The sequence below is a fragment of the Collinsella sp. AM23-17 genome, assembly GCF_003470945.1.
Taxonomy (GTDB): domain Bacteria; phylum Actinomycetota; class Coriobacteriia; order Coriobacteriales; family Coriobacteriaceae; genus Collinsella; species Collinsella aerofaciens_O.
In genome coordinates, this window is record NZ_QRHU01000014.1 from 1 (window position 1) to 42,898 (window position 42,898).

A 42,898-nucleotide genomic window follows, 5' to 3' on the forward strand; every position below is an offset into this window, starting at 1 on the left:
CAAGGCGCCACACTGGTCTGCGGAGTGTTCTGAAAACTAAGCCCGGCCCCCGCCGGACAGGTCCACCGCTACTCGCAGAGCAGCTTAGCGATCTGGACGGCGTTGGTTGCCGCGCCCTTACGGATTTGGTCGCCGCAGCACCAGAAGGTGATGCCACGTGCGGCCTCGGGGTTCGAGATGTCGCGGCGTACGCGACCGACCCAAATCAGGTCCTGGTCGGAGGTGTCCATCGGCATGGGGAAGCGATCGTGCGCATCCTCGGCACTCATGTCGTCAACCAGCTTGACGCCGGGAGCGGCAGCCAGCGCAGCACGGGCCTCCTCGACCGTAATATCGCGCTCAAACTCGAGCGTAATGCTCTCGGAGTGCGAGCGCAGCACCGGCACGCGCACGCAGGTGCAATTCACGCGCAGCTCGGGCAGATGCATGATTTTGCGGCCCTCGTTCTGCAGTTTCATCTCCTCGGAGGTAAAGCCCTCCTCCTTGACGCCGCCAATCTGCGGAATCAGGTTGCTCGCGAGCTGGGCGGCAAATGCGCACGGCTCGGGAATCTCCTCGCCACGGCCCAGGGCGGCCAGCTGAGCCTCAAGCTCGGCCATGCCGGGAGCGCCGGCACCCGAAGCCGCCTGATACGTGGACACGATCATACGCTTCACGCCGGCAAGCTGGTGCAGCGGCCAGGTGGGAACCAGGCCGATGATAGTCGCGCAGTTGGGGTTAGCGATAAGGCCGTGATGCCACTTGATGTCGTCAGCATTGATCTCGGGTACGACCAGCGGCACCTCGGGATCCATGCGGAAGGCGTGGCTGTTGTCGACCACGACGGCGCCGCGCTTGACGGCCTCGGGCAGTAGCTCCTTCGCAATATCGTCGCCGGCGGCGCCGAGCACGATGTCGCAGCCCTCAAAGGCCTCGGGGCAAGCCTCCTCAATCACAACCTGCTCGCCGCGGAACTCGACGGTCTTGCCCGCAGAGCGCGCGCTCGCTAGCAGCTTGAGCTTGCCGACCGGAAACTCCTGCTCGTTGAGGCACTCGAGCATCTGGGTGCCCACGGCTCCCGTCGCGCCCAAAATAGCAACCGTGTACTGTTTCATGCTTCCCCCTTTAAAGGCTGTGGCTTTTGCCCGCACGCCGAGCAGGCCGATTATTGTTGCCAGTGTATACAAGAACAGGGCGGGCACGAAACCCGCCCCGTCGAAACGAAACCGAAACGAAACGCCCCGCCGTAGTTTTTGAGGCAAGTCCCAAAAATCTACTGGGATAGCAGCTACTTGTGGAGCGCGGCCGGGGCGGGATCGACCGGCGCAGGAGCCTCCAGATCGGAGACCTTCACAATGCCGTTTTCGTCGGAGAAGGCACGGTAAATGGTCTGGATCGCCAGGTCGAAGTCCTTCTCCTCGACACCGATAATGATGTTGATCTCGTCACAGCTCTGCGAAATCATGCGCACGCTCACGCCGGCCTGGCCGAGCATGCCAAACAGATGGCCCGAGATACCTGCACGACCGCGCAGGTTACGACCGACGGTCGCGATGAGCGCCAGGCCCTCGACAACCTCGATCTCGAGCGGCTCGACCTCCTGCTGGATGTCGCCCACAAGCGAGTACAGCGAATCGTGCACATCCTGCTCCTGCACCACGGCGCCAAAGCGGTCGACACCAGTGGGCATGTGCTCGACGGAAACGTCATAGCGTTCGAAGACCGAAAGCGCACGGCGCATAAAGCCGACACGGGGCTTGGTGCGGTCGCGGGCGACGTTGATGGCGACAAAACCGCGTTTGCCGGTCACGCCGGTAATGATAGGCTCCGCCTCACCCTCGTCAGCCGTCTCGCTAATGATGGTGCCGGGGTCCTGCGGCGCATTGGTGTTCTTGATGACCAGCGGAATGCCTGCCTCGCGCACGGGGAACACGGCCTCCTCGTGCAGGACGCTTGCACCCATGTACGAAAGCTCGCGCAGCTCCTCGTAGGTAACGCGCGCAATGGGCTGAGCCTCGGGAACAATACGCGGATCGGCAGAATAGAAGCCCGAAACGTCGGTCCAGTTCTCGTACAGGTCGGCGCCCAGGCACTTGGCCAGAATCGAGCCGGAAATATCGCCGCCGCCACGGTCGAGCAGCTTGATCTGCCCCTCACGCGTCGCGCCGTAGAAACCGGGCATAACAAAGCCGCCCTGCTGGCCGTACTCCTGCACCAGCTCGGCGGTGCGGTTCATGCTGAGCGTACCGTCATGATGGAACGCCACGACCGTCGCGGCATCCAGGAACGGCAGGCCCAGGTACTCGGCCATCAGGCGAGCGGTAAAGTACTCGCCGCGGCTTACGAGCTCCTCAGTAGAGTAGCCACCGGAGCGAGCACGCTCGGCAAAGGCCGCAAACTCTTCGCGGATGGGATAGGTGAGCCCCAGCTCGTCAGCGATATCAAAATAGCGCTGGCCGATGTCCTCGAGCAGCTCCTCGCACGACACGTGGTACTTGACGTGCGCGTTGACCAAGTAGAGCAGATCGGTCACCTTGGTGTCGCCCTTAAAACGGCGACCGCAGGCAGAAACCACCACAAAACGGCGGGCCGGATCGGCATCGACGATGGCCTTGATCTTCTTAAAGTGTTCGGCGTCGGCGACCGACGAGCCGCCAAACTTGGCAATCTTAATCATGGGCTGGAGGTTACCTTTCTAAAAAGCCTCTGCGAACCTATTTTGCGCGCTCTGATACCATGGTTTCACCGATTGGGACCAAGGCATCCGAGGAGCAGTGTTATATGGGAACTTATCATAGTACACGAGGACGCACTTTATCGTGCTCAAGTAAGGTGGCAATCCGTACCGGCATCGCTCCCGACGGGGGTTTGTTCGTCTCGGACGAGCTGGGCACCCAGCAGCTCGATATCAGCTCGCTTGCAGATAAATCGTACTTTGAAATCGCTCAAGATGTGTTGGGAATGTTACTGAATGATTACACGGCCGAAGAAATTTCTGCCTGTGTGAGTGAGGCATACCGCGACACATTTGCAAGCGAAGAGGTCACGCCGCTCGTCAAACTCGACGCCGCACCGGGCGTCGACGCCCCTCAGACCTATGTGATGGAGCTCTTTGGCGGCCCCACGAGCGCCTTTAAGGACGTCGCCCTGCAGATGCTCCCCCGCCTTATGGCCCGCACCTCCGCCAAGGACGGCGGCGCCGAGCGCATCATGATCGTCACCGCCACGTCAGGCGACACGGGCAAGGCCGCACTCGCCGGCTTTGCCGGCGCCCCGGGCACGGGCATTACCGTCTTTTATCCCGAGGGCAAGGTCAGCCGCGTGCAGAATCTGCAGATGTCCACGCAGGAGGGCGATAACGTCGCCGTCTGCGGCATCCGCGGCAACTTCGACGATGCCCAGAGTGCCATCAAGCGCATCTTTGCCGATAAGGAGCTTGCCGAGCGCCTGGAAGCCGCCGGCACTGTGCTTTCGAGCGCCAACTCCATCAACGTCGGCCGCCTGGTGCCGCAGGTCGTCTACTACTTTGCCGCCTATGCGCAACTGCTACGCGCCGGCGCTATCGAGGCTGGCGACGCCGTAGAGTTCTGCGTGCCCACCGGCAACTTTGGCGATATCTTGGCCGGCTACTACGCCAAGCGCATGGGTCTGCCCGTCGCCAAGCTCGTCGTGGCGAGCGACAAGAACAACGTGCTTGCCGACTTCCTGACCACCGGCGTTTACGACCGTAACCGCCCGTTCTTCACGACCATCTCGCCGTCGATGGACATCCTCATCAGCTCCAACCTGGAGCGCATGCTCTACTTCCTGTCCGACGGCGACTGCGAGCTCGTTGCCGGCCTTATGGATCAGCTTGCCCAGACCGGCCGCTACGAGGTGCCCGCCGAGCTGCTGGCCAAGATCCAGAGCGTGTTTGGCTGCGGCTGGGCCAGCGAGGACGAGGTCCGCGCTGCCATCAAGAGCTGCTGGGACGCCAACGGCTACGTGATCGACCCGCACACCGCTTGCGGCTATCACGTCTTTGAGCAGGTCGCTTCCGCCGAGGGCGCCAAGGCCCGCGTGCTGCTTTCGACCGCCAGCCCCTACAAGTTCCCGCGCGCCTGCTGCGACGCCCTGGGGCTCGACGTTCCCGAGGATGATTTTGAGGCTATGCGTGTGCTCGAGCAGGCCACCAACACGGTCGCCCCGACCCAGCTCGCCGAACTCGAATCCAAACCCGTCCGCTTCGAAGACGTCTGCGACGTCGATGAGATGGCAAGCTACGTCGAGTCTGCAGCAAAAAAGATGGCTACTAACTAAACCCCTTATTAAGCGCCGGCGAAAGCCGGCGCACCTTCTTTCATCAGATAACCCCCGGGATGATGACGAACGCGCACAGCGTGCCTGGCTGTTTAGTTCGTCGCGAGTTCCGCACGCAAAGGAAAGCACTTAATGTGCTTTCCGTCTTGCGCAGGACTGCCCGAGCAGCGAACTAAACAGCCAGGCACGCCAGGAGGACTCACATGATCAAAATCACCGTCCCAGCAACGAGCGCCAACCTAGGCATCGGCTACGATACCCTCGGCATGGCCGTCAGCCTCTACTCGCACTTCACCTTCGAGCGCGCCGACAAGCTCACCATCACCGGATGCCCCGAAGAGTTCCAAAACGAGAACAACCTGGTCTACGTGAGCTTTGTCGATGCTCTGGCCGCCTGGAGCGAGCCGGCCTTTCCCGTCGCTATCGACATTCAGACCGACGTGCCCGTCGCTCGCGGCCTGGGTTCCAGCTCCACCTGCGTCGTCGCCGGCATCATGGCGGCCGCCGCGCTGACAGGCCACACCGTCGACCGCGCCGAGCTCGTCCGCATCGCCACCGAGGTCGAGGGCCATCCCGATAACGTCGCCCCCGCTATCCTGGGCGGCGCCGTCTGCTCCTTTACGCCGACCGACTCGCTGCCCCAGTGCCTGCGCTACGAGGTGAGCGATCGCTTGCGTTTTATTACCGTGATTCCGCCCTACGAGGTGCATACGAGCGAGGCGCGCAAGGTCGTGCCGCAGGAGATTCCGCTCTCCACCGCCGTATGGCAAATGGGCCGCATCGCCGGCATGACGCGCGGTTTGGAGACTGGTGACCTAGACCTGATTGCCGCCGCTAATGACGACCGCATCCAGGAGCCCTATCGCCGCCGCCTCATCCCCGACTACAACGCCGTGCGCGACACCTGCCTTAACGGCGGCGCCAAGACCATCTGGATCAGTGGCTCCGGCTCGACCCTCATGGCCGTAACTGATGACACCATCGTGGCAAAGTTCCTGCAGGTCAAGCTGCGTGAGCAGTTCCCCAAGTGTGACACGCATATTCTGACGTGCGACACGGAAGGCGCCCAGATCGAATACCTGTAGCGCCCTGCTTCATTGCTCTCACCGGTCCCCTTGGGGCTTCCCCTGAAAACGTCCTCGATCATGAATTGCCCCGTCGTGCGCTTCGCGCGACGGGGCAATTCGATCTGCGGATTGTTTTCAGGGGAAGCCCCAAGGGGACCTGCGCGGCCTCGTCAGGATAATCGCATTCGCTGATTTAATCTTGTGCTCCTACGGAGCTACGGACGAGGGGCCTTCGCGCTGCGGAATGATTTTGAGGGGAACACCCCGACCATCCCTGCGTTTACCTTGCTGAGAATGTCTACAGGAACCCACGCTTTGAAGGGGCGCTGGGCAGATAGGGGCTTTTTAGGTTACATAATAAACTGTTTATCTATGCTACTATTTAACTAGGCATCGCAGTATGGAGGTGGTCAAAGTGTTACGCACACTCAAAGCTTCGTTTTTCCTCTCGATACTTTTGATATTACCGATATGTTTCTCGTTTAGCCCTTCGACTGCTTATGCTGCAGAAAGCGATGCTGTCGCAATTTCTGGCGCAACCCAAGATTTTGATTTAACGAAAGGTCCCGAGCAGTCTCATCAAATCAAGCTTAAGGATGGGACCGTTGCAGTAATAGGAATTAAAAAAACCAATGAGCCCAGCCTGATATGGGACAGTTACTACAACAATGCTTCTGGAACTTGGACTATCTATTACAACAGTCCTTTTATTTATCGCGAATTCAAGATCAAGATTGCGAACTCGCTCATTACCAGCGCTTGGGGACAAAACTATACGACTATCGGCTGTACGGTAACAAACGAGTCCTTTATATGGAACTCGAAACAGGCGACATATCGACTCAACTATGAATCGATGGGGATGGCGTCCGGTATCGCCGTGTTGCAAGCAACCATGGAAGGCAGCACGCTCCACACCTATGCAAACTAGACTCACATCAATTGAGGAAGTTCGATGACCCCTATTCCTGCACACTCAGACATTACAATCGCTCTCGTTTTGATTCTCATCGGAGTGGTTATTTGGCGTATCTGCAAATGGTTTAAAAACAAGAAATAGTTGATAAAACGTATACATCATTTATGCGATGCTTGGGGCCGTTAAGTCGGCCCCTATTTCTATAGCTTTTCAAGCAGCAGTCAGCCCATTTGGAAGTCGCAATGCCATTCATACGATTTCGGCCCTTTAAACCGCTTTCTATTGGTAGGGACTCTTGCTGGTAAGGAGCGCTTACTAGATACAAACCTTGGCAATATATTGGGTTAGGCTGCGCTGGTTTCTTTGTATTCGAAGACTGGCTCTAGGAGGTCTTCGATGTTGCAGTGTAGGGCTTTCGCCATATCCCTTACGGTTGTTACCGATGCTTCGTTGATGCTTCTCTGGCGTTGTTCGTACATTTGGATCGAGCGGAGCGATACGCCCGATTCGTATGCCAAGTCTTGCTGGGTTTTCTTGAGCCTCTTTCTTGCTAGCGCCAGTTTGGTTTGACGAGGTGTTTTCTTCGCCATATCGCAAACAAGACGCGCTACGCGTTCTTCCGAGGCTTCGTGCCAGGGGTAGTACAGGCTGCGCAGCACATCAAACGGAACGACATGCAACAGGTCTTCAAAAGAAACCCCTAGACGCCACTGCAGATACGCCAATATCCAGCCCGTCCAGTATTCCGGTGTCTTCTCAAATCGATAGGTCCGATCTGGCATCGACCCCGCCTGGTAGCCAGACCTTTCGGCAATAAGCGCGAATAGCTCAACGCCCGATTTTCCCGATACGACCCATGCGTTTCCACGTTCAAACTCACGAGCCACGCCGCTCAAACAAAAGAGTTCAGCGACTTCGGATCCTTCTGCTCCATAGTCGTTTACGGCGTAGTCAAAGCAGTCGCCAAGGTTGTTCATTGCGTCCTCGAGATAACAGACGGGATATGTCCTACTCGGCCCACAATCCATTAACTCTGGGATCATTTAATCAACCTTCCCCGCCATTAAATCCTTAATGTAGACACCCTCAGGGTCGAACCCGTTTATGGTGTCCAAGTACTTACGCCGCGCGTTCTGCTCTCGCTCAAAACGCCTGGGATAGTACTCGGAACCAATTGACATCACCTCAGTGATAGTTTACCAATAACTATCACTGAGGTGATATAGATAGGAGCTTTTGGTGAGCTAAAGCCTGATTAGAGGCAGGCCTCGGCGATGCGGCGCTTGAGTTCGTCGATGCCGGTGCCGGTCTGGGAGCTTGTGATGATCACGTTCTCGGCCGGGACGTTGAGCTGCTTCTTGATGGCCGCTGCCTGACGGGCCTGCTGGGTGCGGCTGAGCTTGTCGGCCTTGGTGAGGCAGACGATAAAGTTGAACTCGTTGCCCTGTAGGTAGTCAATCATGTCGTGGTCGAGCTTGCTGGGGTCGTGACGAATGTCCACCAGCGAGACGACCAAGTTAAAGCTGCGCTCGGAGTCGAAAAAGTCGCCGATAAGCTCGGCCCAGCGGTCGCGCTCGGCCTTGGAGCGACGGGCAAAACCGTAGCCCGGCAGGTCGACAAAGTGCACGTCATCGGCTTCGAAGAAGTTGATGTTGCTCGTCTTGCCCGGCGTACTCGAAACCTTGACCAGGTTCTTGCGGCCAAAGAGCTTGTTCATAATCGACGACTTGCCCACGTTGGAGCGGCCCACAAAGCTCACCTCGGGACAGGTGGACTCGGGAATCTGCGAAACCTTGCCATAGCTGGCGACGAACTTGGCAAGCTGATAGTTAATGGAATCGGCCATGGATACTCCTTGGTCGTAGGTTCTTACAATATGGATGCACGATTACGCAGCGGCAATGCGGCGGACGATATCGAGCGTAATGTCACTCGCCGTGCGGGCATACTCGTCCAGATCGAACTCGCGCTCGCAAAACGCGTCATACGCTTCATCACAATTATCGCTGATAGCACGCAGCACCAGACAATCGACACCGTTCTTGGCTGCAATATGCGCGATTGCCGCACCTTCCATCTCGACACAATCGGCATGCGTCGCCTCGATGGCGGCAGTGCGCATGGCATCACCCGTCACAAAGCGGTCGCCCGTAGCGATGGTGCCGTTCAGGAACTGTTTGGGGTCTTTCTCCGCAACTTCCGCATCCAACAATGCGTCCACAAACCCATGCTCGACAAGCACGGCGGTTGCAATATCAACCAGAGCCGGTGTCGAGGCAAATTCCTCAAGCTCCGGCGCCGACTCGGCGATGAGCGCCGTATCGGTATCCAGGTAGCGCAGACACCCGCCTATAACCACGTCGTTGATGTGGAGCTTGGGGTTCAGGCCGCCCGCAATGCCCGAGAACACAACGGCCTGCGGAGCATATTTGCTGATGAGATGCTGCGTTGCGGCAGCGGCATTAACGGTACCCATACCTGCCGTCGTTGCGACCACGGTCAAACCGTCAAGCTCACCGCTTACAACGGTCAAGCCCGCCTCTTGCGACATGTGAGCGCCGTTCAGTTCTTCTTTAATCTGCGCAACCTCTTTTTCGAGCGCACCGATGATTGCGATGGTAGGCACACCATCCCCCAAACCTGTGAAACTGCTTATCCACGGTATGGTACCAGCATTTTGGCTCATCCGCGCAATACGAAGCCGTTAGACCAGCGCGGCACGCGTATCGTAGAGGGCTCTGGCAATGGCGGCTACAACCTCACTCGAATGGTCACTCCATGGCATCGATGTCATGATGCTCATAACGTAAGTGTCGCCGTTGACATCGATGAGACCCGCATCGCACGTCGCGTTGCAACCTGCCTCGCTGATCCAACCAGCCTTGTTGAGCACCAGAACCTGCTCGTCCGCAATGCCGTCACGGATAAACGATCGGGTCGTGGAGGCCAGAAGGCCCGACAGCCATTGCGATGTTTCGGTATCGCAGCTCAAATACTCGCTCATCTCGTGCCACAGCTTGGCTGAGGTGCGCGGGCAATAGGTGGGAAAATCACTCATCGGATCGAGCGCGGTATCGCAATCGATGCCAAGACTGACAATCCAATTCTCGTAACCGACACGGTCAAACGCCGCGCGTAACGCAATAAACGAATCGTTGTCCGAATTAACGACCGCGGCCTCGATCAGGTCGCGCACCGTCTGCCAGCCCATGTTGTAGCCACCATAGGTGCCAAGAGAATCATCGAGTGAGACCTGGCCCGTCTCGACCAGCGACTCGCAGATGTAGAGTACATAGAGCGCCTTATAACTGCTCGCACCGTACACCTCGGCGTCCGCGTTATACGTCACGCCCTTGCCGCTCGACAGATCGTAAAACACCACGCCCACATCGCCCAATTCCTGGGCCTGATCAAGGGCATCTTGGAGCGCGGCGAGGCTCTCATCCTCCAGGGCGGGGATCTGGTCTTCAGCCAGTGAGAAGGTCTGCACGGTATCGCCTGAGGGAATATCGTTAAAGTCCGCCTTCGAAAGCCTCATCTTGAGGCTCGCTGTCGACAGGGTTTGACTTGCGGTGGCTTTAGATTCAGAGACCTTTTTGTTTTGCATCTGTACCGTTGACGCATCTGGGTGCGCCATTCGCTCCGACGCGTAGGTTTTGGCGGTAATTCCGAGGATAATAACCGCCAACGTTAGCATCCCAATGGCGGCAATCTTCACCCCGCGGATGCGAGCGTCTGCAAGGCCACGCGAAGACGTGCCCTTCGTCTCATATCTGCTGCCATGTTGCGGCACATACTCGTCCCGCGATGCGCCCTTTCGCACGTGGTCTCCTGACTGCTACCATTCATATACGAGCAGCATAATACCGAGCAGGCATTTCTTACCGAAGACATTCAATCGCGTTTAAGGTGTCTCTAAACAAAATACAGGCGTATCTATGCAAAAACACCGATTCTGTTGCGCATCTCCGCCCAAAACGCAGTTGCGGTGAAATAGTTCCTGTTTGGGCGGTATTAGCCGATAAACAGGAACTATTCCACCGCAACTTGACGGGGCTCTTTAGCAATCAACTAGGTGCCCGGGGGCACTCATTTAAGTCTGTCCCCAATGAGTGCTGCTAGCCGATGGCGTTTTTGAGTTCCGCACGGCGCTTTTTCATGCCCGTCATGACTGCGTTGCGCAGCTCGGGCATGCGCGCGGTATCCATCTGAGGCACGCCCTCAAGCTTATAGGGAATCCCCAGCTGCTCATACTTGACGATGCCCATCGTGTGATACGGCAGCATCTCCAGGCCGACCACGTTATGCCACGGGGCGATCAGACGACCGAGCGCCTCGCACTCCTCCACCGTGTCGGTAATGCCCGGCACCACCACGTGACGGATAACGACCTTGATCTTGCGACGCGCGAGCTCATCACCAAACGCCAGAATGCGTGCGGGATCGCAACCGGTCAGCTTCTTATGCTCGACGGGATCGGCGTGCTTAATGTCGAGCAGCACCATATCGGTCTCGTTGAGCACAGCATCGAACTTCTCGGGGTGGTTGGGGTCAAACGCATATCCGCAGCTGTCAAGGCAGGTATGCACGCGACCATCGGGGTTGTTGTGCATGGCGCGGAATAGGTCGGCCAAAAACTCGGGCTGCAGGAGCGGCTCACCGCCGGACACTGTAATACCACCGCTGCGGTAAAACTCATGGTTGCTCTGGAACTCGTCCATCAGGTGCTCGACGGTCACCATGGTGCCGCCGTTAACCGACCAGGTATCGGGGTTGTGGCAATACGCACAGCGCATGGGGCAGCCCTGAACAAACACCACAAAGCGGATGCCGGGTCCATCGACCGTTCCCATCGTCTCAATCGAATGCACGCGGCCCAGGGCAAACGCGGAGTCCTCAGGACGAGCGTCCACACCCTCGAGCGTCATCTCAGCCATTCCCGCTACCTTGCCTCTCATTGGTTTTAGCTACATAAATGCCAGAGTCATTCTAGCCTATATGCTTGATGGCGAAACGGTTTAGCGGTCAATTGGATTGTCCTATTTGGCCCCATGCAAAAGCGGCAGGAAGGTTGTCGCAACCCGCCCGCCGCCGAGGCAATAGAAATCGATAGACGCCAGGCGTTACGCCTTGAGCGTGAGCACCGCGCCAAAGGCGGTCGGGCCGCAATGGCTCGAGATGACGCCGCCGACCTGAGTCCAGGTAACGTCCTTAAAGCCCAGGTCGTGCGCATAGACTTCCATGTCGTCGCGCAGCTCCTCGGAAAGGCCTACCGAATACGCCAGGCCAATGTGCGAGTAGTCAATCTCGCCCTTCGCAACCATGTGGTCGATAAAGGCGCGGGCGCACTTGAGCATAGAGCCGCGGAACTTCTTGGTTGCCACGAACTTACCGCCCGTTACCTCAATGCAGGGCTTAATCTTGAGCAGGTGGGCGCCAAGGAATGCCACGTTGGACAGACGACCGCCCGCCTTAAGAAAGGCCAGATCGGTGGGAACAAAGCCCAGCAGCACGCGGTCCATGACGGAGTTCGTAAATGCAAAGATCTCGTCGACGGTGGCATCGGGGTGAGCCTCGATATATTTGGCGGTCTCGACGGCAACGAGCGACTGGCCCACCGAGACAAAACGCGTATCCATGGAGAATACGTAGTCGCGGCCCTTAGCCGCAATCTTGGAGGACTGATGTGAGCAGGTCGTGGCCTCGGAATACGCGAGATGCAGAATAGTCGCGTCGGGCTGCTCGGCATGGATACGGTCATACACGTGAGCAAAATCCGCAGGCGCGCAGCCACTCGTCTTAGGCATAACACCGAGCTCGTTGCAGCGCGAGTAAATCTCGAGCGGATCGATTGAACCATCTTCAACGGTCTCGTCACCAACTGTGACGTGCATGGGCACGCGCACGATGCCGTAGCGCTCGCAGAGCTCCGGCGTCACATCCGACCCAGACTCAACCACGATTACGTACTTGCCCATTATTATCACGACCCATCTCGACATTGGCTTTTCAATACATGGCACGCGCCGCCGCACTGTTGCACAACGGCGGCAGAGCGCCAAAGAGACGCCGCCCCTTGCACACAACAAAGGACAGCGTCTCCCTGGAAAACTCCGTGCTTATTTAGGATTCTACACGGTTTGCAACAATGTGTTACTTACTCCGCAAACGGTAGCTATACACGATAAACGGTAGTTCGCTGCGGCAACTGCGACACATTCCGCCCGGCAAGTCCAATCGTGCTCCACGCACGGTTAATGCGCGAGGCGGTAGAAATCCATCGACGCCGCACCCTCGGCATGCAACCCCATCGCCGAAACCGCCGGCGAATAGGTACGGCTCGTAAGTGCTGCCTCGCCGCCGTTGGCAAAAATCTCGACCATCGTAGTGTCCGAAAGCACGCGCAGGTCGCGAAGCTCGCTGAGCTCAATCGACCTCCGGTCTCGCCCATAGCCTTCATTACCCATATCGAGGGTAAGCATCCCCTCCGCATAACGCACAAAGACACCCTTGCGGATTTCGAGCTCGACCATCTTGGCGCCCTCACAGGAAACCACAAGATCAAACAGGCGGCCCGGCTCCTCGACTGTCTCTCCGCCTACAGCACGAACGCAGCCGCCGCGCATCCTCTCAATCTCGTGCGCCGGCTGCTGGCAGAGCTTACCATCGCGCATGCTCAGCTCTCGCGGCACCGTCAACGCGCACTGCCACCCGCGCGCCACCGTCGGGTTTTCCGCCGTCGCATCGGGGCAACCCGACCATCCGATCATCAATCGCCGGCCTGCAGCATCCTCAAAGGACTGCGGAGCATAGAAATCAAAACCGGCATCGACCATCGGGGGCATGCCCTGCCCGACGATTTTAAAGCTCGGCGCCTCCCAATCGGCCTCGATGGGAAACCACACGCACTGATGCGGATTGCGGTAACGCCAACCATCGGCAGGCACACCCTGCGGACAGCAAACGAGAATAAGCTCGCCATCGAGCTCAAACAGATCGGGGCACTCCCACATAAAGCCAAACTTCTCGCCCAACTCAATGCGCGTCGCATAGCTCCAGTCCTCAAGATTGCGCGAGGTATAGACAAGCACGCAGCCACGGTCGTCTTTCGTACGAGCGCCCAGAACCATGTAGTAGATACCATCGTGCTCAAGGATCTTGGGGTCGCGCACGTGCGTACCGATATCGTCGGGGTAATCGACCGGTCCAACAGCTATGCGCTTCTCGCCCAATTCGTCGGGGTTCTCCGCAACCATATGAATCTGGTTTTGCTCACGACCCGTCAACACGTAGTCGTAATCATCGCGATCAAAATGCTTGACGTTGCCGGTATAGAAGTAGTGAATCTTGCCATCACGTACAAAGGCAGAACCAGAATACGCTCCGTTCGAATCCAAATCGGAATCGGGGAACAGCGCGGGGCCGCGATTCTCGTACGTCACAAAATCCTTTGTCGTCAGATGGTTCCAAAGCACTGGACCGCCATGCGCAGCATCGAACGGATCGTATTGATGATAGATGTGATACGTATCACCAATCTGAACCAAACCGTTGGGGTCGTTGAGCCAGCCAAGCTCAGGCTCCACATGGAACAGGAGCCTATCGGGGTCGGACGCGATGCGACCCGCCGTCTCATCCTGTCCGGCACGCCACTGCTCATAGTCCGCGCGTGTCACCTTATTTTTTTGATTAAACATCGCCGTTGACTTTCTCGTCTATGGGGAAGGACGCTCGACTCACACGAGTCGAACGCCCTTCCTCAAATGGACTTATCCTCAGATTACACTGAACGGCTCAACTAGAAGCTAACGTCGAAGCCAGCGCCAGCGCCCTCTTCATCGGTGGTCGGCACGCCCTTTGCCTTGTTGTAGGCAAAGATCAAGACGATTGGCACGATAAAGGCGATGAGATTGCCAGCCACATACCACACGAGGGTCTCGGGCGTGACGATGAGCAGGCCAAGCACGCCGGTCAGACCCTGACCGATAGCGCGCACCTCAAAGAGCTTGACGAAGGCACCGCCGCAGCCTGCACCGATGCATGCGCAGATGAACGGAATGATCGAATAGCGCATGTTTGCAGCAAAGATAGCGGGCTCGGAGATTCCGACCAGCGTCGGGATAAAGGACGACATGCAGATGTTGCGCTCTTTGGAGTGCTTCTTGTGAATGAGGTACATACCGATGGCGCCGCCGCCCTGGGCGATGATGGAAACCGACCAGATGGCCTGGATGTAGTTGAAGCCAGTCGTGGCAACAAGGTTTGCCTCGATACCCTGGATGAACTGATGCGTACCGGTAACGACGAGCGGCTGCAGGAACGCGGCGAAGACAAAGGCACCAAAGACGCCCATCCTGTTGTACAGGATATCGATTACGCCGGCGAGGACGTCACCGATCAGGTTACCGAGCGGGCCGAACACGGTGAACAGGGCGACGTTAGCAAGAATCAGGGTAACGGTCGGGACAAAGACGAACGAAACGACCTCGGGGATGTACTTCTGGGCAATCTTTTCGACCTTGGCCATAAACCAGGCGGTCAGAATTGCAGGGAACACGCCGCCCTGGAAAGCAACCATGGGAATGGAGAGCGGACCAAAGTTCCAGTACTCAGCACCCGTCGGGTCCATAACGAACGTGTTGCGGTTCATAAGGCTCGGGTGAACCATGACGATACCGACGAGGATGCCCAGGATCGGGTTACCGCCAAAACGCTTGACTGCGCTGTACATAACCAGGACAGGCAGGTAGTCGAACGTGGTGGCGATAATGGCAAAGAAGCTTGCGAGGTTCTTGAGGAACTCGCTGTGATCGGCGAGGCCGCCCTCCATGCCAAAGAGGCCGTTGGCAACGATCAGCGACTTAAGGCCGATGATGATTGCAGCGCCGACGAAGGCGGGAATGATGGGGATAAAGATGTCCGAGAATACCTTGAGGACCGAGAAGAACTTGCCCTTCTTGTCCGCCTCGGCGCCCTTGACCTCGGAAGCGCTGATCTCCTTAACGCCCGTCAGAGCCATAAACTCATCGTAAACCTTGTTGACGGTACCGGTGCCGAAGATGATCATGAGCTGGCCGCTGTTGTACAGCACGCCCTTGACGCCATCGATGTTCTCGAGCTCGGCCTTGTTGTATTTGCTCGTATCCTTGAGCACCAGACGCAGACGGGTCACGCAATGCGTGGCGCCCTCGATGTTCTCCAGTCCGCCGACGTTGTCGACGACTTGCTGGGACACTGCCTTGTAGTCCATGTTCCTCTCCATTCCTTTTCTAAATCATAAAACGGTTCGTTGCCGCTACAGAGACGCGATCGTTGCGTTTGCGCACTTGAGCGCACCGTCGGTGACGGTAAGCGCCACACCCTGGCCCTGCTTGTTGCAGAAGCGAGCGTTGAGCGCAACGTCATCGACAAAGATGGTCGCGATGTCGTCGTCGACGACCAGACGCACATGGTGAGTGCCCTCGCCCTTAAAGAACAACGGACGCTCGAGGCCCATGTTGTTGACCTGGAACCACGGGTACTGGGGAGCCGGCGTGAACTCGAGCTTGCCCTCGCGCAGGTTGGCGCGGAACTCATAGGCAAGACCGGTCTCGGCGTCCTCGGCGAACTTGACCGAGAAGCCGGCAGCGTTACCGCCGAGCTCAATGTCGGCATCGAGCAAGTAGGTGGAGCCGGCATCTGCGGCGAGCACCTGCTCGACCTTGCCCGACTCGCAGGAAAGCTCAAAGGTCTCGACTGCCTTAGCCTCGCCAAAGGCGCCAAGCATGCTGTCGGGGAGCTTGGTGCCGAGCGTTCCGTCGGCACGCTGAACGATCTCGAGGGGCATAAAGGTGCCACCCCATAGGTAAGAGCTGGGGTCGCCGCCCTCGTCACGCGTAGGAACCCAACCAAAGAGAACGCGACGCTCGCCATCGAATGCGGTGCGAGCGGCGTAGTACGCGCGGCCGTCGAAGGAGTCGTCAGCGGGGGTAATCCAAGGACCGTTGATGGACTTGGACATGCGGTAACGGGTCTTGTTGCCGTCGCTGTACTCGGAAAAGACGAGGTACCACCAGTCGCCCATCTTAAAGAGATCAGGCATCTCAAACATGGTGTACAGGCCCGGGTTCCACCAGTCGCCCTGGAACTCCCAGTTGGTCAGATCCTTGGAGGTGAACTTGACCAGGCGGCCGGTCATCAGACGCTTGTCCTCGCCCACACGCGTGCCGAGGATGAGCATGTACTCTTCGTTCTCCTCATCCCAAAGCACAAAGGGATCGCGCCAGTTGCGGTCATCGTAACCCTCCTGGGGCGGAAGCAGCGTCTCGGCGATGTTCTTCTCCCACTTGACGGCGTCGTCGCTCGTTGCGTGAAGAAGAACCTGCTTCATCAAACGTGCGCGGACCTTATCGCGATTGCAACCAGTGTAGAGCGCATGGTACTTGTCGCCCACCTTAAACACCGTGCCGGCATAAATGTACTGGTCGACTTCCTCGTCGCCGCCGCGCTCAAGGCTCTCGCCAAAGTCCTTGTAGTTGACGAAATCCTTGGTCGTAGCGAGTGCCCAGCCAAACGGCTCTCCGAAAGGTTCGGGGTTACGCGTGTCACGCTGATGATAGAGATAGAACGTGCCGTCCTCGCCGTACGGCATGATGTCGCCTACCCAAATTCCCTCAGGCTGGTAATACACCTTGTGCATCCGAGACTTCCTTTCCACGACATACTAACTCGGTACAATGGCAAGATATGTCAATCGTTTTCATATGTCAAACGTTTTCATACCAATACGTCTTTTCGCAGTTCCAGTCGTCGGTAAACGGTTGACATATGCCGGCGAACGGTCATCAGAGGCGTTTGAGGAATTCTTTTGGCACGGGATGAACTACGCGGTTTTGCCCTCAATGAGTTCAACGGGGAGCTTGATATTCGATTCGGGATTATCGCCGTTAATAAGAGCGATGATGGATTGCGCCGCGAGCTCTCCGATGCGATCGATATCTTGACGTACGGTTGTTAAGTCAGGCATAAACGTCATAGTTCGGCGGGCACCATCCGCGCCCACGACCTTAATATCGTCTGGAGCGCTCAAGCCGCGCTGCTTCATCACATTGAGACAGATGGCCGCCATCGTATCGTCTCCCGCAAAGATGCCGTCAATATCGGGGTTCTCATCGAGGATCTTCGCAACGACCGCGCCCTTTTCGTCGTCGGGCTTAACGAACTCAACCTCACGGACAAGCGCGGACAAACCGGCCTGCTCAACAACATCGAGGTAGGCATCGGTACGCTTATTGGCAGGCATGCGCATGCGGCTATTGCTGCGCAGGCACAGGATACGCCTGCAGCCGTCATCAATCAGACGGCGCGTGGCGAGCTCGCCAATGCCATAGCTGTCACTTGCAATCTGGACAGAGCCCTCGCCAAGATCGCAGTCGATGCCAACCAGGCTCAAGCCCATCTCGGCATATGCCTCGGCACCGATATTGAGGGAGTTGACGATGACGCCGTCGACCATATTGCGGCGGAGCATGTCAATATAGGAACGCTCAAGATCGGGTCGATTGGCGCTGTTGCACAGCAACATCTTAAAGCCGTTTTCCGCTAACGTGCGCTCGACCGCCTGCACAACCTGAGCATGGAACGGGCTGCTCACAAAGGGAACGATCATACCGATAAGATTCAGGCGACCGTTGAGCATGGCACGGGCGATATCGTTGGGCGTATAGTTGATGCGCTCCATCGCCGCATGGACTTTATCGCGGGTTTCCTGGCTAATGTAGCCGCGGTTATTAAGCACGCGAGATACCGTAGTAGGCGAAACCCCCGCCACCGCTGCAACTTCCTTGATGCCAGGCTTAGCCGTATCCTTAGAACGGGCACTCTCGTGAGCCATAGCACCCTCCCCCATCAACATGTCATACGTTTACATACGAACAAAGCATACCCCAACAACAGCGGGAAGACGGTAACAGCACAAGTAAGTAAACGACTCATCCAAATAATTAGGAGAGTTCCGCCTAAAGGGTGACTACACAGGACCCCCGCCGGGGCTGTTTGGGCTACCTCCCAAAACATCCCGCAGGACGCAAAGAGGCTCGCCGCACGAAGTGCGCAGCGAGCCTCTTTGCATGTCCGAGGACGTTTTGGGAGGTAGCCCAAACAGCCCCGGCGATCCTGCGGGAGTTGAGCCCCTTTAGAACTTGTTGTGGAAGGTACGCGAAATGACCTCGTCCTGCTGCTCCTTGGTGAGCGTGTGGAAGTTCACGGCATAGCCGGAAACGCGGATGGTCAGCTGCGGGTACTTCTCGGGGTGAGCCTGAGCATCGAGCAGCGTCTCACGGTTGAAGACGTTGATGTTCAGGTGGTGGCCACCCTTCTCGGCGTAAGCGTCGAGCATATGGACCAGGTTATCAGCCTGAGTCTCGGAAACTTCAGAAACCTTCATAATGTGTCTCCTTCGATTGATAGGCGCCGGCCGAACCGGCGCGCTAATCAGTAATCGTTATTGTTAGTATAGCACTAACAATAGTTACTCGCCCAGCTGATCAAGGTCGATATCGCCAAAGAACACCTGGTCCTCCTTGCCGAGCGCACCCGGGATGATGGAGAAGGTGTTGGAGATGCCGTCCTGAGCATCGCGGAACGGGAGCTTGGAAACCGAAGACAGCGAAGCGATGGCGCCGTGGCTATCGCGCTTGTGCATGGGGTTAGCACCCGGGGCGAAGGGCTGGCCAGCCTTGCGGCCATCAGGCGTAGAACCGGTCTTCTTGCCGTACACGACGTTGGAGGTGATGGTCAGAACCGAGGTCGTGGGCACGGAGTTGCGGTAGGTGTCGTTCATGCGGATGTACTCCATGAACTGGTGCACAACGTCGTGAGCGATCTGGTCGACGCGGTCGTCGTCGTTACCGTACTTGGGGAACTCGCCCTCGGTCTCGAAGTCGACAATGATGCCGTTCTCGTCGCGGACGGGGTGGACCTTGGCGTACTTGATGGCGGACAGGGAGTCAGCCACGACGGAAAGGCCAGCAATGCCCGTAGCGAACCAGCGGTGCACGTGCTTGTCGTGCAGAGCCATCTGGATGCGCTCGTAGCAATACTTGTCGTGCATGTAGTGGATGATGTTCAGCGAGTTGACGTACACGCCAGCGAGCCACTTCATCATGTCGTTGTACTTGGCCACAACGTCGTCGTAATCGAGCGTATCGCCCTCGACGGCGCGATACTTGGGGCCGACCTGCTTCTTGGAGACCTCGTCAACACCGCCGTTGAGTGCGTACAGCAGGCACTTGGCCAGGTTGGCGCGGGCGCCGAAGAACTGCATCTCCTTGCCGATGCGCATGGAGGACACGCAGCAGGCAATGCCGTAGTCGTCGCCGTGGTAGACGCGCATGAGGTCGTCGTTCTCGTACTGAATCGAGGAGCTGGCGACAGAAGTCTTGGCGCAGAACTTCTTGAAGTTCTCGGGCAGACGGGTCGACCACAGAACGGTCATGTTGGGCTCGGGGCTGGTGCCCATGTTCTCGAGCGTGTGCAGGTAGCGGTAGCTCATCTTGGTAACGAGCGTACGGCCGTCGACACCCATGCCGCCGATGGACTCGGTGACCCACTGCGGATCGCCGGTAAACAGGGCCTGGTACTCGGGGGTACGGGCAAACTTGACCATGCGGAGCTTCATGATGAAGTGATCCACGAACTCCTGGATCTGCTCCTCGGTGAAGGTACCGTTGGCAAGGTCGCGCTCAGCGTAGATGTCGATGAACGTGGAGGTACGGCCGATGGACATAGCGGCGCCGTTCTGCTCCTTGACGGAAGCGAGGTAGGCGAAGTACATCCACTGGATGGCCTCCTGCGTGTTGGTAGCAGGGTTGGAAATGTCGAAACCATAGGTCTCGGCCATCATCTTGAGCTCGCCGAGGGCGCGGATCTGCTCCTGCAGCTCCTCACGATCGCGGATGTTGTCGGCGGTCATGACCGTCGGGGTGGAAGCCTTCTGGGCCTCCTTGTCCTTGATCAGGTAGTCGACACCGTACAGGGCGACACGACGGTAGTCGCCGATGATGCGGCCGCGGCCATAGCCATCGGGCAGACCGGTGATGATGTGGGCCGAGCGGCAGGCGCGCATCTCGGGGGTGTAGACATCGAAGACGCCGGCGTTGTGGGTCTTGCGCTCGAAGGTGTAGCGCTCGACAACGTTCTCGTCGATCTTGTAGCCGTGCTGGCTGGCAGCCTGGCAAGCGATGCGGATACCGCCGTTGACGTGCAGCGCGCGCTTGAGCGGCTTGTCGGTCTGGAGGCCGACGATGGTCTCCTTGTCGCGATGGGCGTTATCGATGTAGCCAGCGGGGTGGCTCACGATACCCGTGACGGTCTTGGTGTCCATATCGAGGACGCCGCCCTGCTCGCGCTCCTTGAGCAGCAGGTCGAGAACCTCGCCCCACAGCTCCTTGGTACGCTCGGTCGGGCCGGCGAGGAACGACTCGTCGCCCTCGTAGGGGGTGTAGTTCTTCTGGATGAAGTCTCGGACGTCAACCTCTCCCGTCCAGATGCCTTCCTTGAAGCCTTCCCATGCCTCCTGCATTGTGTAACCACGCTCCTAGTTACGTGTAATGCGGCGCTCTCTCACACCGCTGCTTATTGAATTCTTGAATGTTCGGCTTGCACTACCGGCTTCTTCCGTTCTTCACCACACGTTGGTGCAGGGAAAACGTTTGTCCACCTTGGAACTACAACCCAAAACCCAAGATTTCACCCGTTTGAGAAGGATAACATAGCGACCCTCTCCATCTGGGCTGTTATATGTTTCTTTTTTTATATCATAAAGGCGTTTTTTACAAACCCGCAGGAAATGCGAGCGCGAACAACTACCGTTCACCGATTTGTTTGGTATATTTCCTTGCCTTTGTACGACGTTCACTCTAGCTGTTATGCCAGTTTTAGCAGGGTAAAGTGCCTCTGAGTAGGCTTTGGGACATGCCTAACGATCTACCCCTAACTTTGCTGGTACCGACGGTGCACGGAGGTCGCCTAAAGGTAGTTTTCTAGACATGTCCCAAAAATTCTACCGTATAGGGTGCGCGTGCAAGGGTATCATCTTTCACCGAAAATAGTTTCTAGTGTTAGGGGTTTTCGGTGGAAGATACCGATTTCCATGAGCTTGGGCGCCAGCTCTTAACTGAGTTTGGCAGCATGCATCAGCGCATTTCGCGCTTTGCGGACAAAGCTCTCGGCGGCGAGATGGCTGTCATGCGCGCTCTCATGCTCGCTGGCGGTTCGCTCACGCCGAGCGAACTCGCTGATCGCGCCTGGGTCTCGAGCGCCCGCATCGCCAACATCCTGCGCGCCCTCGAAACCAAGGGCTGGGTCGAGCGCGAGCACTCAAAGACCGACCGTCGTCGCGTACACGTCACGGTGACCGACAAAGGCCGACAAGATCTCGAAATCAAACGTCGGGAATTCGAGAAACGCACCGCGGCCTTCCTCGAGCAGCTCGGCGAAACAGATACCCAAGAGATGGTGCGCCTCCTAAGGCGTGCCAACGAAATTATCGATCGCAATCAAGAAAGGAGAGATGCCGAGTGAGGATTCTCAAGCTCTTTAAAAAGCATATCCTGGCGCTACTCACGGCTATCGTGCTTATCGTAATCAGCTGCAATGCCGACCTAGCGCTACCTACGTATATGAGTGACATCGTCGATGTGGGCGTGCAGCAAGGCGGCATCGCCTCGCCCGTACCCGACACCATTCGCGCCGAATCGCTCGATGACCTCAAGCTCTTTATGAGCGCCAAGGACGCCAAGGCAGTGGAGGCCGTGTTTAGCAAGGCTGACAAAAACGGCATTCGAACGTACAAGGGCACCGAGGAAGAGCGTGCCGATGGAGGCAAGATTGCCGACATTATGAGCCTGCCCGAGACTGTCGTTCTTTCGCTCAACCAGGGCATTGACGCCAACTCCATGGGCGACATGATGGGCTCGTCCAGCGAGAAAGACAGTAACGCTGCCCAGGCCATGCCCACCCCCGAGCAAATGGCAGCGATGACGCCCAAGCAGCTCGCCGAGATGCAGCAGAAGGCCGCAGCGGCGCAGAACATGCAAAAGCAGATTGATGCCGACGGCGGTAAGATCACCATGAAGAGCCTGCGCCTGGGTGTCGAGGGCGGTCTGGTAGACCAAAGCAAGCTCGTCGAGGGCGCCAACCAAATGGCGGACAAAATGGGCTCCATGTCGGGCTCCATCGTAACCCAGCGCGCCGTGAGCTATGTACAGGACGAGTACAAGGCGCAGGGCATCGACCCCGCTGACGTGCAGAACGCCTACCTGAGCCGCATGGCGACCACGATGTTTGGTCTGTGCCTCGTGTCGCTCGTCGCCACCATCCTGACCGGTGCCGTGGCCTCGCGCACCGCCTGTTCCATCGCCCGCGACCTGCGCCGCGAGACCTTCAACAAGGTTATGCACTTCTCGCCGGCCGAGGTGGGCAAGTTTAGCCAGGCCTCGCTCATCACCCGCTGCACCAACGACATTCAGCAGATCCAGATGGCCGCAACCCTGTTCATCCGCATGTGCCTGATGGCCCCCGTCATGGGCATCGTCGCTGTCATGCGTGTCCTGGCCAACCACACCGGCTTGGAGTGGACCATCGCCGTGGCCATCATCGCGGTCTCGGCCGTCGTCGGCGTGCTTATGGGCCTCACCATGCCCAAGTTCAAAAAGATGCAGAGCTTTGTGGACCGTGTGAACCTTACCGCCCGCGAGCTGCTCGACGGCCTTATGCCTATCCGTTCGTTCAACCGCGAGGAGCATGAGCTCGAGCGTTTTGACAAGGCGTCGCTCGACCTGATGACCACGCAGCTCTACACCAACCGCGCCATGAGCTTTATGATGCCGCTCATGATGCTCGTCATGAACTGCATCACCGTGCTTATCGTCTGGTTTGGCGCCCAGGGCGTGTCCGACGGCGTGATGCAGGTCGGCAACATGATGGCGTTTATCTCCTATACCATGCAGATCGTCATGGCGTTTATGATCCTCACCATGGTTTCGGTCATCCTGCCCCGCGCCGAGGTCGCAGCCGAGCGCGTGGAAGAGGTCATCACCTGCCCCACGAGCATCAACGACCCTGCCTCGCCCAAACTGCCCGCAGCCAGCGCGCCGCGCGGTGAGCTCACCTTCCGCGACGTGAGCTTCCAGTATCCCGATGCCCGCGCCGACGTCATTAGCGGCGTAAACTTCACCACGCACGCCGGCCAGATGCTCGGCATCATTGGCTCCACGGGTTCGGGCAAGTCCACGCTCGTGCAGCTGATTCCGCGCCTGTACGACGTGACGGGCGGCAGCATTTCGCTCGACGGCGTCGACGTGCGCGATATGACCCTCTCCGAGCTTCGCCGCCGCATCGGTTACATCCCGCAGCAGGGGCGCCTGTTCTCGGGCACCATCGAGAGCAACCTCAAGTTTGCCGGCGACATGGTAAGTGACGAGGATATGCGCCAGGCAGCACGCGTCGCCCAGGCGGAAGACTTTATCGCCGAGCGCGAGGGCGGCTACGACTCCCCCATCAGCCAGGGCGGCTCCAATGTCTCGGGCGGTCAGCGCCAACGCCTGGCCATCGCCCGCGCGTTGGCCAAAAAGCCCGAGGTCGTGGTGTTCGATGACTCGTTTAGCGCCCTCGACTACAAGACCGACGCGCGCCTGCGCGAAGAGCTTGCCAAAAACGTTACCGACGCCGCGCTCGTGGTCGTGGCCCAGCGCATCGCGACCATCATGCACGCCGACCAGATCATCGTGCTCGACGACGGCCACGTGGTGGGCACCGGTACGCACGAGGAGCTGCTGCACAGCTGCCCAGCGTACCTGGAGATCGCACAGTCGCAGCTTTCCGCCGAGGAGCTGGGGCTCACCCAAGAAGAAATTGAAGCCGTCATGGAAGGAGGCGAGCACTAATGGCAGACAAGACCAAGACTCAGATTCCCAAGCCCACCCGCCGGCGCGGTCCCATGGGCCGCATGGGTGGCATGGGCCGCGGCGAAAAGGCCAAGGACTTTAAGGGCACCATGAGGCAGCTACTCGGCTATATCGGTCAGCACAAGATTGCCGTGTTTGCCGCCGTCGCCTTTGCCGTGTGCTCGGTCATCTTTAACATTGTGGGACCCAAGGTGCTCGGCCAGGTTACGACCAAACTGTTCGAAGGCCTGGTCTCCAAGGTCAACGGCACCGGCGATGTCGACTTTGCCTGGATCGCCAAGACGCTCGGCTTTTTGCTCTGTCTGTATCTGGCGAGCTCTGCCTGCAGCCTGATCCAAGGCTGGCTCATGACCGGCGTCACGCAAAAGATCTGCTATCGCATGCGCAAGGAGATCGCCGCCAAGATCGCCGTCGTTCCGATGAGTTACTTCAACGGCCACAGCAAGGGCGACGTGCTCAGCCGCATCACCAACGACGTCGATACGCTGGGTCAGTCGCTCAACCAGAGCGTGACGCAGCTCATCACGTCGGTGACGCAGATTATCGGCGTGCTCGTCATGATGCTTTCGATCAGTCTGCCGCTCACCGGCGTCACCGTGCTCACACTGCCGGCCGCCGCGATTATCCTGACCGTGATGATTCACTTCTCGCAGCCGTACTTCCGCGAGCAACAGCAGGTCCTGGGCACCGTCAACGGCATTATCGAGGAGGACTTTGCCGGCCAGAACGTCATTCAGGTGTTCGACCGCGCCGAGGCCTCGATCGAGGAGTTCGACCGTCAAAACGACCGCCTCTTTATTAGCGGATGGCGCTCGCAGTTCCTGTCGGGCCTGATGATGCCGCTTATGAGCCTGGTGGGCAACATGGGCTACGTGGGCGTCGTCGTGGTGGGCGCGCAGCTCGCGCTGACCGGCAATGCCACGCCTGGCGATATTCAGAGCTTTATCCAGTACGTTCGCAACTTTACGCAGCCCGTGCAGCAGCTGGGCAACGTGAGCAACACGATGCAGTCGATGGCCGCCGCCACCGAGCGTGTCTTTGAGTTCTTGGCCGCGCCCGAGGAGGAGCAGAAGGCCGACGCGCAGATCCCCGAGAAGCGCCCCGGCCACGTGGAGTTTGACCATGTCAAGTTTGGCTACACGCCGGACAAGACCATCATCCACGACTTTAGCTGCGAGGCGCAGCCCGGCCAGACCATCGCCATCGTCGGTCCCACCGGCGCCGGCAAGACCACGCTCATCAAGCTGCTGCAGCGCTTCTACGATGTGGACGGCGGTTCGCTGCGCGTTGAGGGTGTCGACGTGCGCGACTGGGACCGCGCGGCACTGCGCGGCGAGTTTGCCATGGTGCTGCAGGATACCTGGCTGTTTAACGGCACCATCCGCGAGAACATCCGCTACGGACGCCCCGATGCGAGCGATGCCGAAGTCGAGGCCGCTGCACGCGCCGCGCGCTGCGACCACTTTATCCATACGCTCGCCGGCGGCTACGACTTTATGATCAACGAGGAAGGCACTAACCTGTCGCAGGGCCAACGCCAGCTCGTGACTATTGCCCGCGCCATTTTGGCCGACCGCCCGGCGCTGATTCTGGACGAGGCGACCTCTAACGTGGACACCCGAACCGAGGAGCTCATCCAACGCGCCATGGATGCGCTGATGCAGGGCCGCACGAGCTTTGTCATCGCGCATCGCCTGTCCACGATCCGCAACGCCGACGTAATCTTGGTGATTCGCGACGGCGACATCGTCGAGAAGGGCACACACGACGAGCTGCTCGCCCAGGGCGGCTTCTACGCCGACCTGTACAACTCGCAGTTCGACGAAGCGGCGTAAAACCGGCGGCAAACAACCGCAATACCCAAAAACGGGGGCGCAGAATGAACTGCGCCCCCGTTTTGTTTCCTTTGGGCCTCGAACTGCCTCCCCTGGGACCTGATTGACAGCCCACTCCAAGCCCCGTGGGCAAAAAATGGCAAATATGAGTACTGTCACCTTTTTAGTAACAGCCAAAACAGCACCAAATGCTGCTCACACGGCTTGCACGCGCTCCTAAATTACTCAAATAGCTCTATAGCGGGCTTATATGTGTTAGGTTAATGAACATATTTTCTGTTATGTCTATTATCTTTTGCCGGCAATATGGCACTACAATAGCAACAGTACTCATATTTGCCATTTTTTGCCCACAGGGTGTTTCCCGGGGAACCGACAACAGCCATAGGGCCCCGCGTAGCGCCACTCCCTCCCGGCATCCGCCGGCGTTTCCCCAGATAAAACCTACCAAAATAAACCTGTCCCTATTTGGTAGGTTTCGGGGCGGCGAGGGGTTGCACTTTAGCGTGCGACAGCGGATAATGCCGAGCATTCGACAATGTTCTCGATGCCATCAATTGATTGAGGAGGCCCCGTATGGCCATGGAATTCAAACGCAGGTTGCCGATCCCCATGGAGATCCGCGAGGAAATGCCGCTCTCCGCCGAGCTTACCGCCAAGAAGCAGGCATTCGATGCCGAAGTCGCCAAGGTCTTTACCGGCGAGGACGCACGTAAGGTGCTCATCATCGGCCCGTGCTCTGCCGACCGCGAGGACTCGGTACTTGAGTACATGAACCGACTGGCCAAGACCGCCGAGGAGGTCAAGGACAAGCTCATCATCATTCCGCGCGTCTATACCAACAAGCCGCGCACCAAGGGCACCGGCTACAAGGGCCTGTTGCACAACCCCAACCCCGAGGCTCCCGACGACCTGCTCGAGGGCGTCAAGGCCATCCGCCATATGCACCTGCGCGTTATTGAGGAAACGGGCTTCTTTACCGCCGACGAGATGCTCTATCCGTCCAACTACCAATACCTCGTTGACCTGCTGAGCTATGTTGCCGTGGGCGCACGCTCGGTCGAGAACCAGGAGCATCGCCTGGTGTCGAGCGGCATTTCGGTACCCGTCGGCATGAAGAATCCCACTGCCGGCTCTACCACCGTTATGCTCAACTCCATTTACGCCGCGCAGGCGCACCAGAGCTTTATCTTCCGCAACTGGGAGGTCGAGTGCGATGGCAACCCGCTCGCGCACGCCGTCATGCGCGGCTACATCGGCCTCGATGGGCGCACCTACCCCAACTACCACTACGAGCACCTCGAGCGCCTGGCTGAGCGCTACACCGAGCACGCCGGCTACGCCAACCCAGCGGCGGTCATCGACTGCAACCACGACAACTCGGGCAAGCGTCCGCTTGAGCAGTATCGTATTTGCAAGGAGGTGCTCGACAGCTGCCGCCGCAACGAGTCCATCTCCAAGCTGGTCAAGGGCTTTATGATCGAGTCCTACCTGGAGGATGGCAACCAGCCGGTCGACGGCGGCGTCTTTGGTAAGTCGATCACCGACCCGTGCCTAGGCTGGGAAAAGACCGACTACCTCATCCACGAGATCGCAGAGCGGGTTTAGTTACGCGGGTTTACCAACCCGCGTAACGGCTCGACGCTGCAAACCCGCCAGAGCGGCAATCTGCCTTTCAACTTCGGCGGCATGACCAAAAGGTCAATGCCGCCTTGTTTCAAGGCATCTTGCTCGCTCTGGCGGGTTTTCGCTGTCGTTGCCAAAACAACGGCATCACCTTGGCTGCACACTCATTGGGGGCACTCATTGGGGACGTACTTAAATGAGTAGTCGTTGGGGACGTTCTTGTTTGACTAGTCGTTTAAGAACGTCCCCAATGACTATCTCTCCGCCCCCGTGGAATCGGGGGTCGTCTACCGAATGGTTGATGCGGCGGCCCTGCGGCCATGCCACACTCATAGATGGCCTGACCCAACTTGGAAGGAGCCTCCATGAGCCTTGACAACGTAACCCTGCGCGCCGCCACGCTCGACGACCTGGATGGTATCGCCGCCATCTACAACCGGCTGTGGTGCAACACGCTACGCAACCGCGGCGACGTCGAAGCTGCCGATTTCTGCGCGCGCTTCAACATTGCCATGCAGCTGCAGCGCTCCCCTATCGCGCTCGTTGCCGAGGCAGAGGGCCGCATTATCGCCGCCTGCTGCATCGGCATCTTCGAAGACGGCAAGCCGCGTACCAACCCCACGTGGGTACCCTGCTACGACGAGATGTTCGCCCAGGCAACCGAGATGGCAAAGACCGCCGATGCCAAACTCGAGGGCTCGCTCTTTGGCGACAGTCGCGAAAAGGCCACGGCCGATCGCTTTGCCGCCACGGGCAACGAGCATGCCCAGGGCCAGCTCAACCTGATCATCATTGTGCCCGAGTGGCAGGGCAAGGGACTCGGCCGCGAGCTCATCGACCTTGCGCGCGCCGAACTCGCCAAAGCCGGGTGCACCAAGTTCTTCCTGATGAGCGACTGCAACTCTGACTGGCAGTTCTACGAGCACCTCAACATGAAACGCATCCTGGAGGATCACAGCCAAGACACCGGCGACGGCTTTATCGTCTACATGTACGGAGGCGACACGCAGGATTAGCCTGAGTGCCGCCTCATGGGCTTTCTCCAAAACAGCCCAAACCAATCAGCCACGCCAAAAGAGACACGCCAAAAAGGGACAGGTTTATTTTGGCAGGTTTTATCTGGGCAAACGCCAACCGCCGCGAGGAAGTTGCCTTCCCTCACGGCGGTCTTCTAGCAGCCAAAACCAAGTGAGTAGACTTTTTGCAGGAGGCCGAGCACACCCCGAATCGCCACAGCGCTGACCTGCGGTTTTATTGAGCACTTGTCGTGGTGTGCTCGACAGATCCAAAAAAGTCTACTCACTTGCATCTGAGGCGCACCGGATCGGCAAAAAACCGCCGCGAAAGGGGTCCGATCCTCTTCGCGGCAGTTGTTAATACGCCGAACTTGTTATCGCAAAAGCCAATCACGCGCCGAGACCACGCTACAGTCTTTCGACTCATACGTTGAATCCACGCGGGCCACAACATAGCGCGCATCTTTTGCAATGTCGATCTCATCGCATACAGTCTGTAGATGACGGGCGTACTTATCGTGATACGTTCTGGATGATTTTATTTCGATAGCCTTGGGACTCCCTGAGTTTGTACAGTCGAGCAAATCGATTTCACGCTTGCTGTCGTCCCTATAGAAATACAGCTCGGGATTCTCGCCCACGTTGAGATGGCTCTTCGCCGTTTCGGAAACGATGAGGTTTTCGAAAACGGCCCCTAGATAAGGGCTCTCCAATAGTTGCTCCAGTGATCCAATTTTGAGCAAGTAGCAGAGCAGCCCCGTGTCGTAAAAATAGAGCTTGGGCGTTTTAGTTAGACGCTTCTTGGCATTTGCATAATAGGGCTGCAGCGAAAACGTCAGGTAGCTCTGCTCCAGGATGGACAACCAGCTTTTAATGGTCGATACGTTCACGCCCGTATCTCGAGAAAGCGAGGATATATTGATGAGGGCACCGACGCTCTGAGCAATTATGGACAGAAACTTATGAAACTCCGCCTTATTGCGCACATCAAGCAAGCCCACAACATCGCGCTCAACATAGGTATCGATATAGCTGGGGAAATAAACCGAGGACGGCATTCCGGCGGAACGCAGGCGAGGGTATCCCCCTTCGAGCGCGAACAAATCCACTTCCAACTGCCCCTGCTGGCCCCTCTCCGCTTCTCGAAACGAAAATGGCAGCAATTTTAAGATCCCGACTCGCCCGGCAAGAGACTGGCCGATGCTTTTCATCATCAAAAAGTTTTGCGATCCCGTAAGGATGTATTGACCGGCGTCTCCCCGCTCATCCGAAACAACCTGAATCATCGAGAACAAATCCGGGGCGTATTGCGCCTCGTCGATGATGAGTCCGCCCTTTCGGTTGCGGATAAAACTCACCGGATCCTCCAAGGCCGCGCGCCTCGTTTGGGGGTCCTCAAGCGTAACATAGGAATAGTCGGGAAAGGCATGCCGAACCAGCGTAGACTTACCGCTCTGCCTAGGCCCCGTCAACGACACAACAGGAAACCAACCCGCCATGCGAATGAGCAACTCATGCAAATCCCTGTTAATGTACTCGGCCATATCAACGCCCCTTATAACGCTGTTACCATAATCGTATAGTATCATTTGCCATAATCTTGCAGTAGCGTTTTCCATAATCTTGTAGTAGTGTTTTCCACAATCTTTTAGTAGCCCAGTTCAAAAACGTTATTTATAGAGCCGAAATCTCAGACCCTAAATAACAATAGCCACCACAATGGGAACTGTCCCCATTGTGGTGGCTTGCAGGCGAGTTGACTTATTCGACTATCGCGGGCCGGCCGTGTCCGGGTCTAGAGCGTGGCAAGTCGCTTGGATTCGCGGACGGCGAGGGCGATGGAGATAAGACCAGTGATGGCGTCAGCCGCCACCAAGGCAAACCAGACACCCTGAACGCCCATCATGTTGCCAAGCAGGTACATAAGCGGCACGGAGCAGATCACGTAGCGGAGCAGACCGGTGAACGTGGCGATACCCACCTTCTCAACCGCCTGGAAGTACATCGACATGGTCATGGCAAGATAGCCCAGGGCCACGGCCAGGATAACGATGCGCGTGGCGTTGGCGGCAACCTCGACGAGCGCCGGGTCGCTACCAGCAAAAAAGGCGCAGACCGGCGTTGCGGCCACCCATAGCACAGCAGACACCGCAGCAAGCGTCACGACCTGGTACTTAAGCGTGCAGGAGAGCGTTTCCTTGAGGCGCGCCCACGCCTTGGCGCCGGCGTTGAAGGCGGCAATGGGCTGCAGGCCGTACGAGAAGCACTGGGCGACCATCATGGTAATGTAGAGGATGTAGCCGTTGATCACACCAAAGGCCGCGATGTAGAGCGAACCCATGTCGCCGCCGAGCTGGCCAAGCAACGAGTTGGCAACGGTGTTGAAGATGAACGTGGCAGCTTGCACCAAAAAGAACGGGAAACCAATCTTGATGATCTGGCCGCAGATGGCCATGTCGAGTTTGAGGTCGGCGGCGCTGATCTGGAGCTGCGACTTCTTACCGCCGATGAACCAGAAGATACCGATGGCCCAGATACCGATGGAAAGACCGTAGTACACGCCAGCTCCCATAACGCCAAGCTTGAGCACAAACGTGGAAAGCGCAAGCCAGCAGATAGCGACGATGGCAGACACGGTCATGAGGTTGGCCTGGATCTGAACCTTCTCGTCCACACGCATGACGGCGGTGACCATCTGACCAATGACCGTGAGCGGCAGCAGCACGGAGAAGGTGCGCACGCCGGCAACGGTATCGGCCATGATGTCGGGCGTGGCGCCGAAGAATGCGCAGATGGGCTCGGTAAACACAGCCATCACCACAGCAAGCAGCACACTCACAATCGTGGTAAGCCAAAAACCCTGGCTAAACGCCTTGCTGGCGCCCTTAATGTCGCCGGCACCCAAAAGGTTGCCCACCACGGCGGGCACGCCGGTGCCAAACAGGTTGCCAAAGGCCAGGTTAATGTACTCGACCGACATGATGATCGAAACACAGGCCAGGCCGTGTGCACCCAGGCCCCAACCCATCACGAGGCCCTCAAGGACCACCATGATAATCTGGGCGAGCATACCCTGGCCGGTGATGATGGTGTACTTGCGCACCAGGCCGGGAATCGGCTGCGAGGCAAGCTCACGCTCCTCCTCAACAGCGGCGGTCGTTTCTTCTGCCATTGTTCTCCCCTTTCCATGAGAGATTGATGAATGGATGCATGAATGGATGGGCGGCACGCACAGGCTGCGGCACCGCCTAGCGATGCAGCAGCCCCGCTAGGCCTCGTAGACCACCTTGCCGGCAATCATCGTGAGAGACGCCGTGGCCTCGAGGACCTCAGCCGGTTCGCAGTCAAAGAGGTTACGGTCGAGCACACAGATATCAGCCTGTTTGCCGCATGCGAGCGTACCGATGCGATCCTCGGCATGCATGGCGTAGGCGCTGCCGTAGGTGTAGGCGCGCAGGGCCTCGGCCATGGTGATGCGCTCCTGCGGGAACCACCCTTCTGGGTTGGAGCCGTCCTCGAGCATGCGGAAGACCGCGCCGTACACCTCCTCCATGGGCTCCAAGCCCACAACGGGGAAGTCACTGCCCAGGTGCACCACGGCACCGCTGGCAAGCAGGCTATGCAGGGGCCACGAAAGCGCAGCACGCTCGGGGCCCACGGCATCGTCCTTGGCAAGGTCAGCCATATCGAGCAGCATGTGCCACGGCTGCATACCAGGGCATATACCCAGCTCGGCATAGCGCGGCAGATCCTCGGGCTGAACCGTCTCGTTGTGCTCCATGGAGTGGCGGCAACCCCGCTTACCATGCAAGCGCTCGCCCTCCTCAAAGCAATCAAGCACAAAACGCACCGAGCGATCGCCGATCGTATGGACGCGCGTGTCAACGCCCCATTCCTGCGCCCTGACAATGGCGGCACGGATGCGCTCTGGATCCTCCGCGGGCTCACCGCAGGTATCGGGCGCGTTGGAATAGGGTTCAAGCATCCAAGCGGTGTGGTCGGAGCACACGCCATCAAGAAACTGCTTAAAGCCGTGCCACTCGACCTGCGTACCCGAGAAGGCGTATTTCTCCTTGATCTGCTCGAGCGTTAAGGACTCGTTTTCGAACAGATCGGTGTACAGGAACACGCGCAGTGGCAAGTCGCCCTTGGCATTAAGACCTGCCAACACCGCATACGGGTTTTCCATGCTCACAAACGTAGGATTGACCATGCCGACCGTAGTGATTCCCAGGGCATTGGCGCGCCGGGCGGTTTTTGCAAACGACGCGTCAACAACCTCGGGCGCTGGGTCGTAGACCTCGTCCATAAAGAAGACGCCGGCGTTGTTGGAAAACACGCCCGTCAGATTGCCCTCGGCATCCTTAAGGATCTTGCCGCCTGCGGGATCGGGCGTCTGCGAAGTTACTCCCACCTTGTTGATGGCGCAGGTATTGGCACTAAAGGTATGCAGGTCAACCTGCTGCAGAAAGACCGGGCGGTCCGAGATGTACTCATCGATCATCGCGGCTGTGGGCATCTCGGGGACATCCCACTGGAACTGGATAATCTGGCAGCCCAGAATCCACTCGTTATCGGGATGGTCGGCCGCAAACGCCACGACACGTTCCATCGCCATCTCAAAACTGGTGCAGTCGATGAGGTTGACGGCAAAATCGGGGTCGGTCATAAACGCGCCCTGGGCAAAATGCGTGTGCGAGTCGATCAGGCCGGGCATGACGAGCTGGTCGCCAAAGTCGCGCACCTCGGTATCGGGACCGATAAACGGTGCCAGGTGAGCATCGTCACCGCAGGCAACAATCTTATCACCGCGCACGGCAACGCCGCCCTTAAACGGCTCGAGCCCATCGCCGGTAAAGACGGCGTTGCTCTTGATAACTACATCAGCCTTGTCCATGTGAGCCTCCTCAGGCATCTTTGGTTGCAACGCGGACGCACCGCCCGCGTGGGCACTCGGTTGGGAGCGTAGCGCTCCCGCATCGGCGCGTGCCTACAAGCCGTGCTCGGACGTCTGTCCCACGTCCGCGGCTTCGCGCTACACCCATTGATACACAGGGGCAAATCCGTGCCAAGGCCAGGGATCGCAAACGGTCAGTTTAAGCAGGTTTACACGCTTTACCTGCAGGTTTATTGTCTGAGATTATTACCGCGTCATTACGCCCAACGGCGTGCCCGCCCACACGGCAAGACCCGCATGCAAGGAAGAATAGGACTAGGAACGCCAAAAGGCATCTATGAGGTCATCTCGGTTGGAGACACCGCTTTTAACGTAGATGCGATGCAAGTGCGCCTTGACAGTGCCAGGGCTGATGACCAACTCGCTGGCGATGTTTTGGGCGTCGTTGCCCTTCAGCACCAGCGTGAGCACCTCCTGCTCGCGCCGCGACAGCTTATGGGCATCGGCATAGATCACAACGCGTGATGCTAGATCGTCCCCAGAGCGTGCGCTCTCGGCCGCCACGTCCTCATCGGCACGCGGATGACGGGCATACACGCGCAGGATATGGCTAAACTGGCAAAAGAGTTGGACCGCGCATGCCATGAGCAGCACGTTTTCGGAGATATTGCGCTCGGACAGATACCACAAAAAGAGGCTGATGACGGGGTTTTGAGAGTCGGGGCGACAGAGCAAAATCATGTAGGTGTCCTCGGCGATTACGCAAAACGCAAGAACGAGTGCCACCTTCCAAAAGAGCTTTGAGCGGTCGAGGTCGAGTTTCTCAACACGCGTGGCCCTGTGCCGGTAATGCCAGGCGGCATAGGCAAGACATCCTACATTGCCCAGGTCACGCGTGAGCCAAAAGAGATACTGCTGCATCTCTCCGGCAGCACCGCTGCGAGGCACCAGCACCAATTGCAAGATTGAAAACGGCACGATAGCAAGTCCGAGCATGCGCGACGTCGGCCTTTTGCGCAAGCGCGCAAACATCCACAGTACCACGCAGGCATAGATGGCAATACCGAGCACGCAGCGCAGCAAGGGGTGCTGCAACGGCTCGCTAAAGGTAACAGCGTAGTCGTATTTGAGCCGATTGTACTCGTCAAAAAAAATGACCGACATATCGAGCATGTAGAGCAAAAAGCCCGCCGCGGCCACCAGGCTGTCGCGACGGCGCGTCATGAGCCAAACCACCAATGCCACGGCACTGGTCACCAGAGCCACACCCATGATAATCGTGGTGTAGATATAGAACGCGAAACTCATGCCCGCCTCCCCTGTCTAGATGCCGTGAGGATGTTGACAGATTCTTTGCCGCAAGATTAGACTCACCGATTAAACGTACTGTATCGTTTAGATAAACAAGCTGTGTCTCACCGATGAAAGGAGATGCCATGGCGCCTATCGCACCGCTCAAAATACTCGTTGCTCCTGCCGCCAAGGCCATCGTCCACCTGAGCGACTCACTTACCTACAATGACGTCCCCTGTGTCGTCGAAGAGCGTTCGGACAGCTGCCCCTATCTGGGCCACGTCCCCTTCTTTGCGCCTAAGCTCGTTTCCGATCCCGAGCACCGCGAACAGTAATCCAAGATGCACCAAGCGCTGCGCAACTCGCGGCGCTTACTGTTTTGGTGCAAAGTAACCTGACCCCCGTGCACCAACGCCGGGATTGTCGACGCTTCGGCCGCGGCGCGATATGAGGCGCGAAACCTCGCCCAATAACAGGCCAATCACTACGCCCGCGAGAATCGGCAACTTTGCCATCTCGGCAGGTGAGCTGTTGAGCGGCACAATCGTAGCAACAATCGAAAGCACGAGCTCCACCACGGGAATCGCAAGCGCCACCGCGAGCACCTTGCCCTCGAAAGGCGCACGGAACACACGCGAGCGATTATCGTGCTTGCGCAGACGCCAAAACGCTGGGAACATGGGGATATAGCTCATGAGCAGAAAGACGACGTTCATCGAGAAGAAGACCCAAAAGACGTCGGAACCCTCACCCAGCGGAATCTGGAGCAGCAGCACCAGACTGGCAAAACAGCCGTTAATGAGCGCCGAGCCGTTGGGCATGCCGGTCTTTTTGGACACCAACGCAAAGGGACGCGGCATGTTGCCATGGCGCGCGGCATAGCTCGCTACGTTGTTGACGCCAAAGCTCCAGCAGATCATATTGGCGAACAGCGTCACCAAAAAGGCCACGCCCACGACCATCGTCAGCGGGTGGGTGCGCCCCACCATAGCGGCGACTGCGTCCACAATGCCCGAATCGAGTGAAAGATGCTCGGTGGGAACCGCGGCTCCAATGCCAATGCCACAGATGATGTAGATCGCCGCAATGGCCACGCCACCGGCAATAACCGCCTTGGGGATATCACGCGACGGGTTCTTCATCGTGCTGGCAAAGGTCGCGACCACCTCAAAGCCCATAAAGTTGAACAGGATAATCGATAGGTACGTCAACGAATTGGTGTCGCCCAGATCTGGAATGAAGGTCTTAAACGACATGTCGTTGGCAAAGCCGTTGTTGCAGGCAAACCAGATGCCGATGATTCCCACCACGGCGGTAATGAGCACCTTGATGACGGCGCCGCCATCCATGACCCAATCGGCCTCGGCCACCGGCTGCATTGCCATGACCGTGACGCCCCACACAAAGGTAAGCTCGATGGCAATTCGGACCCCAAGCGAAAATTCGATGCCCCATACCGCATTGATGACACTGGGGAACATGCAGGCGATACTTGCCACCCACAGTGGAAAGTTGACCCAATAGCACCAGGAGCAGCGTGCACCCCAACGGTCTCCCAAGCCCAGGCGAACCCAGTCGTACAGGCCGCCCTCGGAATCGAACGCCGTACCGAGCTCGGCCACCACCAGGCCATAGGGAAGCAAAAACGTAATGATAAGGAAGATCCACCAGAAGAACTGCACGTTACCCATGGCAGATGCCGGAGCAGCCGCCTCGATGGTAAAGACAACGCAGATAACCGAGAGGATGACCTCGAACAGGGAGAACTTTTTACCTGCCATGGCACGCTTCCCCTACAGCAAAAAGGATGGCATCTGTACCGAAGGCGCAGCCCAAGGTAGGGTTGCAGGCCGCGTCACCGGTGCAGGTGCCATCCCAAAGAGAAGAGAGGATGCAATTGTTGGACCAACGCTCGCGGAACAGGCGCGTGTAGATAACGATACGCTGGTACATAGATACTCCGATCAAAACGGTCGCGCTCGCAACCGGAAACTATCAGCAATTGAAGACGCGTCTGACCTGGGAAATTCAAGCGAACAATTGGCCTAACCCGCAATAAATCCCAGATCAGACGCGTACTCAATCAAAGAGGCGGACACTCCGAAGTGGAGGCAACGGAGTGCCCAAAGAAAACCCAACCGACCAAGACATCGGGCAAGCCGACCATCAATGCCCCAAGATGGTTCGATTCGCCGATTGTCCGATTGATCGGCTGGGTTTTCGAGGTGCCCCAGGTCGCCGCGAAAGAGGAGCGAAGCGTACTTTGGTACGCGAGCGACGGTTTGAGCGGCGAGATGGGGTGCCTCGGAAAGTCAGACGATTAAGCGGACGGCTCCTGCTGCGTAATGCAGTGGATATTGCCGCCGCCGAAGACGACCTGCTCGGACTGAACGCCGACGCACTTGTAGACGCCCTCGCCCCAGACCTCGTCATAGATCTTCTGGAGCGTGTCGACGGCCAGCTGGTCGTTCTCGTCGCCGTACTGCGGGACGATAACGCCGTGGTTGGTGACCAGGTAGTTCATGTAAGAGGCGATCAGCGGCTCGTCGGGGACGCGCGGCTCGGCGTTCTCGTCGGCGTCGATGGTGTCGCAGGAAGCCTGGTCCATGAACAGCGGGTTCACGGGCATGCAGAGCTTGTAGACCTTCATCTTGCGGCCCTTAGCGTCAACGGCGTTGGAGAGGGTCTCGTAGGCAGCGTGGCACTGCTCGTAGAACGGATACTCGGGATCGTCGGTCCAGATGCAGGCCATGACGCCCGGAGCGATGAACGTGGCGACGTCATCGATGTGGCCGTTGGTCTCCTCGGGGTCGATGCCCTCCTTGACCCAGATGACCTTCTCGACACCCAGGTAATCCTTGAGGTGCTCGTCCATATAGGCGCGAAGCTCCTCGCTCCAGGGCTCAAACTTCTTGTGGAACTTGGGCCAGATGGACTCGGGATCCTCTTCCTCCTCCAGAACCGCAGAGCAGGTGCGGCCCGGGGAAAGCAGGCACTGGTCGGTCACGACAAGGGTGCCCTCGCCGTCGACGGTGATGGAGCCGCCCTCGAGGATCATGTCATCGGGACGATAGCGACGGCAGCCGGAGAGCTCAGCCATCTTAAGGGCGATCTGCTCGCCCTTGTCCCACGGGAAATAGAGGCCATCCACAAGGCCACCGTAAGCGTTGAAGTGCCAGTGGTTGGCGCGCTTCTCGCCCTTGCCGTTGATGACGTAGGTGGCGGCGGTGTCGCGGAACCAGGCGTCGTCGGTGGTCATCTCGATGACGGTAACGTTCTCGTCCTCCTCGAAGACGGCCTTGCAGTTGGCATAGTCGACCTGGTTGGCGCACATGGTAACCGGGGTGAACTCGGCGATGGCGCGGGCGATGGCGGCATACTGCTTCTGAGCCGGCTTGGCGCCGTGGGCCCAGGTGTCGGTGCGGTGGGGCCAACCCATCCACACGCGATCCTGCGGGGCGAACTCAGCGGGCATAAAGAAGCCGTCGGCCTTGGGGGTGGACTCGGACTCGGTGATCGTACGCATAAGATTTCCTCCAAATCGAACGATCGCTTGCTGCGGGCGGGTTACCCGCAGCCTAAAACCAAGAGATGGTAGGCGCCCGTTCCCCGGCAAAGGTCGGGGCGCCCGGTGCCGGTTTTCACGGAATCGCACCGGCAAGCGACGACGTAACCAAGTGCGCGGAGACAAAACGCACGAAGGATACGGAAGAGAGATTGGGGTGGGCGGTGGTTACCGGAGCAATAGCTCACACCCACCCCAGGGAATGGTTAGCAAACCTGTCGCTTGGGCACGCCTCCAAAGAGGCCGGAGTGCCCGGAGTCGAGAACGACAAGCCCGACGAAGCGCACGTTGGTACGCGAGGAGGGTCGGAGTCCCAGAACCGGGTGCTCTAGTTCTCCTCGGCCTCGGCGGCCTCCTCAGCGAGACGCTGGGCTGCGAGCTCAGGGGTCAGACCCTTGTACTCTTCCTTGCGGCCCTTAGCGCTGACGACGCGGACGACCTCGCCGATGAGCACGAGCACGATGAAGATGACGATCATCGGGACCTTGTCGCCAATTTCAGCAGCGGAGAACGGAATCAGCGTTGCAACGATGGCAAGAACCAGCTCGATGCAGGGGATGGCAAGCATAACCTTCATCATGGCACCCTTAAACGGGAACGTGAAGATGCGCTCACGGTTCGGGTCGTTCTTACGAAGGTTGAGGAATGCCGGGAACATCGGGATGTAGGTGAGCAGCAGGAAGACGACGGAGGTGCCGAAGAGCATCCAGAAGACACCGTTGGAGATGGCGTCGATGGGAACGAGCTGCAGGCACAGCACCAGGGAGGCAACGACGGCGTTGACCAGGTTGGCGCCGTTGGGCATGTCGTCCTCGGAGATCATCGAGGCGAAGACCTTGGGCATGTTGCCGTGCTCGGCAGCGTAGCGAGCGACGGAGTTGACGCCGAAGGACCAAGCAGCCATGTTAGCGAACAGGGTGATCAGGAAGGCGATGCAGATGACCTTGAAGATCATGGAGTCGCCCACCATGGTCTGGACTGCGACGATCATGCCGTAGTCGGGGTCGATGGAGTCGGCCGGCACAGCGGCGCCGATGCCGAAGCCAGCGAACAGGTAGATGACGGCAATAGCCACGCCACCGACAATGATAGCCTTGGGAATATCGCGAGCGGGATCGGCCATGTCATCGGTCATGGTGCAGATGACCTCGAAGCCCATGAAGTTAAAGATGATGATCGACAGATAGCCAAGAGCGTTGGTGTTGGTGAGTTCGGGCAGGAAGGTGGCAGCGGACATGTCGTTCGCAAAACCGTTCTCCATGGCATACCAAATGCCCAGAGCGCCGACGATAACGGCAACGGCGACCTTGATGATAGCGCCTCCGTTAAGGACCCACTCGGAGTCGGCCGCCTTGGAGCGCCCCATGAGGTAGACGATCCACACAAAGGCAAGTTCGATACCCATCTTGGCGATTAGGTTGAACTCGACGCCAAAGACCATGCCCAGGATGTCGGGGAACATGGTAGCCAGCGAGGCGATCCACAGCGGGTAGTTGACCCAGTAGTAGTACGAAATGCGGGCGCCCCACTTGTCGCCCAGGCCATCGCGTACCCAGTCGTAAATGCCGCCCTCGCCGTCATAGGTGGTGCCGAGCTCGGCGACAACCATGCCGTAAGGGAGCAGGAAGGTCAGGATCAGGAAGATCCACCAGAAGAACTGCTGGTTGCCAATGGCAGCAGCAGGTGCGGCGGCCTCGCAAACGAAGACGACGCAGATGATGGTCGAAATGACCGTCAAGAAGGAAAGCTTTTTCTTTCCGTCGCTCATGATGAGCTCCTTCGCTCAGTCTTGGACAGATCCGAGGCCCTAAGGTATTAAGGCAATTGCTTGGGCCTCGGTGGGCGGGCGACAGGAGACGAGCATCCGCCGCCCGCAAACGTGCTTTTAGAAGCCTTGAGGCTTAGAGCTGCTCGAGAGCCTCGAGAGCGGCGTGGAGCTCAGCCTTGGCGGAGTACTCGACACCCTCGTCGTTGAGCGGGGTGCGCTTGCCCAGGGCGGCAAGGAGAGCACGAATGGAGTGCTTGCGGTTCTCGGCCTCGACCCAGCACAGGGAGCGCTCGGGATCGTCCATGACCTCGTCGACGACCTCCTCGTTGCGGGTGGCCGGCAGGCAGTGCATGAACTTGGAGTTGGGGCCGGCGAAGTTCATCATGTCCATGGTGACCTGATACTTGGGATAGAACACGTCCATGTAGTTCTCGCCCGAGACCTCCTCGTCGTACAGGCCATACCACACGTCGGTGTAGATGAAGTCGGCGCCCTTGATGCACTCGATGTCGTCGGAGATGACGACCGAGCCGCCGGAGACCTTGCAGTTCTCCTCGGCGATAGCCATCATCTGCTTGCCGAACTCGGCGCGCTCCTCGACGGTGCCAACATGCAGGCCGCCGTCGGGGATCTGGTGGCCCTTAGGTCCAAACTGGACAAACTTCATGCCGACCTTGGAGGCGATGAACATGAGGGAGACGCAGACCTGGGTGGCGTCGCCGATGAAGGCTAGGGTGCAGTCCTCGATCTTCTTGCCCTCGGGGAGGTTCTCGAGCATGGTCATGAGGTCGCCCATCTCCTGCGTGGGATGGTTGAACTCGGACATGCCGTTGATGACGGGCACAGCGGAGCCCTCGGCGAGGCCGACGACGTCCTTGTGACGGTCAACGCGAGCCATCATGATGTCGAGCAGCGAGCCCATAACGCGAGCGGTGTCGCCCAGGGACTCGTGACCGCCGAGCTGGATGGTGCCAGGGCCATAGAACTGAGCATGGCCACCGAGGTCGGTCATAGCGGTCTCGAAGGAAAGACGAGTGCGGGTGGAGACCTGCTGGAAGATCATGCCAAGGCTCTTGTTGCGGAGCAGGTGCGGATAATAACCGTCAACCTTGATGGCCTTCTTCATTGCCAGGCCAAGATCCTCGATAGCCAGAATCTGCTCTTTAGTGAAGTCGTTGGTGTCGATGAAATCCTTAGGCAGTGCCATGTCGATTTCCTTTCCGCCGGTCTTGCCGACTATTACTATGAGGCGCTCGAACATCACGCCTCGTGTTGACAAGACCATCATTCACCCGTATGCAATTTTTACCTAGTTTATTCGGGATTAAAGACCGTTCATGGAGTTACACCCTCTCTAATCCAATATAAACCCGCAGGTCAAGAGTTTACAGGGGGTTTACCGCCTGGAACCGCGAACGGTATGCGGCTATGCTGTATCTTGGCGTCTAATCCGCAATGGAACGAAGGGTTGAGACGTCTATATCCCACAAGGTATACATGGCTCGGCCATAGGTGAAATGAGAGGACGGTGACAGATGAACACCCTGATGTTCTTCTATACCCTAGCGATTCTCCTGATTTGTATTGTGACGGCAGTGCTTTCGCTTGCCGCCTATGCCTCGTCCCGTCGACGTTTCTTTATCTATGGCAGTGGCGTTTTTATTTGCTACGCCATCGAGATGACCGAGATCTTCTTTTTTGAATACACGTTGAAAAACGAGAGTTTTCCGGCCAGCGACTATTACTCAATTACCATGCCTGTGTTGCGGACCCTTGTGGCGACCGCTTCACAGGCTTTTATTTGGCTGATTGCCATGGACTTGCTCGATAAGCATTCTAAAAAGCAGTTCGCTATCCCCGTCTTAACGTTTTTGCTGTGCGAGTCGCTGGCTATCGTCGCAGTCCCCTCCGGCCCCATGCGTCAGTGGATCTACTACACGATACGCCAGGCATTCCTTGTCTTTGTTGGACTGTATATCTTTTGGACGGCTCATAAGAGTACAGAGGTTGAGCTGAAGGCACGCGTTAACAACCAGCGAAAGCACCTGATTATCGGCGCTATTCTGGTCGGTTGCATCGTTGCCGAGGATTTCTACAACATCCTTGTCATCCCCATGAGTCTGGCGCCCTCTTGGCTGCAGCTTTATCTATCCGAGCGCAACTTTAGCGAGAACGTCTTTGCGTGCTACTTTGCGATTCTGCTGATTATCTACTCCTACCACGTGCTTTCAATCCGCATGCAGGAGACGCCCGAGGAAAAGAACGTCAGCGATCTTGATCGACACATCGAAGAGCAAATGCCCTTCTATCGCAACGCCTACAGGCTCTCCAACCGCGAGGCCGAAGTCATGCGCTTGGTTGTGCTGGGCAAGTCGAACCAAGAGATCGCTGACGAGCTATTCCTTGCCGTGGGCACCGTCAAGACCCACATCCACAACATCCTGGTCAAAACCGAGCAGCAAAACCGCACGACGTTGATCCTCCACTTTTGGAAGCGATAACCTGCCAAAAAGGGACAGGTTTATTTTGGCAGGTTTTATCTGGGCAAACGCCAACCGCCGCGAGAAAGTTGCCTTCCCTCACGGCGGTCTTCTAGCAGCCAAAACCAAGTGAGTAGACTTTTTGCAGGAGGCCGAGCACACCCCGAATCGTCACAGCGCTGACCTACGGTTTTATTGAGCACTTGTCA

Annotated in this window: 31 protein-coding genes and 1 pseudogene; 10 read left to right on the forward strand and 22 right to left on the reverse strand. The window is 58.0% G+C overall.

Annotated features, from left to right (window positions below):
- Positions 1-68: 68 nt before the first annotated feature.
- Positions 69-1,094 carry an aspartate-semialdehyde dehydrogenase gene (locus tag DW645_RS06375; protein WP_117638260.1) on the reverse strand — a complete coding sequence of 342 codons (1,026 nt, stop codon included), beginning with the start codon at positions 1,092-1,094 and terminating at the stop codon, positions 69-71.
- A gap of 173 nt (positions 1,095-1,267) precedes the next feature.
- On the reverse strand, positions 1,268-2,656 hold the full coding sequence (locus DW645_RS06380; protein WP_118226911.1) for an aspartate kinase: 1,389 nt from the start codon (positions 2,654-2,656) through the stop codon (positions 1,268-1,270).
- Between the two features lie 104 nt (positions 2,657-2,760).
- Between DW645_RS06380 and thrC the strand changes: the two genes are divergently transcribed.
- From thrC to DW645_RS06395, 3 genes are all read left to right on the forward strand, one after another.
- The gene (gene thrC / locus DW645_RS06385) at positions 2,761-4,278 is read left to right on the forward strand and encodes a threonine synthase (protein ID WP_118226913.1); all 1,518 of its coding nucleotides are present in this window, start codon (positions 2,761-2,763) and stop codon (positions 4,276-4,278) included.
- A gap of 203 nt (positions 4,279-4,481) precedes the next feature.
- Positions 4,482-5,363 (forward strand): homoserine kinase, encoded by an 882-nt coding sequence (thrB, locus tag DW645_RS06390; RefSeq protein ID WP_117775929.1) that lies wholly within the window; start codon positions 4,482-4,484, stop codon positions 5,361-5,363.
- A gap of 382 nt (positions 5,364-5,745) precedes the next feature.
- The gene (locus DW645_RS06395; protein WP_117775930.1) at positions 5,746-6,276 is read left to right on the forward strand and encodes a DUF5626 family protein; all 531 of its coding nucleotides are present in this window, start codon (positions 5,746-5,748) and stop codon (positions 6,274-6,276) included.
- A gap of 332 nt (positions 6,277-6,608) precedes the next feature.
- On the opposite strand, the gene DW645_RS06400 is transcribed toward DW645_RS06395, so the two are convergent.
- From DW645_RS06400 to grcA3, 11 genes and pseudogenes are all read right to left on the reverse strand, one after another.
- Positions 6,609-7,241 carry a helix-turn-helix transcriptional regulator gene (locus DW645_RS06400; RefSeq protein ID WP_117775949.1) on the reverse strand — a complete coding sequence of 211 codons (633 nt, stop codon included), beginning with the start codon at positions 7,239-7,241 and terminating at the stop codon, positions 6,609-6,611.
- Positions 7,242-7,519: 278 nt separating this feature from the next.
- Positions 7,520-8,110 (reverse strand): ribosome biogenesis GTP-binding protein YihA/YsxC, encoded by a 591-nt coding sequence (yihA, locus tag DW645_RS06405; protein ID WP_055252447.1) that lies wholly within the window; start codon positions 8,108-8,110, stop codon positions 7,520-7,522.
- 42 nt (positions 8,111-8,152) lie between these two features.
- Positions 8,153-8,890 (reverse strand): 5'-methylthioadenosine/S-adenosylhomocysteine nucleosidase, encoded by a 738-nt coding sequence (gene mtnN, locus DW645_RS06410; RefSeq protein ID WP_233540472.1) that lies wholly within the window; start codon positions 8,888-8,890, stop codon positions 8,153-8,155.
- Positions 8,891-8,968: 78 nt separating this feature from the next.
- On the reverse strand, positions 8,969-9,802 hold the full coding sequence (locus DW645_RS06415; RefSeq protein WP_158564499.1) for a serine hydrolase: 834 nt from the start codon (positions 9,800-9,802) through the stop codon (positions 8,969-8,971).
- A 580-nt stretch (positions 9,803-10,382) separates the two neighbouring features.
- Positions 10,383-11,201, reverse strand: coding sequence for a pyruvate formate-lyase-activating protein (pflA, locus tag DW645_RS06420; protein WP_117654955.1), 819 nt, complete (start codon positions 11,199-11,201; stop codon positions 10,383-10,385).
- Positions 11,202-11,387: 186 nt separating this feature from the next.
- Positions 11,388-12,242 (reverse strand): DegV family protein, encoded by an 855-nt coding sequence (locus DW645_RS06425; protein ID WP_233502578.1) that lies wholly within the window; start codon positions 12,240-12,242, stop codon positions 11,388-11,390.
- Between the two features lie 276 nt (positions 12,243-12,518).
- Positions 12,519-13,961: a glycoside hydrolase family 32 protein gene (locus DW645_RS06430; protein ID WP_117775933.1), complete on the reverse strand. Its 1,443-nt coding sequence runs from the start codon at positions 13,959-13,961 to the stop codon at positions 12,519-12,521.
- A gap of 101 nt (positions 13,962-14,062) precedes the next feature.
- Positions 14,063-15,514, reverse strand: a complete 1,452-nt coding sequence (locus DW645_RS06435; protein ID WP_118226917.1) for a PTS transporter subunit EIIC — start codon at positions 15,512-15,514, stop codon at positions 14,063-14,065.
- Between the two features lie 45 nt (positions 15,515-15,559).
- Positions 15,560-16,942, reverse strand: a complete 1,383-nt coding sequence (locus tag DW645_RS06440; protein ID WP_035137642.1) for a family 43 glycosylhydrolase — start codon at positions 16,940-16,942, stop codon at positions 15,560-15,562.
- Between the two features lie 183 nt (positions 16,943-17,125).
- On the reverse strand, positions 17,126-18,136 hold the full coding sequence (locus DW645_RS06445; protein ID WP_052044096.1) for a LacI family DNA-binding transcriptional regulator: 1,011 nt from the start codon (positions 18,134-18,136) through the stop codon (positions 17,126-17,128).
- Between the two features lie 300 nt (positions 18,137-18,436).
- Positions 18,437-20,824: pseudogene (gene grcA3, locus DW645_RS06455) on the reverse strand (autonomous glycyl radical cofactor GrcA3).
- Positions 20,825-21,375: 551 nt separating this feature from the next.
- Between grcA3 and DW645_RS06460 the strand changes: the two are divergent.
- From DW645_RS06460 to DW645_RS06485, 5 genes are all read left to right on the forward strand, one after another.
- Positions 21,376-21,825, forward strand: coding sequence for a MarR family winged helix-turn-helix transcriptional regulator (locus tag DW645_RS06460; protein WP_117736111.1), 450 nt, complete (start codon positions 21,376-21,378; stop codon positions 21,823-21,825).
- A complete protein-coding gene (locus DW645_RS06465) occupies positions 21,822-24,188 on the forward strand; it encodes an ABC transporter ATP-binding protein (protein ID WP_118226919.1) in 2,367 nt (788 codons plus the stop codon). The genes DW645_RS06460 and DW645_RS06465 overlap by 4 nt, the downstream gene beginning before the upstream one ends.
- The gene (locus tag DW645_RS06470; RefSeq protein WP_118226921.1) at positions 24,188-26,044 is read left to right on the forward strand and encodes an ABC transporter ATP-binding protein; all 1,857 of its coding nucleotides are present in this window, start codon (positions 24,188-24,190) and stop codon (positions 26,042-26,044) included. The genes DW645_RS06465 and DW645_RS06470 overlap by 1 nt, the downstream gene beginning before the upstream one ends.
- A 576-nt stretch (positions 26,045-26,620) precedes the next feature.
- A complete protein-coding gene (locus tag DW645_RS06480) occupies positions 26,621-27,652 on the forward strand; it encodes a 3-deoxy-7-phosphoheptulonate synthase (protein ID WP_022094323.1) in 1,032 nt (343 codons plus the stop codon).
- Between the two features lie 383 nt (positions 27,653-28,035).
- Positions 28,036-28,686 carry a GNAT family N-acetyltransferase gene (locus DW645_RS06485; RefSeq protein ID WP_118226923.1) on the forward strand — a complete coding sequence of 217 codons (651 nt, stop codon included), beginning with the start codon at positions 28,036-28,038 and terminating at the stop codon, positions 28,684-28,686.
- Positions 28,687-29,060: 374 nt separating this feature from the next.
- On the opposite strand, the gene DW645_RS06490 is transcribed toward DW645_RS06485, so the two are convergent.
- The 4 genes from DW645_RS06490 to DW645_RS06505 all read right to left on the reverse strand — a co-directional run bounded on the left by DW645_RS06490 (position 29,061) and on the right by DW645_RS06505 (position 34,891).
- Positions 29,061-30,230 (reverse strand): ATP-binding protein, encoded by a 1,170-nt coding sequence (locus DW645_RS06490; protein ID WP_199576447.1) that lies wholly within the window; start codon positions 30,228-30,230, stop codon positions 29,061-29,063.
- Between the two features lie 251 nt (positions 30,231-30,481).
- Entirely contained in the window at positions 30,482-31,858 is a 1,377-nt protein-coding gene (locus DW645_RS06495) for an MATE family efflux transporter (RefSeq protein ID WP_089572364.1), read from the reverse strand.
- 96 nt (positions 31,859-31,954) lie between these two features.
- The gene (locus DW645_RS06500) at positions 31,955-33,583 is read right to left on the reverse strand and encodes an amidohydrolase (protein WP_158550994.1); all 1,629 of its coding nucleotides are present in this window, start codon (positions 33,581-33,583) and stop codon (positions 31,955-31,957) included.
- A 315-nt stretch (positions 33,584-33,898) separates the two neighbouring features.
- Positions 33,899-34,891 (reverse strand): helix-turn-helix transcriptional regulator, encoded by a 993-nt coding sequence (locus DW645_RS06505; protein ID WP_117736105.1) that lies wholly within the window; start codon positions 34,889-34,891, stop codon positions 33,899-33,901.
- Between the two features lie 128 nt (positions 34,892-35,019).
- On the opposite strand from DW645_RS06505, the gene DW645_RS06510 reads away from it, so the two are divergent.
- Positions 35,020-35,211, forward strand: a complete 192-nt coding sequence (locus DW645_RS06510) for a hypothetical protein (protein WP_118226925.1) — start codon at positions 35,020-35,022, stop codon at positions 35,209-35,211.
- Positions 35,212-35,247: 36 nt separating this feature from the next.
- On the opposite strand, the gene DW645_RS06515 is transcribed toward DW645_RS06510, so the two are convergent.
- From DW645_RS06515 to ptcA, 5 genes are all read right to left on the reverse strand, one after another.
- Positions 35,248-36,657 carry an APC family permease gene (locus DW645_RS06515; protein WP_118226927.1) on the reverse strand — a complete coding sequence of 470 codons (1,410 nt, stop codon included), beginning with the start codon at positions 36,655-36,657 and terminating at the stop codon, positions 35,248-35,250.
- The gene (locus tag DW645_RS09900; RefSeq protein WP_117648290.1) at positions 36,647-36,829 is read right to left on the reverse strand and encodes a hypothetical protein; all 183 of its coding nucleotides are present in this window, start codon (positions 36,827-36,829) and stop codon (positions 36,647-36,649) included. Before DW645_RS09900 ends, DW645_RS06515 begins: the two co-directional genes overlap by 11 nt.
- A 367-nt stretch (positions 36,830-37,196) precedes the next feature.
- Positions 37,197-38,402 carry an agmatine deiminase family protein gene (locus DW645_RS06525; protein WP_118226929.1) on the reverse strand — a complete coding sequence of 402 codons (1,206 nt, stop codon included), beginning with the start codon at positions 38,400-38,402 and terminating at the stop codon, positions 37,197-37,199.
- Between the two features lie 367 nt (positions 38,403-38,769).
- Positions 38,770-40,209, reverse strand: a complete 1,440-nt coding sequence (locus tag DW645_RS06535; protein WP_118226933.1) for an APC family permease — start codon at positions 40,207-40,209, stop codon at positions 38,770-38,772.
- A 133-nt stretch (positions 40,210-40,342) separates the two neighbouring features.
- Complete coding sequence (gene ptcA / locus DW645_RS06540; protein WP_117583532.1) at positions 40,343-41,416, reverse strand: putrescine carbamoyltransferase; 1,074 nt, start codon at positions 41,414-41,416, stop codon at positions 40,343-40,345.
- Between the two features lie 328 nt (positions 41,417-41,744).
- Here ptcA and DW645_RS06545 point away from each other — a divergent pair, with 328 nt between their 5' ends.
- On the forward strand, positions 41,745-42,710 hold the full coding sequence (locus DW645_RS06545; protein ID WP_118226935.1) for a response regulator transcription factor: 966 nt from the start codon (positions 41,745-41,747) through the stop codon (positions 42,708-42,710).
- The last annotated feature ends 188 nt before the right edge of the window (positions 42,711-42,898 follow it).

What these genes read in the sequence shown, in the direction of transcription:
- DW645_RS06375 (WP_117638260.1), bottom strand. Translation starts at nt 1,094, where the DNA reads ATGAAACAGTACACGGTTGCTATTTTGGGCGCGACGGGAGCCGTGGGC.
- DW645_RS06380 (WP_118226911.1), bottom strand. Translation starts at nt 2,656, where the DNA reads ATGATTAAGATTGCCAAGTTTGGCGGCTCGTCGGTCGCCGACGCCGAA.
- thrC (WP_118226913.1), top strand. Translation starts at nt 2,761, where the DNA reads ATGGGAACTTATCATAGTACACGAGGACGCACTTTATCGTGCTCAAGT.
- thrB (WP_117775929.1), top strand. Translation starts at nt 4,482, where the DNA reads ATGATCAAAATCACCGTCCCAGCAACGAGCGCCAACCTAGGCATCGGC.
- DW645_RS06395 (WP_117775930.1), top strand. Translation starts at nt 5,746, where the DNA reads ATGGAGGTGGTCAAAGTGTTACGCACACTCAAAGCTTCGTTTTTCCTC.
- DW645_RS06400 (WP_117775949.1), bottom strand. Translation starts at nt 7,241, where the DNA reads ATGAACAACCTTGGCGACTGCTTTGACTACGCCGTAAACGACTATGGA.
- yihA (WP_055252447.1), bottom strand. Translation starts at nt 8,110, where the DNA reads ATGGCCGATTCCATTAACTATCAGCTTGCCAAGTTCGTCGCCAGCTAT.
- DW645_RS06415 (WP_158564499.1), bottom strand. Translation starts at nt 9,802, where the DNA reads ATGAGGCTTTCGAAGGCGGACTTTAACGATATTCCCTCAGGCGATACC.
- pflA (WP_117654955.1), bottom strand. Translation starts at nt 11,201, where the DNA reads ATGGCTGAGATGACGCTCGAGGGTGTGGACGCTCGTCCTGAGGACTCC.
- DW645_RS06425 (WP_233502578.1), bottom strand. Translation starts at nt 12,242, where the DNA reads ATGGGCAAGTACGTAATCGTGGTTGAGTCTGGGTCGGATGTGACGCCG.
- DW645_RS06430 (WP_117775933.1), bottom strand. Translation starts at nt 13,961, where the DNA reads ATGTTTAATCAAAAAAATAAGGTGACACGCGCGGACTATGAGCAGTGG.
- DW645_RS06435 (WP_118226917.1), bottom strand. Translation starts at nt 15,514, where the DNA reads ATGGACTACAAGGCAGTGTCCCAGCAAGTCGTCGACAACGTCGGCGGA.
- DW645_RS06440 (WP_035137642.1), bottom strand. Translation starts at nt 16,942, where the DNA reads ATGCACAAGGTGTATTACCAGCCTGAGGGAATTTGGGTAGGCGACATC.
- DW645_RS06445 (WP_052044096.1), bottom strand. Translation starts at nt 18,136, where the DNA reads ATGGCTCACGAGAGTGCCCGTTCTAAGGATACGGCTAAGCCTGGCATC.
- DW645_RS06470 (WP_118226921.1), top strand. Translation starts at nt 24,188, where the DNA reads ATGGCAGACAAGACCAAGACTCAGATTCCCAAGCCCACCCGCCGGCGC.
- DW645_RS06480 (WP_022094323.1), top strand. Translation starts at nt 26,621, where the DNA reads ATGGCCATGGAATTCAAACGCAGGTTGCCGATCCCCATGGAGATCCGC.
- DW645_RS06485 (WP_118226923.1), top strand. Translation starts at nt 28,036, where the DNA reads ATGAGCCTTGACAACGTAACCCTGCGCGCCGCCACGCTCGACGACCTG.
- DW645_RS06490 (WP_199576447.1), bottom strand. Translation starts at nt 30,230, where the DNA reads ATGGCCGAGTACATTAACAGGGATTTGCATGAGTTGCTCATTCGCATG.
- DW645_RS06495 (WP_089572364.1), bottom strand. Translation starts at nt 31,858, where the DNA reads ATGGCAGAAGAAACGACCGCCGCTGTTGAGGAGGAGCGTGAGCTTGCC.
- DW645_RS06500 (WP_158550994.1), bottom strand. Translation starts at nt 33,583, where the DNA reads ATGGACAAGGCTGATGTAGTTATCAAGAGCAACGCCGTCTTTACCGGC.
- DW645_RS06505 (WP_117736105.1), bottom strand. Translation starts at nt 34,891, where the DNA reads ATGAGTTTCGCGTTCTATATCTACACCACGATTATCATGGGTGTGGCT.
- DW645_RS06510 (WP_118226925.1), top strand. Translation starts at nt 35,020, where the DNA reads ATGGCGCCTATCGCACCGCTCAAAATACTCGTTGCTCCTGCCGCCAAG.
- DW645_RS06515 (WP_118226927.1), bottom strand. Translation starts at nt 36,657, where the DNA reads ATGGCAGGTAAAAAGTTCTCCCTGTTCGAGGTCATCCTCTCGGTTATC.
- DW645_RS09900 (WP_117648290.1), bottom strand. Translation starts at nt 36,829, where the DNA reads ATGTACCAGCGTATCGTTATCTACACGCGCCTGTTCCGCGAGCGTTGG.
- DW645_RS06525 (WP_118226929.1), bottom strand. Translation starts at nt 38,402, where the DNA reads ATGCGTACGATCACCGAGTCCGAGTCCACCCCCAAGGCCGACGGCTTC.
- DW645_RS06535 (WP_118226933.1), bottom strand. Translation starts at nt 40,209, where the DNA reads ATGAGCGACGGAAAGAAAAAGCTTTCCTTCTTGACGGTCATTTCGACC.
- ptcA (WP_117583532.1), bottom strand. Translation starts at nt 41,416, where the DNA reads ATGGCACTGCCTAAGGATTTCATCGACACCAACGACTTCACTAAAGAG.
- DW645_RS06545 (WP_118226935.1), top strand. Translation starts at nt 41,745, where the DNA reads ATGAACACCCTGATGTTCTTCTATACCCTAGCGATTCTCCTGATTTGT.